Annotated in this window: 50 protein-coding genes (1 of these 50 running past the window's edge); 20 read left to right on the forward strand and 30 right to left on the reverse strand. The window is 71.4% G+C overall.

Features of this window, described 5'->3' with window-relative positions; translation table 11 throughout:
• The coding region (locus AB0B72_RS16870) for an alpha-L-fucosidase (RefSeq protein WP_367739867.1) at nt 1-794 on the reverse strand (794 nt) is incomplete at its 3' end.
• Between the two features lie 702 nt (nt 795-1,496).
• Between AB0B72_RS16870 and AB0B72_RS16875 the strand changes: the two genes are divergently transcribed.
• The 3 genes from AB0B72_RS16875 to AB0B72_RS16885 all read left to right on the forward strand — a co-directional run bounded on the left by AB0B72_RS16875 (nt 1,497) and on the right by AB0B72_RS16885 (nt 5,620).
• Nucleotides 1,497-3,950 carry a ricin-type beta-trefoil lectin domain protein gene (locus AB0B72_RS16875; protein ID WP_367739691.1) on the forward strand — a complete coding sequence of 818 codons (2,454 nt, stop codon included), beginning with the start codon at nt 1,497-1,499 and terminating at the stop codon, nt 3,948-3,950.
• Between the two features lie 175 nt (nt 3,951-4,125).
• Entirely contained in the window at nt 4,126-4,896 is a 771-nt protein-coding gene (locus AB0B72_RS16880) for a helix-turn-helix domain-containing protein (protein WP_367739692.1), read from the forward strand.
• Between the two features lie 64 nt (nt 4,897-4,960).
• Nucleotides 4,961-5,620 carry a dihydrofolate reductase family protein gene (locus tag AB0B72_RS16885; protein ID WP_367739693.1) on the forward strand — a complete coding sequence of 220 codons (660 nt, stop codon included), beginning with the start codon at nt 4,961-4,963 and terminating at the stop codon, nt 5,618-5,620.
• 159 nt (nt 5,621-5,779) lie between these two features.
• Here AB0B72_RS16885 and AB0B72_RS16890 read toward each other — a convergent pair whose 3' ends face one another.
• The 3 genes from AB0B72_RS16890 to AB0B72_RS16900 form a co-directional block, all read right to left on the reverse strand.
• Nucleotides 5,780-6,256: a lamin tail domain-containing protein gene (locus tag AB0B72_RS16890; protein ID WP_367739694.1), complete on the reverse strand. Its 477-nt coding sequence runs from the start codon at nt 6,254-6,256 to the stop codon at nt 5,780-5,782.
• A 177-nt stretch (nt 6,257-6,433) separates the two neighbouring features.
• Nucleotides 6,434-6,940: a hypothetical protein gene (locus AB0B72_RS16895; RefSeq protein ID WP_367739695.1), complete on the reverse strand. Its 507-nt coding sequence runs from the start codon at nt 6,938-6,940 to the stop codon at nt 6,434-6,436.
• Between the two features lie 117 nt (nt 6,941-7,057).
• Nucleotides 7,058-7,390 (reverse strand): cupin domain-containing protein, encoded by a 333-nt coding sequence (locus AB0B72_RS16900; RefSeq protein WP_367739696.1) that lies wholly within the window; start codon nt 7,388-7,390, stop codon nt 7,058-7,060.
• A 71-nt stretch (nt 7,391-7,461) separates the two neighbouring features.
• Between AB0B72_RS16900 and AB0B72_RS16905 the strand changes: the two genes are divergently transcribed.
• Nucleotides 7,462-8,409 (forward strand): helix-turn-helix domain-containing protein, encoded by a 948-nt coding sequence (locus AB0B72_RS16905; protein ID WP_367739698.1) that lies wholly within the window; start codon nt 7,462-7,464, stop codon nt 8,407-8,409.
• A gap of 26 nt (nt 8,410-8,435) precedes the next feature.
• Here the strand turns inward: AB0B72_RS16905 and AB0B72_RS16910 are convergent, their stop codons facing one another.
• The gene (locus tag AB0B72_RS16910; protein ID WP_367739699.1) at nt 8,436-10,154 is read right to left on the reverse strand and encodes a tetratricopeptide repeat protein; all 1,719 of its coding nucleotides are present in this window, start codon (nt 10,152-10,154) and stop codon (nt 8,436-8,438) included.
• Between the two features lie 410 nt (nt 10,155-10,564).
• Between AB0B72_RS16910 and AB0B72_RS16915 the strand changes: the two genes are divergently transcribed.
• A complete protein-coding gene (locus AB0B72_RS16915; RefSeq protein WP_367739701.1) occupies nt 10,565-11,908 on the forward strand; it encodes a molybdopterin-dependent oxidoreductase in 1,344 nt (447 codons plus the stop codon).
• 22 nt (nt 11,909-11,930) lie between these two features.
• Here AB0B72_RS16915 and AB0B72_RS16920 read toward each other — a convergent pair whose 3' ends face one another.
• The 6 genes from AB0B72_RS16920 to atpB all read right to left on the reverse strand — a co-directional run bounded on the left by AB0B72_RS16920 (nt 11,931) and on the right by atpB (nt 16,035).
• The gene (locus AB0B72_RS16920; protein WP_367739702.1) at nt 11,931-12,692 is read right to left on the reverse strand and encodes an alpha/beta fold hydrolase; all 762 of its coding nucleotides are present in this window, start codon (nt 12,690-12,692) and stop codon (nt 11,931-11,933) included.
• A 115-nt stretch (nt 12,693-12,807) separates the two neighbouring features.
• Nucleotides 12,808-13,392, reverse strand: a complete 585-nt coding sequence (locus AB0B72_RS16925; RefSeq protein ID WP_367739703.1) for a nucleosidase — start codon at nt 13,390-13,392, stop codon at nt 12,808-12,810.
• A gap of 58 nt (nt 13,393-13,450) precedes the next feature.
• Entirely contained in the window at nt 13,451-13,993 is a 543-nt protein-coding gene (locus AB0B72_RS16930) for a dihydrofolate reductase family protein (RefSeq protein WP_367739704.1), read from the reverse strand.
• 107 nt (nt 13,994-14,100) lie between these two features.
• Nucleotides 14,101-14,832, reverse strand: coding sequence for a hypothetical protein (locus tag AB0B72_RS16935; protein WP_367739705.1), 732 nt, complete (start codon nt 14,830-14,832; stop codon nt 14,101-14,103).
• Between the two features lie 27 nt (nt 14,833-14,859).
• Entirely contained in the window at nt 14,860-15,144 is a 285-nt protein-coding gene (locus AB0B72_RS16940; RefSeq protein WP_367739706.1) for a YiaA/YiaB family inner membrane protein, read from the reverse strand.
• 75 nt (nt 15,145-15,219) lie between these two features.
• A complete protein-coding gene (gene atpB, locus AB0B72_RS16945; protein WP_367739707.1) occupies nt 15,220-16,035 on the reverse strand; it encodes a F0F1 ATP synthase subunit A in 816 nt (271 codons plus the stop codon).
• 92 nt (nt 16,036-16,127) lie between these two features.
• Here atpB and AB0B72_RS16950 point away from each other — a divergent pair, with 92 nt between their 5' ends.
• The gene (locus AB0B72_RS16950) at nt 16,128-16,874 is read left to right on the forward strand and encodes a TetR/AcrR family transcriptional regulator (RefSeq protein WP_367739708.1); all 747 of its coding nucleotides are present in this window, start codon (nt 16,128-16,130) and stop codon (nt 16,872-16,874) included.
• A gap of 58 nt (nt 16,875-16,932) precedes the next feature.
• On the opposite strand, the gene AB0B72_RS16955 is transcribed toward AB0B72_RS16950, so the two are convergent.
• The 5 genes from AB0B72_RS16955 to AB0B72_RS16975 all read right to left on the reverse strand — a co-directional run bounded on the left by AB0B72_RS16955 (nt 16,933) and on the right by AB0B72_RS16975 (nt 23,875).
• Nucleotides 16,933-17,586, reverse strand: coding sequence for a type II toxin-antitoxin system PemK/MazF family toxin (locus tag AB0B72_RS16955; protein WP_367739709.1), 654 nt, complete (start codon nt 17,584-17,586; stop codon nt 16,933-16,935).
• A gap of 44 nt (nt 17,587-17,630) precedes the next feature.
• Entirely contained in the window at nt 17,631-18,641 is a 1,011-nt protein-coding gene (locus AB0B72_RS16960) for an NAD-dependent epimerase/dehydratase family protein (RefSeq protein ID WP_367739710.1), read from the reverse strand.
• Nucleotides 18,642-18,732: 91 nt separating this feature from the next.
• A complete protein-coding gene (locus AB0B72_RS16965) occupies nt 18,733-20,970 on the reverse strand; it encodes a SulP family inorganic anion transporter (RefSeq protein WP_367739711.1) in 2,238 nt (745 codons plus the stop codon).
• Nucleotides 20,971-21,022: 52 nt separating this feature from the next.
• Nucleotides 21,023-23,131, reverse strand: coding sequence for a hypothetical protein (locus AB0B72_RS16970; protein WP_367739712.1), 2,109 nt, complete (start codon nt 23,129-23,131; stop codon nt 21,023-21,025).
• A gap of 183 nt (nt 23,132-23,314) precedes the next feature.
• Nucleotides 23,315-23,875, reverse strand: a complete 561-nt coding sequence (locus AB0B72_RS16975) for a YbhB/YbcL family Raf kinase inhibitor-like protein (RefSeq protein WP_367739714.1) — start codon at nt 23,873-23,875, stop codon at nt 23,315-23,317.
• A 205-nt stretch (nt 23,876-24,080) separates the two neighbouring features.
• Between AB0B72_RS16975 and AB0B72_RS16980 the strand changes: the two genes are divergently transcribed.
• Nucleotides 24,081-27,530, forward strand: coding sequence for a BTAD domain-containing putative transcriptional regulator (locus AB0B72_RS16980; RefSeq protein WP_367739716.1), 3,450 nt, complete (start codon nt 24,081-24,083; stop codon nt 27,528-27,530).
• Between the two features lie 134 nt (nt 27,531-27,664).
• Here the strand turns inward: AB0B72_RS16980 and AB0B72_RS16985 are convergent, their stop codons facing one another.
• Both AB0B72_RS16985 and AB0B72_RS16990 read right to left on the reverse strand, forming a co-directional pair.
• A complete protein-coding gene (locus AB0B72_RS16985; protein WP_367739717.1) occupies nt 27,665-28,477 on the reverse strand; it encodes an ABC transporter permease in 813 nt (270 codons plus the stop codon).
• Between the two features lie 148 nt (nt 28,478-28,625).
• A complete protein-coding gene (locus tag AB0B72_RS16990) occupies nt 28,626-29,612 on the reverse strand; it encodes an ATP-binding cassette domain-containing protein (RefSeq protein ID WP_367739718.1) in 987 nt (328 codons plus the stop codon).
• A 165-nt stretch (nt 29,613-29,777) separates the two neighbouring features.
• Here AB0B72_RS16990 and AB0B72_RS16995 point away from each other — a divergent pair, with 165 nt between their 5' ends.
• Entirely contained in the window at nt 29,778-30,287 is a 510-nt protein-coding gene (locus tag AB0B72_RS16995; RefSeq protein ID WP_367739719.1) for a PH domain-containing protein, read from the forward strand.
• Nucleotides 30,284-31,897, forward strand: a complete 1,614-nt coding sequence (locus AB0B72_RS17000; RefSeq protein WP_367739720.1) for a PH domain-containing protein — start codon at nt 30,284-30,286, stop codon at nt 31,895-31,897. Before AB0B72_RS16995 ends, AB0B72_RS17000 begins: the two co-directional genes overlap by 4 nt.
• 203 nt (nt 31,898-32,100) lie before the next feature.
• Here the strand turns inward: AB0B72_RS17000 and AB0B72_RS17005 are convergent, their stop codons facing one another.
• A complete protein-coding gene (locus AB0B72_RS17005; protein WP_367739721.1) occupies nt 32,101-32,673 on the reverse strand; it encodes a CGNR zinc finger domain-containing protein in 573 nt (190 codons plus the stop codon).
• Between the two features lie 117 nt (nt 32,674-32,790).
• Here AB0B72_RS17005 and AB0B72_RS17010 point away from each other — a divergent pair, with 117 nt between their 5' ends.
• Nucleotides 32,791-33,792, forward strand: a complete 1,002-nt coding sequence (locus AB0B72_RS17010) for a zinc-dependent alcohol dehydrogenase family protein (RefSeq protein ID WP_367739722.1) — start codon at nt 32,791-32,793, stop codon at nt 33,790-33,792.
• Between the two features lie 49 nt (nt 33,793-33,841).
• Here the strand turns inward: AB0B72_RS17010 and AB0B72_RS17015 are convergent, their stop codons facing one another.
• The 8 genes from AB0B72_RS17015 to AB0B72_RS17050 form a co-directional block, all read right to left on the reverse strand.
• Nucleotides 33,842-34,258: an ester cyclase gene (locus AB0B72_RS17015; protein ID WP_367739723.1), complete on the reverse strand. Its 417-nt coding sequence runs from the start codon at nt 34,256-34,258 to the stop codon at nt 33,842-33,844.
• A gap of 19 nt (nt 34,259-34,277) precedes the next feature.
• The gene (locus tag AB0B72_RS17020; RefSeq protein WP_367739724.1) at nt 34,278-35,120 is read right to left on the reverse strand and encodes an SDR family NAD(P)-dependent oxidoreductase; all 843 of its coding nucleotides are present in this window, start codon (nt 35,118-35,120) and stop codon (nt 34,278-34,280) included.
• A gap of 169 nt (nt 35,121-35,289) precedes the next feature.
• Nucleotides 35,290-35,460, reverse strand: coding sequence for a hypothetical protein (locus AB0B72_RS17025; protein ID WP_367739726.1), 171 nt, complete (start codon nt 35,458-35,460; stop codon nt 35,290-35,292).
• A 34-nt stretch (nt 35,461-35,494) separates the two neighbouring features.
• A complete protein-coding gene (locus AB0B72_RS17030; protein ID WP_367739727.1) occupies nt 35,495-35,683 on the reverse strand; it encodes a hypothetical protein in 189 nt (62 codons plus the stop codon).
• 106 nt (nt 35,684-35,789) lie between these two features.
• Nucleotides 35,790-36,116 carry a DUF4342 domain-containing protein gene (locus tag AB0B72_RS17035; RefSeq protein ID WP_367739728.1) on the reverse strand — a complete coding sequence of 109 codons (327 nt, stop codon included), beginning with the start codon at nt 36,114-36,116 and terminating at the stop codon, nt 35,790-35,792.
• Nucleotides 36,117-36,289: 173 nt separating this feature from the next.
• Nucleotides 36,290-38,662 (reverse strand): septation protein SepH, encoded by a 2,373-nt coding sequence (sepH, locus tag AB0B72_RS17040; RefSeq protein ID WP_367739729.1) that lies wholly within the window; start codon nt 38,660-38,662, stop codon nt 36,290-36,292.
• A gap of 548 nt (nt 38,663-39,210) precedes the next feature.
• Nucleotides 39,211-40,503, reverse strand: coding sequence for a D-arabinono-1,4-lactone oxidase (locus AB0B72_RS17045; protein ID WP_367739730.1), 1,293 nt, complete (start codon nt 40,501-40,503; stop codon nt 39,211-39,213).
• A gap of 60 nt (nt 40,504-40,563) precedes the next feature.
• A complete protein-coding gene (locus tag AB0B72_RS17050; protein ID WP_367739731.1) occupies nt 40,564-41,760 on the reverse strand; it encodes an MFS transporter in 1,197 nt (398 codons plus the stop codon).
• Between the two features lie 180 nt (nt 41,761-41,940).
• Between AB0B72_RS17050 and AB0B72_RS17055 the strand changes: the two genes are divergently transcribed.
• Entirely contained in the window at nt 41,941-43,092 is a 1,152-nt protein-coding gene (locus AB0B72_RS17055) for a lytic transglycosylase domain-containing protein (RefSeq protein ID WP_367739732.1), read from the forward strand.
• 17 nt (nt 43,093-43,109) lie between these two features.
• Here the strand turns inward: AB0B72_RS17055 and AB0B72_RS17060 are convergent, their stop codons facing one another.
• Complete coding sequence (locus tag AB0B72_RS17060; RefSeq protein ID WP_367739733.1) at nt 43,110-44,087, reverse strand: ferrochelatase; 978 nt, start codon at nt 44,085-44,087, stop codon at nt 43,110-43,112.
• A gap of 102 nt (nt 44,088-44,189) precedes the next feature.
• On the opposite strand from AB0B72_RS17060, the gene AB0B72_RS17065 reads away from it, so the two are divergent.
• Both AB0B72_RS17065 and AB0B72_RS17070 read left to right on the forward strand, forming a co-directional pair.
• Nucleotides 44,190-46,169 carry a prolyl oligopeptidase family serine peptidase gene (locus AB0B72_RS17065; protein ID WP_367739734.1) on the forward strand — a complete coding sequence of 660 codons (1,980 nt, stop codon included), beginning with the start codon at nt 44,190-44,192 and terminating at the stop codon, nt 46,167-46,169.
• Between the two features lie 85 nt (nt 46,170-46,254).
• On the forward strand, nt 46,255-47,067 hold the full coding sequence (locus AB0B72_RS17070; protein WP_367739735.1) for an inositol monophosphatase family protein: 813 nt from the start codon (nt 46,255-46,257) through the stop codon (nt 47,065-47,067).
• Between the two features lie 77 nt (nt 47,068-47,144).
• On the opposite strand, the gene AB0B72_RS17075 is transcribed toward AB0B72_RS17070, so the two are convergent.
• Nucleotides 47,145-47,309, reverse strand: coding sequence for a hypothetical protein (locus AB0B72_RS17075; RefSeq protein WP_367739736.1), 165 nt, complete (start codon nt 47,307-47,309; stop codon nt 47,145-47,147).
• 238 nt (nt 47,310-47,547) lie between these two features.
• Here AB0B72_RS17075 and AB0B72_RS17080 point away from each other — a divergent pair, with 238 nt between their 5' ends.
• The 5 genes from AB0B72_RS17080 (at nt 47,548) to AB0B72_RS17100 (ending at nt 52,722) form a co-directional block, all read left to right on the forward strand.
• Entirely contained in the window at nt 47,548-48,201 is a 654-nt protein-coding gene (locus AB0B72_RS17080) for a response regulator transcription factor (protein ID WP_367739737.1), read from the forward strand.
• Between the two features lie 34 nt (nt 48,202-48,235).
• Nucleotides 48,236-49,669, forward strand: a complete 1,434-nt coding sequence (locus tag AB0B72_RS17085; RefSeq protein WP_367739738.1) for a sensor histidine kinase — start codon at nt 48,236-48,238, stop codon at nt 49,667-49,669.
• Between the two features lie 258 nt (nt 49,670-49,927).
• A complete protein-coding gene (locus AB0B72_RS17090; RefSeq protein WP_030454398.1) occupies nt 49,928-50,227 on the forward strand; it encodes a DUF4193 domain-containing protein in 300 nt (99 codons plus the stop codon).
• A gap of 20 nt (nt 50,228-50,247) precedes the next feature.
• Nucleotides 50,248-51,009: a hypothetical protein gene (locus tag AB0B72_RS17095; protein ID WP_367739739.1), complete on the forward strand. Its 762-nt coding sequence runs from the start codon at nt 50,248-50,250 to the stop codon at nt 51,007-51,009.
• A 318-nt stretch (nt 51,010-51,327) separates the two neighbouring features.
• Nucleotides 51,328-52,722: a trehalose-6-phosphate synthase gene (locus AB0B72_RS17100; RefSeq protein ID WP_367739741.1), complete on the forward strand. Its 1,395-nt coding sequence runs from the start codon at nt 51,328-51,330 to the stop codon at nt 52,720-52,722.
• Here AB0B72_RS17100 and AB0B72_RS17105 read toward each other — a convergent pair.
• A complete protein-coding gene (locus AB0B72_RS17105) occupies nt 52,712-53,026 on the reverse strand; it encodes a DUF4235 domain-containing protein (RefSeq protein WP_367739742.1) in 315 nt (104 codons plus the stop codon). The genes AB0B72_RS17100 and AB0B72_RS17105 overlap by 11 nt on opposite strands.
• A gap of 68 nt (nt 53,027-53,094) precedes the next feature.
• Between AB0B72_RS17105 and valS the strand changes: the two genes are divergently transcribed.
• Nucleotides 53,095-55,641: a valine--tRNA ligase gene (gene valS / locus AB0B72_RS17110; protein WP_367739743.1), complete on the forward strand. Its 2,547-nt coding sequence runs from the start codon at nt 53,095-53,097 to the stop codon at nt 55,639-55,641.
• Between the two features lie 133 nt (nt 55,642-55,774).
• Nucleotides 55,775-56,834, forward strand: the 5' portion of a protein-coding gene (locus tag AB0B72_RS17115) for an AI-2E family transporter (RefSeq protein ID WP_367739745.1). Its footprint extends 284 nt past the window's final position; 1,060 of the gene's 1,344 nt are visible here — the first part of the coding sequence; the start codon lies at nt 55,775-55,777; its stop codon lies off the right edge, out of view.

The raw sequence follows: 56,834 nt of genomic DNA on the forward strand, positions 1-56,834 counted from the left end.
TCGACGAGGTAGAGGCCGCCGTCCTGCCAGATCATGTCCGGCTGGTACTTGTCGACGACCTCTTTGAGCTTGTCGTACCACAGTTGCTGTTCGGCGGCGTTGCCGAGCTGGCCGTACAGCTTCTTCAGCGTGGTGGTCGGCTGGGTGGGCACGTGGTCGTAGTAGCCGGTGAAGTTGTACAGGTGGTGCAGGGTGACCAGGAACTTCAGGTTCTTGGACCGGATCGCGTCGGCGAACAGCTTGACCAGGTCGAGCTTGGGGCCGCGGTCGACGGAGTTCCATTCGTTGACCTGGCTGTCCCACATGGAGAAGCCGTCGTGGTGCTCGGCGACCGGCCCGGCGAACTTGGCCCCGGAGTCGGCCACCAGCTGCGCCCACTCGTTGGGGTCGAAGGCGCCGCCGGCGGACTTGAGTTTCGGCGCGAACTGGACGAAGTTGCCGGCCTTGTCCCGCGCGCCGTCGATGAAGTTGTTGTACGGCCACGTCGAGGGGTCGCCGTAGACGCTCTTGTGGTGGGTGTTCTCGGGTGAGCCGTTGATGTACATGGTCCGCGGGTACCACTCGGTGCCGTACTCAGGCGTGGCGAAGGCCCCCCAGTGCCAGTACACGCCGAACTTCGCGTCCTGGAACCATTCCGGCGCGGCCGGATGCTGATCCACCGACGCCCAGGTCGGCTGATACGTGGTCGGCGCGGCATCGGCCGGGGCGGTCAGGCCCGGAGCCGTCAGAAGGGCTCCAACGAGCAGGGCCGAACCGGTCAGAGCGGTCCGTCTACGTAACTGCGACGGCTTCATGGGGGGCACGCTGACTCCTGTCGATGGTCCGCTCGGATCGATTCGATCGCGTCACCACCACACGGTAGGAATCACGCCTGTCCTGTCAAGACGGCATGTTCTGCGCACCGGCTCTCGCCGTGGCGTCGACGCTCGGCATAGGCCTTGAGCGGGGTCGATGGCCTCGGGGACTGGGCTGGCAGGGGGCAAGGCTTTCCTCGCGCAGGCGTTCCAGGTGAGGCGACGCTCCGATGAAAGGTTCATACTTATTACGCGTAATCTTGTCGGCCTTATCCCGGCGAAATCCGTAAGAGACGGGTTGTCTTCGGCGCGACTTCGACCCCAGGAAGCGGCGGTTCCCTGGTGGACGACAGAAGCGCGTCCGGCGTCGGAAGCGGCCCCACTCATAGATGAGCAGGCTTATCGAGCCTGGTTAGGTGGGCTAATCGCGGCATACGAATCGATTCGACACCGATCGTGGATCTTGTCCTCTCCCTGGTGCTGCGCGGCATCCAGTGGCGACTCGTGCCGGGCGCCGGTGGGAAGGATGGCGCCCTCGGCTGGCGGCCCGGGACGCTCAAGCGAGCATCGAAGGCTTGACGAGACGTCATACGTCATATGTGCTGTCCGCACCATCGGGCCCTGCCGTGCCGCATATGTCGGGCGCATCCTGTCGAGAGGTCGGTCATGTTTCGGTTTTCACTCGGACTCGATCGTCGTCGTGTGCTGACGACGGTCGGGATCGCCCTCCCACCCGCCGTGCTCCGCAGGCGGGTGGGAGGAGCCGCCGCCGCCGTGGCGCTGGTCGGCGCTGCCGTGTTCGGCGTCGGCGCCACGTCCGCAGCCGCGGCCACCAGCGTGCTCTACGTCTCACCGTCGGGCACCGGCACCGCATGTTCCGCGGCTCAGCCGTGTTCGCCGTCGGCGGCGCAGACGGCGGTACGGTCGTTGAACAGCTCCATGTCCGGCGACATCGTGGTGCAGCTGGCCGATGGCGCGTACCGGCTGACCGCGCCGTTGCGGTTGACCGCCGCCGACTCAGGCGGCAACGGGTACCGGGTCGTATGGCAGGCCGCTCCGTCCGCTCACCCGGTGATCAGCGGCGCGAAGGTGATCACCGGCTGGTCGGTCGCCGACGCCGGGAAGAACATCTGGCGGGCCAACGTCGGCGCCGGCGTCGACACCCGGCAGTTGTACGTCAACGGGATCCCGGCCACGCGTGCCCGCACCACCGTGAACCGGAACGACTTCACCTTCACCAACAGCGGGCTGACGTTCAGCAACAGCGCGTTGAGCTACCTGAACAGTCTCGCGAACCAGAACCGCGTCGAGCTGAGGACGATCAATTCGTTCACCGACCGGTACTCGCCCGTGCAGAGCATCAGCGGCAACGTCATCACGATGCAGCAGCCGGGGTGGAACAACAACACCTGGGGGTACGACGCGATGGCCAGGCCCGGCCGCGCGGGCCCGATGTACCTGGAGAACGCCTACGAGTTCCTCGACTCCGCCGGTGAGTGGTACGTCAACACCACGACCGGCGTCCTCTACTACAAGCCCCTGTCCGGGCAGGATATGAACACCGCCACCGTGGAGTTCCCGGTGCTGCAGTCGCTGGTGGACATCGGCGGCACGTACGACGCTCCCGCCCACCACATCTCCTTCTCCGGCATCACGTTCAGCGGGACCAGCTGGCTGGGGCCCAGCAGCAACCAGGGCTACGCCGAGCAGCAGACCGGCACGTACGTCTCCGGCACCTGGAACTGGCCCGCCGACCGGCTGAACTCCTGCTGGGTCGGCTGCCAGCAGTTCGAGGCGACCCGGCCGAACTGGAAGCAGATGCCGGGAGCGGTTCAGGTTTCCGCGGCCAACAACATCACCTTCAGCGACGACCAGTTCGTCGACCTGGGGCAGACGGCGATGGGCATCGGCAACGACGCCAACGCGCATGCCAGCGGTGTCGGCCTGGGGGCGAGCTCCATCACGGTCACCAGGTCCGTCTTCGCCCGCATCGCGGCCAACGGCATCGTGGCCGGCGGTGTCCAGGCCGACGCGCACCACCCCAGCGATCCGCGGATGGTCAACAAGGACATCACGATCAGCAACAACCTGTTGCACGACGTCGGCGTGGACTACCGGGCGAGCACCTCGTTCATGCCCACCTACGTCACCAACGCCACCGTCAGCCACAACGAGATCTACAACATGCCGTACTCGGGCCTGAACGTGGGCTTCGGCTGGGGCGCCAACGACGCCGGCGGCGCCGACGAGTACGCCGACCGCGGCCTGTACAACTACCAGCCGCGCTACACCACGCCCACCACCGCGTCGAACAACAAGATCACCGATAACAACATCCACGACACCATGCAGCTCATGACCGACGGTGGATGCGTCTACACCCTGTCGTCGAACCCCGGCGCGGTCATCAGCGGCAACTACTGCCACAGCATCAACAACTGGTACGGCCTGTACTTCGACGAGGGGGCCCGCTACTGGACGGCCTCCGGCAACGTGCTCGCCGACATCGGCACCTGGGCCACCGCCAACACCAGAGACAAGAACAACACCGGCAACCTCACCGTCACCGGCAACTGGACGTCCAGCAGCACGACCTTCGGCCTCACCAACGGCCAGCGGGGCAACGTCATCGGCAACAACACGCTCGTCACCAACGGCAACTGGCCGGCCGCCGCGCAGGCCGTCATGGCGGCGGCGGGCATCGAGAAGACCGGCAGCCCGTCGCCGTCACCTTCCCCAACCCCGACACCAGGAGGTCAGCAGAACGTCCAGATCGTTGGGGCCCAGTCCGGCCGGTGCCTGGACATCAACGATTCCAGCACGACGAACGGCACGCAGGCGCAGCTGTGGGACTGCAACGGCGGGACGAACCAGAGGTGGACCTATGACAGCGCGACCAAGCGGCTGACCGTCTACGGCGGCACCAAGTGCCTGGACGCGTACGGACGGGGGACCGCCAACGGCACCGCGGTGGTGATCTGGGACTGCAACGGCCAGACCAACCAGCAGTGGACCCTCAACTCCAGCGGCACGATAGCGGGCGTGCAGTCCGGGTTGTGCCTGGACGCCAGCGGCGCCGGCACGGCGAACGGCACGAAGATCGTCCTCTGGTCGTGCAACGGCCAGGCCAACCAGCGCTGGAGCACGCGCAGCTGATCGATGACCGACCGGCACCGTCAGGAGCCACCTGTCCTCCTGACGGTGCCGGCCGGAATGTCCGAGGAGGGCATGGGTTCGCCGCCGGCGCCACCACGCCGGCGGCGGGCTATGTGCAGGTCAGCCGCCGCTGTTCCGCACCGGGCAGGCGAAGGCCCTCGTCGTCGCTGTCTCTATGCTCCAGGAGAACCTGAGCAAATTGGAGACTGAGCAGACCATGGCCTTGCGGTTCGAGCATCGCGACACCGAGATCGACGCGAGCGTCGTCGACCGCGTGTGGCGCACCCGCAGCGAAGCCGAGGAGACGATGACATCCGCGGCGCGTACCTGCTGCCATCTGATCATCTCGCGGACGCGGGGACGCCTGCTCGCCGGCCTGCGCGGGCCGGAGACGAGTGCGACCACCGCACCGGTCCCGCCGGACACCGAGTTCCTCGGGGTACGGTTCGCACTCGGCACGGTTGTTCGGCCGCATCCCGCAGCCTCGATCACTGACGCTTACGTGCCGTTCCCCGTGACGGACTCGGGCAGAATCGTCATCGGCGGCGAGGACTGGGAGGCGCCGACGTACGAGAACGTCGAGCGTTTCGTCCGGCGGCTGCACGACGCGGGTCTGCTGGTGCGATCGCGCTTAGGGGGCGACGAGCACGTCGCCGGGCTTCCCGAGGCCGGCCCGACCGTGCGTACCATTCAGCGTCGCTACCGCGCGATCACCGGACTGTCGCAAACCGCCGTGACGCAGATCGACCGTGCGAACGCCGCAGCCACGATGCTGCGCGACGGCCACGACTGGCGCACGGTCGTCGAGACGCTCGGGTACTTCGATCAAGCCCACCTCGCACATGCGCTACGTCGCTACGTCGGGCACACCGCGGGCGAGCTGCAGGCGGGCGGACGTGCCGCGATGTCGTTCCTGTACAAGACCCATCCTGAGCCCGGGAGCTAACGTCGGCCTGCCTGCCGCGCCAGCCCTGGCCGGCTATCGGCAACCCGAATCCCGGAGGAGAACCGTGCTGCTCAGTGTCAACACCTTCGTCAGTCTCGACGGTGTCATGCAAGGACCCGGAGCCCCCGACGAGGACCGCTCAGGCGGCTTCGACCGTGGTGGATGGCTCGTCCCGCACGCCTCGGCGCACACCGATGAGGTCGTCGAGAGCTGGTTTCGAGAGGCCGACGCGTTCCTGTTCGGCCGCACGAGCTTCGGTCTGCTCGGCGGGTACTGGCCGAAGGTCACCGACCCTGACGACCTGATCGCCACCAAGCTCAACACGCTGCCGAAGTATGTCGTCAGCTCGACACTGACCGACGAGGAAGCCGACTGGAGCCCGACGACGGTCCTGCGCGGCGACCTGGCCGGCGAGGTACGCCGCCTCAAGGAGCTTCCCGGCAAGGAACTCCAGGTTCACGGAAGCTGGAAGCTTGTGCAGACGCTGCACCAGGCAGGACTCGTCGACGTCTACCGGCTGCTCCAGTTCCCGGTCGTCGTCGGGACGGGGAAGCGCCTGATCCCGGACGGATCGACGCCCGCGACGTTCGCAGCCGTCGAAGAGAGCTCGCGTGTACTGCCCGGCGGCGTCGTCTCGCTGACCCTCATCCCCGAGAGCCTCGGCGCGATCTCCGCGGGTGCGTACACCGTAGACGAGGGGCGCTCGGCGACGGTCCTTGAATGACACCGGTGCCTGACGGCTTCGGATCACCGGCGTCGGGCACCGGTCTGGCGCACCGGGCGCGTACCGCGCTCTTGGCCAGAACTGATGGGCGGCTGTCTCCTCGTGCCGGAGGAGTTTCGCGGGAGCCATCCATCACGGCCGGGTAGCCGAGCGCGGGGCTTACAAGCAGTTCTTGAAGGCGACCTTGGAGCTGTTGTACGAGCAGGAGTCCACCAGCTTGCCGGACGGGTTCCTGACATATCCGGTGTCCGAGGTCTGGTTCCAGATGTACGCGAACGTCCCCCCGGACCGGCCCCAGTAGCGGGTCGTGGAGGTGTTCGTCCCCTTGCCGGTCCGCACGGTGACGGTCTTCCCGGCTCCGAGGGTGAACGCGCCGAAGGTGTAGACGTGATCCGCGGCGCTCGTCTTGTCGCGGAGGGTCCACCCCTTCAGGCTGATCGCCTTCCTGGTCGTGTTCCTGATCTGCGCCCACTCCCCGTTCAGGCTGGCGTTCGCACCGTTGTCCGGCGACCCCGGCGAGTTGTAGTAGATCTTCACGAGCTGGACCGCGGGGAGTGCGGCGGCCTGTGCCGGCACGACGGGGAGAAGCGTCGCAGCCGCGACGGCAGCGGACAGCACCAGGGGGAGAGCGCGCACCTTGGAGTCCTCTAACTGGAAGAGATGGGGCGGTAGTGAGACGGCCGACCTCGCCTGCCGGTTGGCCGCGGAGCGCCGTTCCGTTGACGCTCGCGGCGAACTCGTCTCCTCCGCCGCACGCAAATCCGGGCTTACGCGAAAATCCGGACATTGCCCACCGGCGTGCCGTACGTGAGGCTATTTGGTCTTCGCGGTGGTGATCGCGGCGCGCAGGCCTGTCAGGAAGGCCTTGCCGTCGGCGTCGCCGCCCAGCCCCAGATAGAACGAAGTCGCGGCGTCCCGCGTCTCCCCCGACCACAGGCCGGTGACGCTGACGCCGCTCTCCTCGCCGTCCACCTGCCCGAACTGCGCGACCAGCGCGGACGTACCGGCGCTGACACCGTCCAGCCGGGCGGACCGTACGTGCGTGCCGCGGTTGACCCCGGTGATCGCGATGATCAGGTAGCCCGGTGTGTAGAGCGCCACCGAGCGGTGCTCGGTGTCCGGGTCGCCAGACCCTGTCATCCGGGCCAGCAGCCCCGGCTTGGACAGGCGCACGCTGCGGGTCTCGCAGCAGGCGACCGCGTCTCCAAGGACGTCGCCGAGCTGGTTCGCCTCGGCATGCGCGGTGATGGCCGCCCGCAGCGGGGGATCGATCTGCCCGGAGTCGATCCGCCGGCTGGTGCGCTCGTACTGTCGTTTCATGGTCTTCGAAGACTAGTGCTTCGGCCGTGGATGTGATCTGCCCCCGTGGGCGGGGTGAAGCGCTCCCGGATCACGAGGCGAGCTTGAGCCGGGCCGTGGAGCGTCAAGCTGGGTGATCTACCCTTCCGGGTAGAACAGGAACAGCGTGCAGCCCGTCGTCGTCTGCGGGACGTGTGAGCTGCCGGCGGGGGCGTGGATGAAGGAGCCTGCCGGGTAGGCCCGCTCGCCGTCGTTGAAGACGCCGGAGACCACGAAGACCTCCTCGGGACCCGGCTCGTGGACGTCGACTCCCCGCCAGCGGGTGTTCGCGTCCATCTCCAGCACAGCCGCCTTCGCGCCGTTGTCCCCGTTCCACAGCGGCCGCGCCCGGATTCCCGGGAAGACTTCGTGGACCGGGGCGTCCTGGACGGTGGACCACACGCAGGCGGGCGTGTTCCGTTCTGTCGTCATGGGGACAGCCTGGCGGCTGATCCGCCGCCCCGCCGAGTGTCAGGAATGACATCATGCGGTACTTTCGCGCCATGCATCGCGTGGTGACGCTGGTCCGCCCGCCGCAATCGACCTTCGAACTCGCCTGCGCGGCCCAGGTGTTCGGGATCGAGCGGCCAGGGCTTCCGGCGCGGTACGCCTTCGGCGTGTGCACGGAGCGCCCAGGCCCGGTCGCGACGTACGCCGGGTACGACATGGTCGTGACCGACGGACTGGACGCACTCGACGGGGCGGACACCGTGGTCATCCCGGGCTGGCTGCCCGTCGAGGAGCCACCCTCACCCGCGGTCGTCCGGGCACTGCGCCGCGCGCACTCCCGCGGAGCGCGGGTGGTCAGCATCTGCTCCGGCGCCTTCGCGCTGGCGCACGCCGGTCTGCTGGACGGACGGCAGGCGACCACCCACTGGGCGCTGGCGGACGAGCTCGCCGCGCGCTTCCCCCAGGTCCGGGTCGACCCGGACGTGCTGTACATGGACCACGGTGACGTGGCCACCAGCGCCGGCGCCGGGGCCGGCATGGACCTGTGCATGCACCTGGTCCGCCGTGACCAGGGCGCCTGGTACGCCGCGCACATCGCACGCGCCATGGTCATGCCGCCCCACCGCGAGGGCGGGCAGTTGCAGTACTCGGCGCCGTCACACCCCGCACAGATCGACGGCACACTCGCGCCGTTGCTGGAGTGGATCAGCGGGAGACTCGGCGAACCGGTGACCATCGAGAGCATGGCCGCGCACGCGGGAGTCTCAGCGCGTACCCTCGCCCGGCGGTTCGCCGATCAGCTCGGCACCAGCCCGGGGCAGTGGCTGCTCGCCCAGCGGATCGCCGCCGCCCGGGACCTGCTGGAGTGCTCCGACCTTCCGTTGGACGCCGTCGCCCGCCGCGTCGGTCTCTCCTCGGCCACCAACCTCCGCAGGCGCTTCCTCAACATGCTGGGCACGACGCCGGGCGCCTACCGGCGGGCGTTCCAGGCCAAGCCATGATGACGACCCCCTGAACGGCTGGAGTGTCAACCGGCGCAGTGGTTGTCGGCGATGGACCTGCCCGCGTCGGGGCTGCCGAGGGACGCCGCCGTGCTCCAGTCGGCGCAGGCGCCGCCGGTGTCACCCAGCCGGGATCTGGCCACACCATGCCGGTAATAGGCGTCGGCGTAGCCGGGGAACAACCGGAGCGCCACGTCCAGGTCGGATAAGGCCCCCTGCGGGTTGCCCAGCTCGATCCCGGCGACTCCCCGGAGGTAGTAAGCCTCCGCCAGATTGGGGTCGTAGGTGATGGCCATGGACAGGTCCTGCTGCGCACCCGCGTAATCCTTGAGCGCGATTTTCGTTTTGCCTCTCTCGCTGTAGCCGGGTGCGAAGGTCGGCAGCCGTGACACCACATAGTCGAGCTCGGCGAGCGCTCCCGCGTAGTCGCCGTTGGTGTACTTGATCATGCCCAGATAGTGGTACGCCAGCATGAAGTCCGGGTCGAGCTCGGTGGTGCGCTGGAAATCGGCCGCGGCACCCGCGTAGTCGCCGTCGCGGAATCTGGCGATTCCCCGGCTGTTGTGCACGAACGCCACGCCGGGTTCCTTGGCGATGGCGTCGCTCATGATGGTTTCCGTGTTCTTCCAGGTCGTGTTCCGGATGATCGACAGCGTGGCGAAGAGCACGGCGAACAATGCGATCGCCCCGATCGTCCCGGCGCGCAGATTGCGATTACGGTGCTGGAGCGCCTTGTCCGCGAAGTGCCCCACGATGAGGAAGAGGCCGACATACGGCAGGTACGCGTATCTGTTCGCGTGGTAGTTGTCGATGAGCAGGACGGTCTGGGGCAGCGCGATGTTGATCGCGAAGAACCCGAGCCCGAACAGCACGACTTTGCGGGCCGGCCTGACCAGCGACAGAGCCACGGCCCCGGCCGCCAGCACGAGGGGGAACAGGTAGAGATACCAGGGCAGGTTCTCGCCGGGGTATTCGTAGGCGAGCGACAGGTGGAACGGGTAGACCAGCCGCACCAGGTAGTCGACCGGCGCCGAGCAGGCCAGGAAGATCCGGTCGAGGAGGGTGTAGTCGTGCGGCGGGACCACGTCCTGCCGCACGTCGAGCGTGACCAGGCCCATGACCACGGCGACGACGAAGAACGGGATCTTCTCCAGGACCAGGCGCCAGGCCGGCTTCCGGCCCCGGAAGTGGTCGATGAGGAACAACGCCAGGGGAAGCGCGACCGCGGTCGACTTCGACAGTGTGGCCAGCCCGAAGAGGACCACCGACCAGGCCAGCGGCTGCCAGTTCAGCGACTTCAGGTAACGCAGGTAGACCAGCAGTGCGGCCAGTGAGAACAGCGTGGCCAGCAGGTTGCTGCGGGTGGAGATCCACGCGACCGTGTCCACGTTCACGGGGTGGATCGCGAACGCCGCCGCCACGAAGCAGGCGACGAATGGCCGCTCGGTCAGCCTGCGGATGAGAAGGAACACCAACGTCACGTTGGTCAGGTGCAGCGACACGTTGGTGAAGTGATACATGCCCATCGCGCCCTGGCCGAACAGATAGTCGACCGCGTACGACAGGTACACCAGCGGCGTATACATGAACTGGAGCGGGGTGGTGAACCAATGGCCGATGTTGGCCCAGCTGATTTCCCGGATGAGCGCGTTGCTCACCACATTCTCGGGATCATCGAAATAGACGAACCCGTTGCCGATGCCGTTGGCGTGCACGGCGAAGGCGGCCAAGAGAATGCAGAACACGATCAGTCGTTGCCGGGAACGATCCTGTGGTGGCGCCGCAGGCCTGCGCGCGGCAGCGCCGCGAACGCTGCGGCGCGCGGCCGGGCGAGCGGGCGTCATCACATCTCCGGTGAACGTCGTCGCTGTAGGGCGTCACAGTACATCAGCGCTCTTTCACACATCGAGTTTCTCTCGTATCGCCTGCTCCTCAAGACCGTGCGTTGATCAAGACCGTGCGTTGATCGCAGGACAGGTCGCGACGGCGTCCGGGCCACCGGTGCGCGGCATCTCACCGGTCCGCTCCCGCCGGGACTGCGCCGCCCTTCCGGGCAAGCCCCACCTATGAGACGGCAAATGTCTCTATTGCGCCTTTTGTCGTGAAAGCCTGGCGGGAATCCTCCTAAGATCTGCTCGGCAGCGGGGTGAGGCTCATGGAATCGCACCGTCCGCAGGACCGGACCGACGCCGCCTCTGACGTCGCGGGAGAATCCGAGGGAGCATGCTCGCGCCGCCGGTTCCTCATGTACTCGGCGGCGGGCGCGGCGGGATCCGTCCTCATCGGCGAAGCGTCAACGGGCGCCGGGGCTTTCGCGCCGCCACCCCCCGGGCAGGCGAACTTCGTCGTCCAGCAGACGCCGTCCTGGTATTTCATCCACCGCGAGAACGGCTCGGAGGAGATGAAGTGGGGCCCGGCCGGCCGGGCGGTCTTCCACGGGGCGGAGCGCGAGGATGGGGACACGATCCCCAACGACCGGTTCTACATCCACAATCGAGCGCGCCCGCCCGACATCGACCTCCGGACGTGGCGGCTCACGCTCACCGGCGACGCGCTCACCCGCCCCCGATCGTTCTCGTACGAGGACCTGCTGGCGCTCCCTCGGGTGACCTTGCGCCGCACACTCGACTGCGGCGCCAACTGCGCTGCCTTCTTCCCCAAACTTCCGCCCTCCGGGGCCGGAGGGCGATGGCTGCCGGTCGGCTTCACCCAATGGCACTTCGGCGCGGTGGGCGCCGCCGAGTGGACGGGGGCACGGGCCAAGGACGTGCTGGCGGCGGCCGGCGTCGACCGCCCCGTGGATGTGAAGTTCACGGGCCTGGACGAGATCTCCACCGCCCAAGGGGTGGTCCACTATTCGGAGGTCGTCCCGGCTGAGAAGGCCCTCCAGGACGACAGCCTGCTCGTGTACCGCATGAACGGGCAGGACCTGCCGGTCGATCACGGTCATCCGCTGCGGCTCCTGCTGTCCGGGTGGGGCGGCAACACCCAGGTGAAGTGGCTGGGGACGATCGAAGCGTCCAGGCGCCGCATTCCGGTGACGGGTCCGCAGGCCAACCAGGTGCTCGCGGGGCCCGCCTATCCCACGCCGGTCCGTCCGACCGTCGGCCGCGTCCGCAGCGCCATCGAGCACAACCCGGAGATCACGCTCCTGCCCGGCGACATCACGCTCCGTGGGCGCGCCTGGTCCGGCGCCGGGGCGGTCGATCGGGTCCACGTCGCCGTGGAGAGGCTCGTCACGCCCGGCCGATGGGTTCCCGAGATGCCGTGGCGCGAGGCGAGGCTCCTCGGCACGCCGGAGCCCTTCATGTGGGTGCGCTTCGAGGTGCGGTGGCGGGGGGCGAAACCGGGACAGTACCGAGTGATGTCACGCGCCAGGGACAAGGCCGGGAACGTCCAGCCTCGCCCCGAGGACGTCGTGTGGAATCAACACGGATTGGGCTACAACGGGCACGCCCCCCTGGACGTCATCGTGCTGCCTGCCCGCGACATGCCGTAGCGGGGCGCCACCGGAGAACAGCTCAGCCGGTGACTGTCTCCCGCAGGAAGCCGATCAGCAGGGGGTTCACCATGTCGGGGCGCTCCAGGCTGGGCAGGTGACCGGCCCAGCTCAGTTCGAGGTGACGGGAGCCGGCGAGCCGGCGCGACAACCGGACGGCGATCTGCCGCAGGTCCGCGAGGTCATGGGCACCGGAGACGATCAGGGTGGGAGCCGTGATGGCGGACAGGTCGGCATCGGTCTCGATCTGCTCGAATTCCTCGACGGCGGCCAGCTGCACCTCGAAGGCGTGGCGTTGCATCCGGCGAACCTTCTCCCGGGTCGCCTCGTCGGCGTGGGGGCCCAGCCAGGTCTCCACGTTGAGCTCCGTCGCCCCGGCGATGTCACCGGCTTCGATCAGCGCGTTCTCGCGCTCGCCGAACGCCTTGAGCTCGGGACCGGGCTCGTGTCCCGCCATCGCGGTGCAGAGCAGCGCCAGCGAGGTCACCCGCCGCGGCCGGCGTGCCGCGATCTCCAGCGCGACCCGCCCGCCGCCCGAGCTCGCGATCAGTGCCGCGTGCTCGATGCCGAGGACATCCAGCAGGTCCACGACGTCCTGCGCGTTGTCGTACGGCCTGTCAGGCACGGGAGTCCGGCCGAATCCTCGCAGGTCGCAGCGCACCACGCGGTAGCCGGCGCCGGCCAGGGCCTCCATCTGCGGATCCCACATCCGGCGGTCGCACACCGTGGAGTGCAGCAGGACCACCGCCGGGCCGCTTCCGGCCACATCATGAGCGATTGTCATTGAGTCAACCTAGAGGTCCGATTCCCGGCGCACATCCGAATTTCACCCGGGGGCAAGCCTGTGCACCCGGGCCGGACGGGCTCGACGAACGGCGCCGTCCGGAGACACGGAGCGGTCAGAAATGGCCGGCCAGGTGCCGGGCCGTCCACCGCGCCAGAGCTTCGGCGCAGCCGGCCACCGACTCGCGCCAGCTCCTGACGGCGCCCTCGTCCGCCTCGTCGCTGACATGCTTGACGATGCGAAGCGGAACACCTGCCTGGGCCGCGGCCGTCGCCAGGGCGTAGCCCTCCATGTCGACCAGGTGGGCCCGGGCCGCGAGGCGATCGCGCGCGTCGGCGTCCGCGACGAAGGCGTCGCCGGTGGCCAGGACCGGGCCGCCGTCCCCGTCCAGCGTCAGCGCCGCTCCGTACGTCTCACCGGTGAGGCTGCGCAGCAGGCCGGTGTCGAGGTCGTGCTGAATCACGGTGCTGACGACGTGGGTGCCCGTCCATCCCGGACGAAGCGCTCCGGCGGTGCCCAGGTTGACGATAAGAGAGGGGCGGGGGCCACGGGCGAGGGCGGTGGCCAGCGCGACCGCGGCGTTGACCTTGCCCATGCCGGTGAGCAGCATCGGCAGGCCGGTGCCGAGGAACTGTGCCTCCTCCTTGACCGCGAGCACGAGCAGTGGCCGGTCAGCCGTGATTTCACCGACGAGTTCCATGGCCATACGGTAGGTGCTCCGGCTCGGTGACTCACTGCCGGGTGGCCCCCGCTCCGGCTCATCGGATGACGCGCAGCCAGATGTTCGTCGCTCCCGGCGCCTGGGTCAGGCCGAGGCGTTCGAGCCGCACTTCGCTCCCGCCCGGGTGGTCGAACAGGCGGACGCCGTCGCCGAGCAGGACGGGCGCGACGCACACGAAGATCTCGTCGAGCAGGCCGGCGTCGACGCACTGCCGGGCGATGTCGGCGCCGAGGACGTTGACGTACTTGTCTCCCGCGGCCGCCTTGGCCGCCGCCACACCGCTGCCGAGGTCGCCGACGAAGGTGACGCCCGGCACCGGTGTGTCCGGCGCGTGGTGGGTGAGCACGAACTGCGGCCCGCTCCAGCCTCCGCCGAACGGCTTGCCCTCCTTGGCCGTGCCCTTGTGAGGGTCGTCGCCCCGGAAGGTGCGGTTGCCGACGAGGAGGGCGCCGATGTCCCCGATGAGCTCGTCCACCGCCGGATTGGGCCCGAGGTGCGCGGTCAGCCAGCCCATGTCGCCGCCCGGCCCGGCGATGAAGCCGTCCAGCGACATGGTGCCCGAATACAGCAACTTCCCCATGATCGACCTCCGTTGAGTTCTCCTGTTCGTTGGGACGGCGGATCGCGTGGAAACTCATCGGTGCGGCAGGAAGGCGCGGCCGTCGTCTCCATGGGCGGCCACGGGCGTCAGGAGAAGCGCTCGATCGTCACGGGGATCAGGCCCTCGTGACGCATCACCGTGGTCAGCTCCCGCAGCAGCGGGCCGAGGGCGCCGCCGGACGGGCTGTTCAGGTACGCGGTCACGTCGAGGCACCAGGCGACGCCGGGCCCGATCCGGCGCAGATCCCAGGTGAACACGTCGGAGGCCAGGCGCAGGCGCGCGGTGCCGACCACGCGGGCACGCGGATCGGCGGAGTCGCCGGGGGCCGCCATCCGCCAGACGTCCCGCAGGCGAGCGAGGCGGTCCTCGCCCAGCTCGTTGGCGAACAGGACGCGGTAGAGCCGCCGTTCGCGGAACCCGTCGGGGGCCTGCGGAGCGCTGAGCAGGAGGGGAGCGGAGCCGGGCAGCACGTCGTGGTCGCGGAAGTAGGTGCGCAGCGCCGTCTCGTCCGGCAGCTCACCCCCGCCGAGCCTGCGATAGACGTCCTCGGCCTCGTGGCGGCGGACGGCGGCGATCCGGGCGCGCAGCCGGGGATCGGTGCGCATGCCACGGATGAAGGCCGCCGAGCTCCACCAGCCTCCCCCCGCGGTCCATCCGGCGCCGGCGAGGCCGACCGTCGTGTGATCGGCGGCGAACAGGAACTCCTCGACGACGAGGCCCTCGGCCTGCCCGGGCTCCGGCAGGAGCGAGTAGTAGTGCAGGGCCTCGGGGGAGGACGCGCCGGCGAGCTCCCCCGGCCCCTGCGTGGCGGAAGTCATCTGGTCATTCTGCACTTCCGGCGCGGGTCAGTCGGTGCGGAAGGGGTCGTGCTCGGCGAGCAGCTTGTCGAGCCGTGCCTGGTCGACCCGGCTGACGACGTTCGCCTCCTCCTGCCGGTCGCGTACGCACTTGGCCAGCGTGAAGGACGAGGTCACCACGTACAGCAACCCGATGGCGAGGAACGACCGCATCCAGGTGCTGACGGGCAGCAGCGTGATGCCCACGGCGAGGGCGCCGAAGGACACCGCGAACGAGATGACGGCCTGCGCGTGAAACGCCGTCGTCGTGGTGGGCTTCACCGTTTGTGTCATGCGCCCATCCTGCGAGGACGGCCGGCTCCGATCCTGAGCACCGATACTTAAGTTACCGATGAGTACGGCCCACGCTCAGTGTCCGGGGTTGATCGAGCCGCCGATGAACATGGCGGCGAGCATGGTGAACAGGAACGCCTGCAGGAACTGGATGAAGATCTCAAAACCCGTCAGGACGGTCGCCGCGGCCACGCTGAGGACGCCCACGGGGAGGCCTGCCACGGTCGGCTGCTCGAACAGGAACCAGAACCCGGCGGCGCTGAAGAACGCCAGCAGCAGGTGGCCCGCGAACATGTTGGCGAACAGCCGCACGGCATGGGTGAACGGCGCGGTCACGAAGGTGTAGAGCAGCTCCATCGGCGCGAAGAAGACGATGGCCAGCGGCTTCGGCAGCCCGGGCGGGAACATCAGTCCTGTCAGGTAGCCGCGCAGCCCGTGGTGCCGTACGCCCAGATAAATCTTGATCACGTAGACGACAAGGGCGAAGACCGCGGGAAAGGCGATGTGCGAGTTCACCGGGAACTGGACGCCGGGGACGACCCCGAAGAGGTTCCACAGCAGGATCAGGAAGAACAGGCTGAGCAGCAGCGGCATCCAGCGGTCGGCGTCCTTGCCGAGGAACGGCCGGGCTATCTGGTCGCGCACGAACAGGTAGCCGTACTCGCCCGCGTTCTGCAGCCCCCGGGGGACGAGCTGCGGCCGCGCGAACGCCCTCCACACGAGGGCGCAGACGACGAGCACTCCGGTGGCGGCCAGCACCGCGGGCTTGTTCAGCCAGCTCGGCGCGCCCTCCCAGAGAGGGGGGAAGTCCAGCAGTTCGACGCCGGGAGCGCGGAAGTCGTCTCCGATGAGGGTGGCGGGCACGGCGATTCCCTTCGTCCGTCGTGACACCTGAACTGGGTACGGCGTACTCAGTTTGCCGGTTCGACGATATCCACCGGGTACGGTGTACGCAATACGTCGTCGAAGCAGGCAACCGGGAAATGACCGCTCGCGAGAACCTCTGGATGCGCCCCGAGCACCCGGCACGGGGACCCCGGCCGGGTTTCAGCCGCGCCCGCCTCGCGGAGACCGCCGTGCGGGTGGCCGACGCCGAGGGGCTCGACGCCATCTCCATGCGGCGGCTCGCGGCCGAGCTTGGGGCCGGCACGATGTCCCTCTACCGGTACGTGTCGGGCAAGGACGACGTCATCGACCTGATGATCAACGCCGTGCTGGCGGAGTACCTCCCGGACGGCACGGTGCTCACCGGCGAATGGACGGCCGACCTCCGCACGCTCGCCTGGGACGTACGGCGCTCGATCACCCGCCACCCCTGGATCGCGCCGCTGGTGGCCAGCCGGCAGCAGCCCAGCCCCCACGGGCTGCGGGTGATGGAGAGCGCGCTCCACATGCTCGACGGCCTCGGCCTCGGCGTCAACGAGATGCTCACGATGATCGGCAGCGTGTTCGCCTACGTGCACGGCTTCGTGCAGAGCGAGCTGGCCGACCGCGAGGCGATGCGGCGGACGGGGCTGGACCTCGTCCAGTGGATGGCCCTGCAGTTGCCGTACATCCAGTCGGTCATCGCGAGCGGGGAACACCCGATGCTGGAGCGGATGACCACCGAGGGCGGCCGGGACTACATCGACGCCGACGAGCGGTTCGCCTACGGGCTCGACGGGCTCCTGGCGGGGCTCGCCGCCCGTCTCGACGCGCGCCGGCAGGGCCCGGCCCCGGATCGGGCCTGACGCGGCCGGCGGGCTCCCCCTCGCCGTGGCCGGGTGCCGCCGATGTGGACGACGCCGGTCAGACCCCGTGGATCCGGCGGACCTGCGTCCAGGCGCGGGAGTCGAGCACGCCGGCCCGGTTGTCGAACGAGGCGGACGCCACGTGGACCGGCCCGCTGAGGTCCAGGAAGCTGTTGTGGTCGGCGTCGGGATCCCACGTGCGGGTGGGGATCTCGATGTGGTCGGAGCGGTCGCGGCGGTCCTGGCTGGTGATCTTCAGTACCTCCGCGCCGCCCCGGTAGGCCCGGAGCACCACACAGGGGCGCACCTTCGATCCCGGCGCGTCCTCGTACGGCACGTCCGCCCACCAGATCTCGCCCGGCGCCGGGCCGGCCTGCGCCGGAGCGTCCGGGCCGGAGCCGCCCGCGCTCTTCCCGCGCCGCGAGGGCCCGGGGATTCGCGTCCCCCGACGGCCGTCGCCGTGTCCCGCGCCGGCCCGGTCACCGCGCGCGGTTCCCGCCCGGCCTCCCCGCGTGGAGCGGGTCCCCGCCTGCCCGCCACGGCCGGGACCGGTCGCGGCCCGGCCGCCCCGTGAGCCCGCGCCGCGCCGAGTCCCCCCGCGCCCGGCCGGCGGGGCGCCCCTCCGTCCGCGTACGGCCGGGCCGCGCCGCCACACCGCCGCCAGGCCACCGAGCAGGACGAGCGCAGCCACGACCAAGACCACCCAGAGCATGCCCGCCAGCCTACGTCGGGCCCGCCCCCGGCGGGGACGCGGGATCAGGGACGGGCGTCCCACTCGGCCAGGATGCGGGCCTCCTTGTCCGGGTCGATGCCGTGGCTCAGGCGCGCCGAGCCGAAGCTGCGCTCGTCCACGGGGATGTCCTTCAGCCATTCCCAGGTGTCGCGTACGGTCTCGGCGAGCGGCCGGCAGGTGAGCCCGGCGGCCTCGGCCTTGGCCGAGGAGAAGTCCCAGGCGCCCGGATACACGGGAGGCAGCCACAGGGGAAGCTCGGTCCACTCCTCCACGCCCTGGTCGACGAGGAACCGGTCGTCCACCCAGACCAGCTCGGCGCCGGACCCGGTCACCGCCACGCACTCCTCCAGCCAGCTCCCGAACGTCACCCTGCCCCGCACCCCTCCGTTCAGGAAACGCCCGGTCGTGCCCTTCTCCGCGTGGTCGAGGGTGAACTCCGCGATGTCCCGGGCGTCGATGAGCTGGATCGGCCGGGACGGATCGCCGGGGGCGAGCACGCGCCCTCCGGCCGCGATGCGGGTGAGCCACCACGGCAGCCGCCCGACGTTCTCGTGCGGCCCGATGATCAGTCCGGGCTGGACGACCAGCGCGCCGCCGTCGAAGTACTGCTCCACCGCCCGCTCACACCCGGCCTTGAGCTCGCCGTAGTCGCCGTCGTCGGCCCCGGCGTCAGGCGGGCACTCGAAGGTCGGGGAGTTCTCGTCGATGCCCGGCGTCTCCAGCCTGTCCGCGTACGCCGAGATGCTGGAGATGAACGTGTAGTGCGAGGCGTGCCCGGACAGCGTGCGCGCCGAGTCGAGCACGACGCGGGGAGTGAACCCGCACACGTCGACGACGGCGTCCCACCGCCTGCCCTCGACGAGCCGCTCCAGGTCGGCGTGGACCTCCCGGTCGCCGTGCACGGCCTCCACGCCCGGCAGGTCCGCCCCGCTCCTGCCCCGGTTGAACGTCGTGACCTCGTGCCCCCGGGCGAGCGCCTCCTCCACGATCGCCCGCCCGAGGAACACCGAACCACCTATCACCAGTAATCTCATGCGGCCATCCTTCGCCCGTCCCGCCGCGGTGTCGCCGGGGTTTCACCGCGGGCGGACGGACTCCGCTGACAGCGGAAGGCTCCGCCCCCGCTCAGCCGGTGCGCAGCTCCGCCACCGGAGTGAAGCGCTCCCGGTCCAGCAGATGGACGCGCGCCGACGCGATGTCGAAGTACAGGCCGGTGAGCTCCAGCTTCCCCGCCCGCACCAGCGCGTCCACGTACGAGTACGTCCGGAGGTTGTCGAGCTGCTGGATCACGTTGACGCGGCAGAGCCGGTCGAGCGGGCCGGCGTCGTCGCCGGCGGGGGAGTCCACGAAACGGGCAAGGCTCGGACGGCCGTGGCGCATCCAGCTCCGCAGCCCGGGCAGCTCCGGCACCTCGTCCAGCAGCGCGGCCATCGCCCCGCACCCCGAGTGGCCGCACACGGTGATCGTCCGTACCTTGAGGACCTTCACGGCGTACTCGACGGCCGCCGCCACCGAGTCGTCCGGCGGCGAGCACGACGCGCGCGGCACCAGGTTGCCGATGTTGCGCAGGGTGAACAGGTCGCCCGGCCCGCTGGCCGTGATGATGTTGGGCACGACCCGCGAGTCGGCGCAGGTGATGAACAGATGCGAGGGCGTCTGCCGGCGGGCCATCCGGTTGAACAGCGGCCGCGCCAGGGGCGCCGTCCGCCGCTGGAACTCCCGCGTCCCGCGCAGGAGGTCCGCCGCCGTCTCACCCGGGGCCGCCTCGGCTCCGTGGATCACCGGGCCGCCGTTCAGGGCGGGCGAGGTGTGGGAGCGGCGCCGGTCCGCCCACGGCAGCCACCAGCGGTCGTGACGGGGCGGGATCCTCGCGGGGAAGACGCGGGCGCCGCTGACGCCGGCCGCGTACCACTCGCCGTGGACCTCGTCGATGTCGACGGCGCCGCCGCTCCGCTCGTGCTCCAGCCGCCAGGCGTGCAGCGCCTCGAACGCGGCGTTGTCCATGAAGTCCAGGCTGAGGTCGAGCTCCACGGCCGATCCCGGCGGGACGGCCGCCAGCGCCTCGGTGAGGCGCGGCACGCCGATGAAGGTCAGCGACCCGGTGACGACGATCCGCCAGCGGCGCTCGGCGGCCTGCCGTACGTCGACGGACACCCAGGCGAGGCGGCGCAGGGCGAGCAGCGCGGCCAGCCCGAGCCCTATCACGACGCCCTCGGCCAGCCCGATCACCACGACCCCGGCCATCGTCACGAGGTAGACCGGCACCTCGCGGTGGCCGCGCAGGTTGCGCGCGTGGGCGAGGTTCACCATCTGCACGCCGATGAACAGCAGCAGCGCGGCGAGGGCCTCCAGCGGGATGAGCCCGATCATCCAGGCGAACGCCACGGTGAACAGCAGCACCCACACGCCGTGGAGCACCGTCGACCAGCGGCTGCGCGCACCCGCCCGCACGTTGGTGGTGGTCCGGACGACGACGCCCGAGACCGGCAGCCCGCCGAGCGCGCCGGACACCAGGTTGGCGAAGCCCTGCGCGGTGAGCTCCTTGTCGAGGTCCGCGCGCGGGCCGTCGTGGAGACGGTTCGACGCGACGCACGTGAGCAGGGATTCCACCGCGGCCAGCAGGGCGACGAGCAGGACGGCCCCGGCGATGGCGTGCCAGTCGCCCTGCGGCAGCAGGGGGCCCTCGACGGACGAGAACCCGCCGCCCAGGTCGACCTTGGTGAGATCCCAGCCGGTGAGCGTCGCGGTCAGCGTGGCCGCCATCAGGGCCGCCAGCGGCGCGGGCACGGCCCGCAGCCGGGGCAGCCGCGACCACACGACGAGGATCGCGATCGTGAGCACACCGATCATGACGGCGTGGTTGTGGTTGTGCACCACCTGGGCGGGCAGCTCCACGATGTTCTCCAGCGCCGAACGCTGGGGCTTGCCCCCGAGCACGATGTGCAGCTGCGACAGCGCGATCACGACGCCGACGCCGGCGAGCATGCCGTGGACGACGGCGGGGGAGACGGCGAGCGCCGCCTTGGCCACCTTCAGGGTCCCCAGGGCGAGCTGCACCAGCCCGGCCAGCAACGTGATCATGCAGGTGGCCCGCCAGCCGTACGTGTGGACGAGCTCGGCGACGACCAGCGACAGACCGGCGGCCGGGCCGCTGACCTGTACGACCGAGCCGCCGAGGGCTCCCGCCACCACGCCGCCCACGACGGCGGCGACCAGTCCCGCCGCGACCGGCGCGCCGGAGGCCACCGCGATGCCCAGCGACAGCGGCACGGCCACCAGGAAGACCACCAGCGAGGCCGGCACATCGTGCTTGAGCACCGATGCCCGGTTACCGCCTGAGATGGAACGACTACAGCGCGTCATGGGGCGACCCTACGGCAGGGATCGCCCCATGGTCAGGCGGGGAAAGGGAAAATCAGCGGTAGTAGTCGGGATAGTCGGTCTCGGGGTTGCGGTGGCTGCCCCGGCGGGCCGCCGCGGCCTGGGAGGCCTCGTCGCCGTACAGCTCGTCGTAGGAGGGCCAGCTCCCGCTCGTGTTCTGCTCCGGAAGGGACGGGTGCCCGCCCGTGCCGGCGCCGTACCCCGGCTGCTGGTCGTACCCGTAGGTGCTCTGTCCCGAGGGGACGTCGTACCCGGCGGACTCGTACGGCGACACCGCCGGCGGGGGGCCCGCCGGGGTTCCGGGGCCCGAGCCGCGGCCCGTGACCGTGTCGGACTCGTCGATCGTCGCCCAGCCGGCGCTCACCTCGTACGACGAGGAAGGAGACGGCGGGGGTGCCGGGGACGCCGGAGCGGAGCCGTAGGTGTGTCCGCCGGCGGAGTAACCGGCCGAGTAGTCCTCGTACGCCGGGGTCTGATAAGTCTCGGCGTTGGGCCAGGAGGACGCGCCGCGCGGCGGCTCCGGGTCGTCCAGAACGTCGTGGGAAGGCCACGAGGGCGAAGAGGAAGACGCGGCGGGATAGCTTCCACTGGCCGCCGGCCACTCCGGCTCGCCGACGGGAGCCGGAGAGGCCGGGAGGTCGGCCGGGGGCGTCACGGCGTACGACGAGCCGGTGTCCGCCGCCCGGAACGGGCCGGTGGTGCCGCGGGGCGCCTCGTACGCCGACCAGGGGTCGAAGGAGTCGGTGCGGGGAGCAAGCGGGTCGCCCGCGGGAGAGACCGAGCCGAGGGCGTCGACCGGCGGGGTGGAGGGGAGGTCGAAGGGGCCGGCCCCGGTGACGGCCGGGAACGAGCCGCTGGTGCGGCCGGCGTCGTAGGAGCCCGAGGCGTAGGACCCCGTCGACGTGCGGGTGGCCTCGAACGGCCCTGTGCCGGTTGAGGCCTGGAACGGCCCTGCGCCGGTTGAGGCCTGGAACGGCCCTGTGCCGGTTGAGGCCTGGAACGGCCCTGTGCCGCCCGGAGCCTCGTACGCGCCGGTGCCGCCGGGAATCTCGTACGAACCCGTGCCGGCCGGGGAGTCGAACGGACCGGTGGCGGCAGAGGCCTGGAACGGCCCGGTGCTGGGCGAGGCCTGGAAGGGCCCGGTGCTCGCGGAAGCCGGGAACGATCCGCTCGTACGGCCCTGCGCCTCCGCGGACGCGGCGGCGGCGCGGCGGCTGGCGGACCTGGAGGAGCGGCCAGGCCTGGAGGACCGGCCCGACGGGGCGGCGGCAGGGCCCGGGGACGTCGCGAACAGGTCGCCGGCGGGGGCGGCGTCGAACGGGCCCGTCCCGCCGGAAGCGGCGGAACCGCTGGAACCGGCGGACCGGCCGCCGGGCAGGCCGGCGTCGAACGGGCCGGTGGACGCGGAGCCGATCGGCCCCGTGGAGGGGGCGCCGGCCGGTGTCCCGAGCACTCCGAGCACGTCGGGCGTGGGCGCGGAGAACGTCACGGTCTTCTGCTCGGCCATGGCGGAGGCGGGCCGGACCGGCTCGACCAGATCGGCGAGGCCGGCCGCGGCGGGCCGCGGGGGCAGATGGCCCTGGACGGTCGCGGCGTCGGGGTCGCCGGCCTCGGCGAACGCGTCGGCCGGGGAAGTGCGGGGCGGCTTGGCGCTGTCGCCCCGGGGCATCCCGGTGGGGTCCGTCGTCAGCGGGCGGGGGGTGGCCATGCGGGCGGCGATGCTGCCGCCGAAGCCCCCGTCGTCGGCCCGGACGCGGGACCAGTAGTCGTCGTCGTAGTCGTCGGGCTCGCCCCACTCGTCGACGCCGCGCTTCCCGCGCGGGGCGGCGGGCTGTTTGCCCCCGCGCTGCGCGGGGCGGGCCTGCCGGCCTCCGGGGCGGGGGGCGGGACGGGAGGAGCCGGCGCGCTGTTTCGGCGCGTCCCGTTCCTGCGGCTCCTCGAACGCGTCGAATCCGGCGGGGAAGCTCTCGAAGAAGGTCTCCTCGGCGGGGCGGCGGGGCTTTGGACCCTTGTTCTCGGCCATCGCCTTCAGCCGGTCGGCCGAGAGAGCACTCTCCCTGCGGTTCATCGACCGCATGCCCAGTGCCACGACCAGCAGCACAAGGAGCACGACGGCGACAAGACCCGAAATGACCGCAGTCATAGCACCACCCTCAAGGCCATGGCCTTTCTGCGGCGCCGGTGAGATCGCGCGGCCATCGACGCGACCTGCCCCTCATGACCACCTGCGCTCAGCAATTGGATCCGATTCTGCTCGACCACAATGACCGTTGTCACACCCTAGGCGAAGATTGGTGTAGCACGACTACCTCCGGTGCTCAGCATGTCACCCGATGGTGGCCGCCGTGAGGCGTCCGCGGGCGATGGTGTGGGCGGCGATCCCGTCCAGGGTTTCCGCGAGGGAGGCGCCCTGCTTGAGATCGAGTTTCGCGTTGAGGGCGTAGACAGTGAAACGGTAGCTTCCCTCGGCCTGGCAGGGGGCCGTATAGCCCACCTTCCCGGCCGTCGTCCTGCCCTGCCTGGCGAAGCCGCCCCCCACGCCTCGGGGGACGTCGCTCTCACCGAGCTCGGTTGTGTTGGGATCGATGTCGAACACCACCCAGTGCACCTCCGAACCCGTACGCGGATTGCTGTCGTCGACCACCAGGGCCACCGACTTGGCGCCCGACGTTCCCGACCAGCGGAGAGGCGGGTTGCCCAGCTTCCCCTCGCAGGAGTAGTCGTGCGGCAGGGGGGCGCCGTCCCTGAACCGCGGGCTCGACACGCTGATGACGTCGAGGTTCCTGGACGAACCGTCGCCCAGGATTCCGCAGCCCGACGCGGCCAGCGTGACCGCCGTGACGGTGACGGCGGCCCGCGTGACCGCGGCTTTACTCAGCGACCCCATGCCCGTTGATGCTACGCGGAATGCGATGGTGCCCCGACCGGATCGCGGTGATCCGTGCCGTTCCCTACCCCTGGCGCCTCTCCGACCTGGGCACATGCCGCTCGATCCCGCAGCCGGACCGTTCCTGCGGGCAGGGTCGCGGACGTTGTCCACAGGTAGGCCGCACGCGCCGACGCCGCCGGGCGCTTTCCGCCACAATCGATGCATGGACGGGATGGGCGGGAGCGTGAGCTTCGCCGTCCTCGGCCCACTTGAGGTGCGCCGGGACGGCCGGCTCGTCGACGTCGGTGGGCGGCGGCTGCGCGCCCTGCTGACACTGCTGCTGCTCGACGCGGGCCGCACGGTCGGGACGGAGGCCCTGGTCGCCGGCGTGTGGGACGGCCGGTCCCCGAACGGCGTCGGCAACGCCCTCCAGGCGCTTGTCTCCCGGCTCCGCGCGGCCGTCGGCCGGGAGCTGGTGGTCGGGGGGCCGTCCGGCTACCGGCTCGCGGTCCCCCCGGGCCAGGTGGACCTGCACGTCTTCACCCGTATGGCGCGGGAGGGCCGGGTGGCCCTGTCCGAGGGCGACGCGGCCCGCGCCGCCGCCATCCTCGCCCAGGCCCTCGGCCTGTGGCGCGGTGCCCCGCTGACCGACCTGCCGGGAGGCGGGACGGAGGTGGCCCGCCTGGAGGAGCTGCGGATCGCCGCCGTCGAGGACCGGATCGAGGCCGAGCTGGCCCTCGGCCGCGACGCGGGCCTCGCCGCCGAGCTCAGCCTCCTCGTCGCCGCGCATCCGCTGCGCGAGCGGCTGCGCGGACAGCTCATGCGGGCGCTCTACGCCTCCGGCCGGCAGGTGGAGGCGCTCGCGGCCTACGAGGACGCCCGCGCCGCGTTCGCCGACCAGCTCGGCGCCGACCCTTCTCCCGCACTGGCCCGCCTGCACCTCGCCATACTCCGCCGCGACCCCGCGCTGCCGGTCCGCGATGGCGTCGTCCCCCCTTCCGATCCCGTACGGCTCTCGCACCCCGGCGGCGTACGCGAGGGGACGGCCCCCCACGAGCGGCGCCCGCCACACAGGACGCCGGAGGGGCCAGCGGAGGGGCTGGCGGAGCCGGCACCGGAGCCGTCTCGGCCGGCCAAGGGAAACCTGCGGGCGCGCCTGACCAGCTTCGTCGGGCGGGAGGAGGACGTGGCCACGGCCGCCGAGCTGCTCGCCGCCAACCGCCTGGTCACCCTGCTCGGGCCGGGCGGGGCGGGGAAGACCAGGCTCGCGGTCGAGTCGGCCGACGCCGTCTCGGCGCGGATGCCGGACGGGGTGTGGCTGATCGAGCTGGCGTCGCTGCGCGATCCCGCTGAGGTCGCCCAGACGGCTCTGTCCGCGCTCGGCCTGCGTGATCCCGGCCTGATGCCCGCCCGCCCCGGAGCCCTTCACGCGTATCCCGCGCCGGATCCCGCGGCGGCTCTCCCGGCGCGTCATGCGGCAGGGCACGGGCCGGACCCCGGAGCGGGTCCGCCACCCGGTCACGCACCCGGCGCCGCGGCGGGCCGAGCGCCCGATCCTCGGCCGGTGGGGGAGCCCGCAGGTGAGCATATGGGTGAGCAGGCGGGAGAGCTCGACGCCACCGGACGCCTCGTGACGGCGCTGGCGGCCCGCGGCATGCTGCTCGTGCTGGACAACTGCGAGCACGTCGTCGAGGCGGCGGCGGTGCTCGCCGATCGGGTGCTCGCGGAATGTCCCGGTGTGCGGATCCTGGCGACCAGCCGCGAGCCCCTTGGCATCACGGGCGAGACGCTGTGGCCGGTCCGGCCGCTCGGCCTGGAGCACGCCGTCCGGCTGTTCGCCGACCGGGCGGCGGCCGCCCGCCCCGGCTACCGGGCGGAGGAGGAGCGGGCCGCCGTCGAGCGCGTCTGCCGTGAGCTCGACGGCATGCCGCTCGCCATCGAGCTCGCCGCCGCCCGCCTGCGCAGCCTGTCGGCCGCCCAGATCGCCGACCGGCTCGGCGACCGGTTCCGCCTGCTCACCGGCGGGAGCCGTACGGCGATGCCGCGCCACCGCACTCTGCGGGCGGTCGTCGAGTGGAGCTGGGACCTGCTCGGCCAGGAGGAGCGCGATCTCGCCGCGCGGCTGGCCGTCTTCGCCGGCGGCGCCACGCTGGAGGCGGCGGAGGCGGTGGGCGGCGAGCTGGACGTGCTCGGCAGGCTCGTCGACAAGTGCCTCGTGGTGTTCGAGGGTGGCCGCTACCGCATGCTGGAGACCATCCGCGCCTACGCCGCCGAGCGGCTCGCCGAGTCGGGGGAGGAGCGGGCCGTCCGGCTCGCGTACGCCCGCTTCTTCGTCGATCTCGCGGAGACGGCCGAGCCGTACCTGCGCCGCGCCGAGCAGGTCGAATGGCTGGCGCGGCTGTCCGCCGAGCACGACAACTTGTCGTCGGCACTGGCCTGGGCGATCGAGGCGAAGGAGACCGATCTCGCGGTGCGGCTGGTCGGCGGGCTCGGCTGGTACTGGTGGCTGGTGGGGCATCGGGCCGAGGCCGCCCAGCGGGCGGCGCAGGTGATCAAGATGGCGGAGGGGGCCGATCCGGCCAGGCTCGCCCTGGCGCACGCGATGTACGGCATCACCTGGATCGGGGGAGGGGCGGGGAACTGGGACCGGGGCAGGGAGAGCCTGGAGGCGGCGGCCGAGGCGGCGCGGCGCGTCGGACGGGAGGCGCCGCATCCGCTGGTGGCGATGGCCCCGCCCGTCATCGCCCGGTTCCTCGGCCACGACTCCGATGCCGAGCCCTACCTGGAGGAGCTGCTCGACCAGCCCGACCCGTGGCTCAAGGCCGTCGCTCACATGTTCCGTGGCCACCTCCACCTCAACGCCGGACGAGCGGCGGAGGGCGAAGCCGACATCCGGATCGCCCTTGAGCTGTTCCGGACGGTCGGGGATCGGTGGGGGGTGGGCAACTCCCTGGCGGCCCTCGCGGAGGTCGGCGGCATGCGGGGGGACGTCGCGGCCTCCATCCCTCTCATGCAGGAGGCCATCGAGCTGGTGAACGAGGTCGGCGCGGTCGAGGACACTCCGTACATGCGCACCCGGATGGCGATGGCGCTCAGCGCGACCGGCCGGCGAGAGGCCGCGGTGGCCGCGCTGGACGAGACGCAGGAGCTGTGCGACTCCACGGGTGACGTGGTGGGGATGGCCGGTGTCCGGCACGTCCGCGGTGATTTCGCCCGAGCGGAGGGCGACTTCGACGCCGCCCGCCGGCACTATCTCGACGCTTTACGGCTGCTCGGCGACTGGGGTGGGGTGCCCCGCCAGTTCGAGGCGTCGATCCGGTCGTCGCTCGGCATGCTGACCGAGCAGGAGGGCGACCTGGGAAGCGCCCGGCGGCTGCACGACGAGGCGCTGAGCCTCGCGGCCGAGACGCGGGACGGGCCTGTCCTCGGACAGGTGGTCCTGGGGTACGCCGCGCTCGCCGTCCAGGCAGGCGACCATGCCATGGCCGCCGTGCTGCTGGGAGGAGCGGCTGCCATCAGCGGGTTCTTCGACGTCGTGGGCTTCGACCAGGTCCGCATCACCGAGGCCGCGAAGACCGCGCTCGGGGCCGGGGAGTTCTCCCGGTGCCACGAGCGCGGTCGCGCCATGCCTCGCGAGGAGGTCGTCGCCCTGGCGGCCCAGACACCAATGTGACCCGGCCCCTGCCCGGGCTCCCCTTGCCCGCGCTTCCTTTGCCTGGGCTTCCCTTGCCCGCCCTCCTCCTGTCCGCCCTCCTCCTGTCCGCCCTCCTCCTGTCCGCTCCCTCCCGTGCGCGGGAGGCGGGCCGGTCAGACGCGCGTGCGCAGCGCGCGGACCGCGAGCGGGGCGAAGACCAGCGCGATCCCGGCCGCCCACAGCAGCGACGTGATCGCGTCGGACGCCACCGGGCCGCCGCTGAGCAGCCCCCGGACGGCATCGGCGAGGTGGCTCACCGGGTTGATCTCGACCCACCTCCGCAGCCATGAGGGCAGCGTGTCGGTGGGGACGAAGGCGTTGCTGGTGAAGGTGATCGGCATCATCAGCGAGAACATGAGGATCTGCACCTTCTCCGGCTCGGAGACCTTGAGGCCGAGCAGCACCGCCGGCCACGACATCGCGAGCGCGAAGGCCAGCAGAAGGGCAAGTGCCCCGAAGACGCCGGTGACGCCGGTGTGCACCCGGAAGCCCAGGATCAGGCCGAGGACGATGAACAGCGCGAACGCCCAGGCCTGCTTCAGCGTGTCGGCGACCACCCGGCCGGCCAGCGGCGCCACCCGGCTGATCGGCAGGCTGCGCAGCCGGTCGAAGACCCCTTTGGTGATGTCGGTGTTCAGCCCCACCGCCGTGGTCAGGCTGGCGAACAGCATGTTCTGGGCCACGATCCCGGGCAGCGCGAACTGCAGGTAGTCGCCGGTCGACCCCGCGATCGCCCCGCCGAACACGTACGTGAAAAGGAGGAGGAACATGACCGGCTGGACGCTGAGGTCGAGCAGCTCCATCGGGTTGTGCTTGATCTGCACCAGGCTCCGCCAGGCCAGCGTCGCGATGTGGCGGATCGCCGCCACCGGCGTGACCCTCGGGGACAGGCCGGCTCCCGGCGCGGCCTCGGTGATCGTGGTCATCGTCTCTCCTCGCCATCGGTGCGTCTCATGTCTGCGCCCGCCCCGGCCGTACGCCGCGACCAGGGCCGCGCAAGCACGCCCGCAGCCGATCGCGGCCCGGCCCGGCCGGAGCGAGCGGGCGGTTCGCCGCGTCCCCGGCTCCGGGGGCTCACGCGGGAACCTCCGGCCGCGCGCCCGCGCCGGCGTCCCGCTCCGGTGCCACGTCCTCCGCGCGGTGCCCGGTCAGCGCCAGGAACACCTCGTCGAGGCTGGCCTTGCGAAGGGACAGCTCCGACGCCACCACCCCAAGGTCGTCGAGCCGCCGGACGATCACGGGCACCATCGAGGGGTCGTGGACGGCCGCCGTCACCTGCCCGCCGACGGTGTCCGGCGCCACGCCCAGCACCTCGCCCACCACCCGCTCGACGCGGCCGAGATGGGCGGCCTCGACGGGCCGCACGTCGAGCACCTGACCCCCGGCCGCCGCCTTCAGCTCGCCGGAGGTGCCGCGCGCGATGACCTTTCCCTGGTCGAACACCACGATCTCGTCGGCGAGCTGGTCGGCCTCCTCCAGGTACTGCGTGGTGAGCAGCACGGTCGTCCCGTCGCTCTGGAGCCCGCGCACGACACCCCACAGCTCGGTGCGGCTGCGCGGGTCGAGGCCGGTCGTCGGCTCGTCGAGGAAGAGCACACGCGGGCGGCCCACGATGCTCGCCGCGAGGTCGAGCCTGCGGCGCATGCCGCCCGAGTACGTCTTGGCGGCCCGGCCGCCCGCGTCGGTCAGGTCGAAGCGGTCGAGCAGCTCGGCCGCCCGGCGCCTCGCGCCGGCCCTCGGCATGTCGAGCAGGCGGCCGATCATCATCAGGTTCTCCACGCCGGTCAGCGCCTCGTCGACCGCCGCGTACTGCCCGGTCAGCGCGATCAGCGACCGCACCTGGTGCGCCTGCCGTACGACGTCGAACCCGTGCACCCGCGCCCTGCCCCCGTCAGGTCGCAGAAGCGTCGCGAGGATCCGGACCGCCGTGGTCTTCCCGGCGCCGTTGGGCCCCAGCACTCCCACCAGGCTGCCCGGGGACACCTCGAGGTCCACCCCGTCGAGCGCCTTCGTCTGCCCGTAATGTTTGACCAGGCCGTCGGCCTGGATCGCATATGTCATCGGCTCTCCCCTGTCACGTCACCGAAAGTGTCACCGGCGCCACTGACAGAGCACTGAGCCCCCGGCCCGGCCGCTGACAGATCGCTGACGGCCTTCCCCGATCTTCAGGGGGCCGGATCTCAGGGGGCCGGATCTCAGGGGGCTCGATCTCTTAGGGTGGACGGTGTGACAGGTCCGCTCCGCGATCCGGCCCACCCTGTGTCGCGGCGTGCCATCGCGCTGTGGCTGATCGAGGCCCTGATCGGGTTCGTCCTGCTGGTCGGTGGCGCGACGGTGGCCGCCTGGGCGCTCGGCGGCTGGGACGTGCTGCCCGGCGGGTTGACCGAGCACGCGTGGCTGCTGCCCGTCGTCGTCGGCGTCGTGATGGCGCCGCTGGTGGTCGTCGAGCCCCTGTGGCGGTACGCCGTACACCGCTGGGAGCTGTCCGGCGACGTGGTGTACGCGCGGTCGGGCTGGCTGAGCAGGGAATGGGTGTTCGTGCCGGTGAGCCGCATCCAGACGGTGGACACGGCGCAGGGATGGTTCGAGCGGGCCCTCCGGCTGGCCACCGTGGAGATCAGGACCGCCTCGCACGCCGGGTCGTCCACCATCAAGGGGCTCGACGGCGCGGTCGCCGCCCACCTCGCGGAGGAGCTGGCGCGGCGGGCCGAGGAGCTCAGGGACGACGCGACGTGACCGCGCCCCCCTCACATCCCTTCCCGCCCGCTCCGGCCGGGCCGGGGCGGGAGCCGTACGGGCGGGGAGGCGCGCGGTTGAGCCCGCGCGTCCTGCTGATCGACCCGATCCGCCTGCTGCCCTCGCTCATGCTGCCGCTGGCGGGGGTGCTGGTCGCCGGGGGCTTCTCACCCGCGTCGTTCGGGTGGGCCGCGTTCGGTGTGGCCGGCTCCGTGATCTACGCGACCGTCCGGTGGGCGACGTTCACGTACCGGATCGTCGGCGACCGCCTGGAGCTGACCCGCGCGTTCGTGAGCCGCTCGGTGCGCACGATCCCGCTGGAGCGGATCCGCGGCGTCGACGTGACCGCGCCGCCCCTCCACCGGCTGCTGCGACTGGCCGTCCTCAAGATCGACACCGGTGCCGGGGGCGGCGAGCAGGAAGGCGTCCTCGACGCGGTGACGATGGAGCAGGCGGAGGCGCTGCGCGCCGTCCTGCTCGCCCGCCGTCACCCGCACCCCGCCGGTACGACGGAGGGGGCGGGGGTGACCACCGGCGGCACGGGCGGAGCGGCCACCACAGGCGGCGCCGTCTCGCCCGCCGTTCCCACGCCCGGACCTTCCGGTGCGTCCGGTGCGTCCGGGCGGATCCTCGCGCGGGTGCCCCGGACATGGCTCAGGTACGGCCCGCTCTCCGGGGCCTACTTGCTCACGCCGTTCGCGCTGGCCGCCGGCGCGGTCGGCCTGATCTTCCAGTGGGGAGAGGAGTTCGGCCTGACCGAGCGCACGGCCAAGCAGGCGCTCGCCTGGGCGTGGAACCATCCCTACCTGCTGGCCGCCGCCGCCGCGCTGCTCGTGCTCGCCATGCCGTTCGTGGGCGGCGTGATGTACGCCGTCCTCCACTGGGACTTCACCCTGCGCTCCCGCGACGGCTACCTCGTGGCGGAGAGGGGCCTGCTCACCCGTAGGGCGGTCTCCCTGGAGAGCCGCAGGGTGCGGGGGTACGAGCTGGTCGACGGCCTGATCGAGCGCTGGGCGGGGGTCGTCAGGCTGTGGGCTCTGGTGACCGGACTCGGTGACTCGGAGACGCGCGGCCAGCTGCTCCCGGTGACGCCCAGGGCCTTCGCCGCGCGGGTCGCCGCCGACGCCGTCGGGCCGTTCACCGTGCCGCTGCGGCCCCACCCGCGGCAGGCGCGCCGCCGCCGGCTGTTCAGGGCCGTCGCGCCGTGGCTCGCCCTGGCCGTCGTCGCCCTCCTGCTCGGCTGGGCCGTGGTCGCGCTCGCCGCCCTGCTGGTCGCCGGAGTCGGAGTGCCGCTCGGGCTCGACCGCTACCGCAGTCTCGGGCACGCCTTCGACGGGGCGCGGCTGTCGGTCCGCTCGGGATCGGTCCGCCGGGCCCAGACGGTGCTGGAGGGCCGCGCCGTCGTCGGCTGGACGCTTCGCCAGACGGTGTTCCAGCGGCAGGCGGGGCTGCTCACCGTGGTCGCGGGAGTCGGCGCGGGCGGGGGCGGCTACGCCGCGATCGACACGGGAGAGGCGCAGGGCGTCGGCTTCGCCGCCGAGGTCACCCCCGACTGGCTCGGTCCCTTCCTCGCCGACCCTTCACCGGGAGGCCGCTCCTCCCATGGCTGAGAACCCTTCTCCACGCTGCGGAGCCACGCGGGGAAAAGACGCCTGACGCCTCAACCCCGCCGCACCGGCTGCCGGATGCCTCCGGCCCGTGTCAGGTCGGAAGAGGGAGGCGAGGCGAGGCCCACCGAGACCTTCCTGTCGCAACTCACCCGTCCACCGGCGCTGGGGTTCGCCGCCGGTCGAAAGGCCGGGTAGGCGCCGCGTCAGGCGTGCGACCGGCTGCTCCGCGCCCGGTGCGCGGCCACGTTCACCCGGTTGCCGCAGGTCTCGTACGAATCCCACCGTTGCGTACGGCTTCGGGTCGTGTCGTAGAAAACGTGCCGGCACTGTTCATTGGCGCAGGCGCGGATGCGCGACCACGTGTTGTCGCGGACCAGTTCCGCCACGTCCAGCGCGATCCGGCCGACGATGTGGTCGCCGGAGACCTGTTCCAGCCGGGCCTCGCCGCGCGCCGAGAAGACCTGACGGAAGGTGGCGTCGGAGACATCGGCGCTGAGGTTCGTCCAACCCCGTTCCGTGTGCTCCGGGTCGGCCGCGCCGACGACCGCCATGAGATCGGTGCGTACGGCGCGGATTCGGTCGAGTTGATGGGGTGTCAACGTCACGCCGGCCGGCTGCCCGAACGCGGCCAGCACCTCGGCGGCTGTCGCCGGGTCGTCGAGGGTGTCCGGCAGCGTCGGGGTGGCGTGGGGGCGCGTGTTGAGCAGCGCCACGATGCCCGCGGCGCGGGCCGGCACCTTTGGCTCCGTTGCTGCTGGCGACTCGTGCGTACCCATGCGTGAAGCGTACGCGGAAATGGTCTAAACGGCAAAGGCCTTTACAGGCCCTGGTGTGCGTGCTACAAAGTAAGCGTCAACAGCATATAGTCGCTTACATCGCACCAAGGAGCCTCCATGAGTCACCTGTTCCTCACCGCCGTCGGCGGCGACCCCAACGAGACCGTGCAGCTCAGCCAGGACACGGACCTGACCGTCGGCGACGAGGACGTCCTCGTCGCGGTCGACGCCGCCCCGATCAACCCCGCCGACCTGCTCTTCCAGCTCGGCTGGTTTGGTGTCTACCCGCAGGTTCCGAACGCGCTCGGCGCCGAGGGAACCGGCCGAGTGCTCCAGGCGGGCTCGGCCGCCGACGCGAATCTGGTCGGGCGTCGCGTGATCATCCTGCCGACCTTCGTTCAGGGCACCTGGGCGGACAAGGTGGTCGTGCCGGCCCGCAACGTCATCGCGGTGACCGAAAACGCGGACCCGCTGCAGCTCGCCATGCTTCCGGTCAACCCGGCCACGGCGTACGCCCTGCTGACCGACTATGCCGACCTGAAGCCGGGCGACTGGATCGGGCTGAACCTGGCCAACTCCGGTGTCGGCCAGTACGTCATCGCCCTCGCGAAGCGGCGCGGCATCAAGACCCTCGCCGTCGTCCGTCGCGAGGAGGCCGCCAAGCGGGTACGTGAGCTCGGCGCCGACGTCGTACTCGTCGAAGGAGCGGACCTCGGTGACCGGGTCGCCGCCGCGCTGGGTGGCAGCCAGCTCCGCCTGCTGTTCGAGGGTGCTGGCGGCTCGGAGCAGGTCGGTGAGCTGATCCGTTCGGTGGAGGCCGGCGGCAGCGTGGTGACCTTCTCCGCGGCGACCGGGCAGTCGCCGGTCCTGCCGCTCGGCGACCTGATCTATCGGGGCATCTCGCTGCGCGCCTTCTTCATCCTCAACTGGATCCGCGACACCCCGCGGGCCGAGCTGGAGCGGATCTACACCGAGCTCGCCGAGCTCGTCGCCGAGGGTGCGATCAGCGCGACAGTGGAGGCGACCTACCCGCTGAGCCGGTACCGGGAGGCGCTCGCCCACGCCGGCCAGCAGGAGCGTTCCGGCAAGGTCCTGTTCGCCCCGCAGCAGACCGCCTGATTCCGCGACCCGGCTGGCCGGTCGGCTGACCGGCCAGCCGGCGTGGTGATCAGACCGCCGGTACAGGGCTGAGCTGCCGCAGCAGCTCGGCGCTGTCGAAGGCCTCCCAGCGCTCGACGATCCGTCCGTCGGCGAACCGATCGAACGTCATGATTGGGACGGAGAACCGTCGTCCGGAGGCGGCAATCCCGGCGAACTCGCCGATCTGCGTGCCGGCGAACGTCCACCGGCAGGCGATCACGTCTCCGGACGCGACCAGCTCGTCGACGGTGATGCCAGCGTCGAACGTCGTCCAGAGCCCGGACACGAACGTGGTGATCCCGTCCCGCCCGGCCGGCATGCCAGGCGGGAGGTGGTGGTCGACGACGTCCGCGGCGAGCAGCGCGTCGTACGCGCCGGCATCCCGGTTGTTGAACGCGTCGACGAATCGACGCAGAACCTCGGTGTTGGTGGACTCTTCGCTCATCGTTCTCGCTCCTGCCTGCTCAGGACGCCGGGACGTCGTCGTGATCGGTGTTCTCGGCCACCTCGCGCCAGTCGCCGAGCTCCTGCTGGAGGTTGGCGATCTTGGCCTCGATGTTCTGGATCGTGTCCCGCCCCAGGGGCAGCCGTATCGGCGCGCGACCCGACTCGACCACGTCGATGAGCGCGCTCGCGGCCTTGGCCGGGTCGCCGGGCTGCACGAACGTCGCAGTGCTCCGCCGGATCTCGGCGACCGGCCCACTGGCGTACGCATCGAGGGACGCAGCAGTACGACGGAGGCTGTTGTCTTTGACGAAGTCCGTACGGAAGTAACCGAGTTCCACGGCCGTGACCCCGACCCCGAACGGCGTCAGCTCGGTGTGCAGCGCGTCGGTGAGACCCTCCACCGCGAACTTCGTCGAGCTGTACACGCCGTACCCCGGCAGCCCGATGATGCCGAGGAGGGAACTGATGTTGAGGATGTGACCGGCACGCTGGCGGCGCATCTGCGGCGCGACCGCCCGGACGACGGCCAGCAGGCCGAACACGTTGACGGCGTACTGATCGCGGACCTCGTCGTCGGCCGACTCCTCCACCGCACCGAGCAGCCCCGATCCGGCGTTGTTGACCAGCACGTCGATGCGGCCGAACCGCTCGATCGCCGCCTGGGCCGCGTCGGCGGCCTGCCCTTCGCGGGTGACGTCCAGCGCCACCGTGAGCAGGTCGTCGCCGGCGTGCGAGAAGGACTCGCGCACCGCCTCCGGACGGCGAGCGGCGGCGACCACCTGGTGACCTCGGCGTAGTGCTTCACCGGTGAGGTGCGCACCGAGTCCGCGGGAAGCGCCGGTGATGAACCAGACACTCATTGATCCTCCTTTCCCCGCGCCGGGGTCGGCCGGCGCGCGTGATTCACCCACTAAGTAAGTGTCTGGATATATTTGACGCTTACCGTTCTGGCACGCGTCATCCACGGCCGTAAAGATGGTTGTTGTCTAGACCATTACGCGAGAGCGGTCTCCGATAACCCGCGGATCATCACGCGGCGCGGCGGCGCGGGTCGGCGTTGAAGGCTGCCCGGAACCGCTCCGGATCGTCCGGGATCATGAGGACGATCGTCCGGTTCGGCGCGCCGGCCACGGTGAGGAACTCGTTCCTGAAGCGCATCGGGCCGGCCGGCTCCGGAACGTACAGCGTCTTGTGGTGCATGATCGCGGTGTTGCCGCACGGGAGAGAAGCACGGTCAGCGCGCGGCGAGGCGGGCGCGGGCGGCGGCCAGTGCCTGCCGTGTGGCCTGGCGGCTGGCGGCCGACTGGTCGCGCAGGGCGGCGGCCTGCGCTCCCCGGGCCCGGAGCATCGTGGCGTAGCCCCGGCCGTCCTCGTCGACGTGCCGCGGCGAGCTGCCGCCCGATCCGGAACCGCACCAAGGCAAGATCGTTCCAGCGGGCCGGTTCCGGTTCACACGAGGGCGGCGAGCGCCGGCCCGTGGGGCCGGGTGCGGCGATGCGGTCTTCCGCATCGCCGCACGGAGTGGGCCGTCACCGGGCGGTGGTGACCACTTCGTCGCCACCTTCGGCCTCGGCCTCGACGGCCGCTGTGAGGGGAGGCGCGGGCGGCTCCTCCGGCGTCAGGCGCTGGATCTCGATGGGCCATTCCGCCGCGAGAGCGGCGATGGCGGCGACGGCGGTGACGACTGGAGCGGCGATGAACGCCACCACGCCCACCGCCACGGGGACCTCCAGCACGGTGTGGCCCTGGGGGTTCCGCACGATGACCCGGCGGACGTTGCCCTCGTGAATGAGCTGCTTGATCTTGTCGGCGAGTTCGGTTCCGCGGACCCGGACTTCTTCCTTGGTGACCGTCATGTAGGGCCTCCCTTACGATCGCTCGTGATCTCAGCATCCCTCACGAGCGCTGTCGAAGAGTGGGGCCGAAGGTCCCCCGGATGATGGCGGACGGCCTCGTTCTCCGCCGCGCGAGAACTCGACGGCCGGCGCGGATGTCCGCGCCGGCCGCTGCCGATGTCTAGACGCGCAGGTCAGTCCGGCTTGCGGGCGCCGAACATGATCTCGTCCCACGTGGGCACCGACGCCCGGCGGCCACGCCCCTTGCGGGGCCTCGGAGGAGCCGGCTTCGGCACCGGGGGAGCGGCCGGCTCAGGCTTGGCGTCCGTGGAGCCGTCCTTGGCCGCCTCGCGAGCCGCTTCCTTCAGGTCGTCCGCGGCGCGGGCGGAAGCGGTGGCGGCGGCGGGCCGGGGAGCGGGCCTCGGCACGGGCCGTGGAGCGGGCGGGACGGGAGCAGGGGCGGCCGCGGGCGCGGGCGCAGCGGTGACCGGGGCCCCGGCCGGAGACTCACCGGCGTCGCCGGCGGAGGAGCCCTCCGTGGCGGTCTTGCCGCCTTCACCGGCGTCGTCCGTGTCCCGCTCGGCAGGGCGGTCGCTCTTCGAGCCCGCGGACGCAGCCGCCGTCTCCTTCGTGGCGCTCCTGTCGTCCCGTACGGCCTCGGACTTGCCCTCGGTCTTCACCGCCGAAGCCTGAGGTGCGGCGGCGGGCTCGGGGCTCGCCCCGGCTTCAGAGGGCTCGGCAGTGGCGGCCGAGGACTGGCTCACCTGGGCCGGGACGGCGACCTGCGCCGAGTCCGAGGGCCCCGCCGGAGCAGAGGCCTCGGACCCACCGGGGGACGCGGTGCCAGTGGAGGGGGTGACGGCCGTCGCGGCATCCTCCTCCTGCGGGGCCGGGGCGGCGTCCTTGCTCACCGTGCCGGTAGCGGTGGCCGCCGGTCGGGAGTCCTCAGCGGGCTCGACATCCGCGATCGTGGCGCCTTCGTTCTCCGCCCGCTGCTTCGCTGCGCCGTCGGTGGCGGCAGTCGTGGCGCGCTCCCGGTGGGCTGTGCTCGCCTCGGCGGCCGCCGCGCGGACGTCCTGCACGTTGCCGGCGACATCGCCGCCCGGACGGACCTCGTCCGAGGCCTTGTCAGCGGCACGGCTCGGCTCACGCGGAGGATCGTCGGCGCGCGGCGCGGCGGAGACGGCCGGCGGCACATCGGGTGACACGGCGGCGGAGGGCCGCGCGGGCTCGGAGGCCGGCTCTGGCGCTGAGGTGGAAGGCGCTGAGGTGGAAGGCGTTGGGGTGGAAACCGGCTCCGGCGCCGATGCGGACGGAGCGCGGGTGTCCTCGATGCGAGACGCGCCGGCGTGCTCAGGCGTGTCCTCAACGCGCGAAACGCCCGCGCCGACGGGCTCGACGCGGGTCGCCTCAGTGGGCGCGGTGGGCTCGGTGGGCTCGGCACGAGTCCCGTCGGCGGACCGCACGCGGTGATCGCCCGTGTCGGCGGGCTGGATCAGAGACTCCGGGAGGCGGAACGGCACAGGGGTGAGCGGGGGCCGATGCGCGGCCGGCTCCTCCCGCGGAAGCTCGGAACGGCTCTCCTGCCGCTCCCGCCGAGGCTCGGAACGGCCTTCCGGCTCCTGCCACGCGGTGGGGCCGGGACGGTACGACGGGTTCGGCCATGCGGGCGGCTCGGCGTTGGGGGCAGGCTCACCCCTCACCGACTGGCCCCTGACCGCCTCGTTCCTGCCCCCTTCGCCCCGGGCGGGCTCGTTCCGGGCCTGCTCATGCCGTACGGCGGGCTCGGCGTAGGCCGCGGGCTCGGCGCGCATCGGCTCCTGCCGCGCGGAGGGCAGGTCGAAGGCGGTCTCGTCCCGGCTCGCGGGCTGCCGTACGGTGGGCTCCGCCCAGGCGGACGGCGCGTCGGGCAGCGGAGGCACGGGGACGAGCTTGGAGGCGAGCCGGGGCATGAAGGGGCGCACGGTCGTGTCGTCCCTGTCGGGCTCCACGTACTCGCCGGCCGACAGGCGCAGCGACTCGTCGTCGTTGGGCGTGATGTGGCGGCGGCGGGGGTCGAACAGCCACTCCGCGTGGCGGGTGTGACCGTTCCAGACGAAGCCGAGCCGGACCCGCCACAGGTTGTCGTCGCGCTTGCAGGAGTCCCAGTCGATCTCGTCGGCGGGCACCCCGCGCCGGGTCAGCCGCTCGGCGACCAGCTCGCCCAGCGTGGGGCCGGGGGTGTTCTCCCCCGGCATCCGGATGGAGGCGCGCTGCGCCTGCTGGGCCATGTACTCACGCTCCTGGAGAACCGGCCCCTCGAACCAGCGGACCCTCTCCACCGGGATGCCGGCGGTGGCCGCGATCTCCTCCGCGGTCTCGCCGGCACGGATGCGCGCCTGGATCTCCTTGGGTCGCAACGGACTCTCCACTTCGATCTCGTACTGGCCGAGACGGGAGAAGTTGCCGCGGACCGCAGCACGGAGCCGGTCGTCGACGGGCAGGGTGAAGCGCGTGCCCCGCCCGGCCGTCGCCAGGACGAGATACGAGCCGTCCTCACTCACCGCGACGAGACGGAGCTCCTGCATGCGAGTCCCTTCGTCGTCGTGCTCTGTCTTCCCCCGGACCCTTGAGTCTCTCGCGTGAACCGGTTGCCTTCCAGCACCGTACCCGGCATGTCCGAACATCGCCTCGCCAGGGGGCGAGGCAGACGTTGTGACCCCGGTCACATTCCTGACGTTCACCATGCCGCAACCTCCCGGTCGCGTGGGAACGGCCACAGGGCCGGGACAGCCGGGACGGCCGGGCGCGGCGGCATGCCGTCCCCGGTCCGGTCCAGGAGGCGAGAGCGAGGGTCGTGTCTCCTCATGTGGTGCGCGCCCGTCGCCCGTCCGTCCGTGGCCCCGGCCGCGCGGTCGCCGCCGCGATCACCGGGGTCGCCGCCACGGCCGTCTGACGGGCCGTGCGGGCGGACCTGCGGGAGGGTCTCATGCGTGCTTGCTCCCTCGGGGTCGAGTGGCGCGCCGGGCTCATGCGTGGCCCGTGCACCGCAATGTGCCCGCCCGGGACCGGACGGGGGCAACGCGACACGCGGGGGAAGCCGGACCGTGGAGAGGGACTTTACGCGGCCATGGGGCTACGCCTCCCGCGACGCGCCGAGCACCCGGTCGAGGTAATCGTTGGCGAAAAGGCGCTCCGGGTCGAGCTTGTCGCGCAGCGCCACGAACTCGGCGAACCTCGGGTAGACGGTGCGGAGGTAGGCCGCGTCGCGGGTGTGCAGCTTCCCCCAGTGGGGACGGCCGCCGAGCCGGGTCATGATCTCCTCGACGCCCGCGAAGTACTCCGGGTTGGGCGTCCGCCGGTAGACGTGGCAGGCGATGTACGCGGAGGGCCTGCCGTACGCGGTGGACAGCCAGGCGTCCGACGGCGGCGTCACCCGCACCTCCACCGGGAAGGTGATCGCCCATCCGGACCGCTCGACGAGGTCCCTGGTCTCGCGCAGGGCCTGGGCCAGGTGCTGGCGCGGCACGGCGTACTCCATCTCCAGGAACCGCACCTCGCGCACCGACGTGAAGATCTTGTACGACGCGTCCACGCACTCCGACGCGGTCAGAGCGCTCGCGGAGACGGCGTTGATCCGGGGGACGGCCCCGGGGAAGCGGGCGCCGGCCCGGCAGGCGGCGCCGAAGAGCGTGTTCTCCAGGAAGACGTTGTCGAGCCAGCGCTTGAACGCCGCCGGGGGCCGCGCCGGGCCGGGGGAGCGGTTGTTCCGCTTGACCAGGCAGGTGTCGGTGTGCGGCAGCCAGAAGAAGTCGAGATGGTCGTTGCCCCCGGTCAGCTCGTCGAGCGACTCCAGGATCGCGCTGAACGGCATCGGGTCGCGCCGGTTGCGCAGGAGGAACGACGGCTCCACCCGGAGCGTCACCGCGGTGAGGACGCCGAGCGCGCCGAGGCCGACGCGGGCGGCGCCGAACAGGTCGCCGTCGCGCACGGTCGCCGCCGAGCCGTCGGCGAGGACCATCTCCAGCTCGGTGACCTGGTCGGCGAGGCCGCCGACGTGCCTCCCGGTGCCGTGGGTGCCGGTCTGGATCGCGCCCGCGACCGTCTGGGCGGTGATGTCGCCCATGTTCGCCAGGGCGAGCCCGCGCCGGTCGAGCTCCTCGTTGAGCGCGCCGAGCGGCGTGCCCGCGGCCACCTTCACCCATCCGTCACCCGCGCCGAGGATCCCGGTCAGCCCGCCGGGCCGCAGCAGGATGCCGTCGGTCAGGGCGACACCGGTGAAGGAGTGCCCGGTGCCGACCATGCGGACGCGTCGTCCCGTCTTGGCCGCGGTGCGCACGGCGTCCGCGACCTCGGCCGCCGAGGCCGGCGTGCGGATCTCCGACGGCGTCACGGACTGGTTGCGCGCCCAGTTGACGAAGGTGTCCATGCTCCTCCCGGCGGTTGTCCCGCCCGAACATGAACACTACTCATAGGCGGGGCCGGTTGCCTACGGCCTGTGGGGGCGCCGCTCGGCCCGGACCAGGGCGGAGCCGCCGACGCCCACCGCCACGGCGAGCAGCGCGCAGACGTAGGAGAAGCCGTAGGCGTTGGACGCGCCGTGGAGATCGGTCAGCCGGCCCCCCGCCCAGGCCCCGACGGCCACGCCGAACCCGATGGACGTCGAGATCCACGCCATGCCCTCGGTGAGCTGCGCGGCCGGGACCAGCCGCTCGACCATGGAGAAGCCCGTGATGAGGGTGGGGGAGATGGACAGGCCGGCGAAGAACAGCGCCACCGCCATCGCCCGCAGGTCGTCCATGAGCAGCACCGGCGTCAGCCCGGCGGCGAACAGGGCCAGCCCCCGGACGAACCGCCCGCGCAGGCTGATCTTCCAGTCGCGGGAGCCGTACCAGAGGCCGGAGACCATGCTGCCGGCGGCGATCGAGGCGAGCAGGAGCCCGGCGGACGCCTTGCTGCCGTGCTCGTCGGCGAACGCCACCGTGATGATGTCGATCGAGCCGAACACCGCGCCCATGGCGAGGAAGACGGCGGACAGCAGCGCCACGCCGGGGATGGCGATGGGCGAGCCCGCGTCGCCGCGGTGCCGTACGGCGGGGGGCTCGGTGCCGCGGAGGGCGGCGAACGCCAGCGTGCCCGCCACGGTGAGCACGATCGTGGCGATGATCCCGGCGTACGGGTTGATCCAGGTGGTGAGCGCGGTGACGAAGGCGGGCCCGCCGACGAAGATCACCTCGTCGGCCACGGACTCGAACGAGAAGGCGATGTGCAGCTTGGAAGGGTCGTCCAGCACGTACGACCAGCGGGCCCGGACCATCGACCCGAGCGAGGTGGCGGTCGCCCCGGCGGCCACGCCGGTGGCGTACAGGGTCCACTGGGCGGCGTGGGCGTGCGCGCACAGCATCAGCCCGGTGAGCGAGGCGCCGTGCAGGAACACGAACGGGACGAGCACCCTCGCCTGGCCGAACCGGTCGACCAGACGGCCCGACAGCGGGGCGGCCGCGGCGTAGGCGAGCGAGACGATCGCGGCGACGGCGCCCGCCGTGGCGTACGACCCGGTCAGCGCGGACACCAGGAGCACGATCCCGATGCCGAGCATCGACATCGGCGCCCGCCCCACGAAGCCGGCGATGACGAAGCCTTTGACTCCAGGCGCGCCGAAGAGCCCTCGATACGGCCCGACCATGTACGTTCCCTTCGGCACCTAGTGCGTCCGGGCCGGCCGGTCGAAGCGGCGGCGGCCCCGGGGGCGTTCTTCCCCGTGGCGCGCGGACGGCGAATTTCTCCTCGTCGACCCTCGCGCACAGCCCTATGGTGTGGCAAGTGATTTTTCCGTCTTTGGGGTGAAGGGTTTAACGTGAGCCGCGTGCGCCCTCTTCCCGCGTTCACGTCGCTTCGTACGATCGTGACCGGGCTGGCCGTTTTGATCACGGCTGTCATCGCGCTGGGAAGCACCGTCCTGATCTCCCAGGCCGAGGGCGGCACCGGCGTGGAGGCCGCCCGGCCGACCCCCGCGGCCACGCTGGTGCCCGACTCCACGTTGCCCTCCAGCTCGCCGGTGGCCGGCGGCCCGGGCGTCCAGGTGACCCCGCCCCACCTCCTGGCGATCTCCTCGGCGAAGGTGCCGGCCAGGACGCTGCGGAAGATCGCCCGCCTCAAGCACGTGCAGAAGGTCGCCGCGACCGACGGCGGCACGGTCCGCGTGTCCGGCACGGCCCTGCAGCTGCTCGCCGTCGACCCGGCCCAGTTCCGCTCGTGGACGCCGAAGACGGTCGCCGAGCATCCGGAGGTCTGGAGCGCACTGGCCCGGGGCGAGTTCGTGGCCGACGGTGGGACGATCAAGCGCCTCGGCATGGTCCTCGGCGCGGTGTACCAGCTCGACGGCGGCCCCCGGCTCAGGGTCGCGGCCTCGGCCTCCCTGGGTCTCCCCGGCGTCGACGGCCTGATCAGCAAGGACCTCGGGAGGCGGCTCGGCTTCGCGACCGGCGTCGTCGTCCTGATCCACGGAGACTCGGACACCCTCGACAAGCGCGGTGTGGAGCACCTGCTCGGCCCCAAGGCCCAGGTGGTCACGGTGGGCAGGCCCGCGGCGCCACGGGCGCCTTCACCGCCCCCGGGGCCGGCGCTGGTCGGGCGGCCGGAGAGCTATCTGGAGCTCTACCATCGCGCCGCGGCGGTCTGCCCGGGGCTGTCGTGGACCGTGCTCGCCGCCATCGGCCAGGTGGAGAGCGGCCACGGCCGCAACAACGGCCCCTCGTCCGCGGGCGCGCTCGGGCCGATGCAGTTCATGCCGAGCACCTGGAAGGCGTACGGCGTGGACGGCGACGGCGACGGGATCGCCGACATCTGGAGCGCCTACGACGCCGTGCCGTCCGCGGCCAAGTACCTGTGCGCGAACGGCGGCGGGCTCGGCGGCGAGAAGCTCAGGAAGTCGGTGTGGTTCTACAACCACTCCTGGGACTACGTGAACAAGGTCCTGTCGCTCGCCGACGCCTACGCCCGCACGTACGACCAGTAGGGCCGGGCCGGCGGGGCTCAGGGGCGGGCGGGCCGTACGGGGGCGGGGCAGCAGCCCGCCGGGCACGGCGCGGGCTCCGGCTCGGCCAGCAGCTCGCTCACCATGGAGACGAACCTGGGGTGGGTTCCCGCGGTGGCCGCCCTGGTGAGGGCCATGCCGAGCTTGTCAGCCGTGGCCGCGGCCTCCACGTCGAGGTCGTAGACGACCTCCATGTGGTCGGACACGAAGCCGATGGGCACCAGGACGGCCGCCGGCACGCCGCCTGCGTGGAGCGCCTCCAGGTGGTCGCAGACGTCGGGCTCCAGCCACGGGACGTGCGGCGGGCCGCTGCGGCTCTGCCAGACCAGGTCCCAGGGGCGCCCGTGGTCCACCTGCGCGGTGACCAGCTCGGCCGCGCGCCTGAGCTGCGCCTCGTACGCCCCGCCCCGGGGGCCGGCCGTGCGGGCCATGGAGACGGGGATGCTGTGCGCGGTGAAGACGAGCCTGGCGTCCTCCCGCACGGATGCGGGGAGCCTGCCGAGGGCCTCCCGCGTGTGGTCCGCCATCGCCGCGACGAAGCCGGGATGGTCGTAGTAGTGCCGCAACTTGACGATCTCGGGCGCGCCGGGGACGGCGGCCCGGGCGCGGGCGATGTCGTCGAGGTACTGCCTGCAACTCGAGTAGGAGCTGTAGGCCGCCGTGACGAACGCGGCCGCCTTGACGACCCCGTCGTCCTTCATCCGCCGGACGGTGTCCTCCAGGAAGGGGTGCCAGTTCCGGTTGCCCCAGTAGACGGGCAGGCCGACGTCGAGCGCGGCGATCAGGTCGCGGCACTGCTGGTTGATCGGGCTGACCCCGCCGAACCCCTGGTAGTGCCCCTCGACCTCCAGCAGCCGGTCACGCGGCACTCCACGCCCCCGGACCACGTTCTCCAGGAAGGGCATGACGTCCTCGGGCTTCTCCGGCCCGCCGAACGAGACGACGAGCAGAGCGTCGTACCCCGTGGTGATCCCCATGACCCACCACCCTACGCGGGCGGTGGCCCGGCCCCTCCTCCGGTTCGCGACACGCGGGCCGGCCGTTGGGTCCGGCGTGTCGATGCAGGTAGGTTCGACCAGGTGAGCCAATTTCCGGATATCAATGGATACGTCGCCCTGCCGCGCCTGGTGTCGCTGCGGCTCTCGCCCGACGGTGCTCAGCTCGTCTCGGTGGTCCAATCCCTCACCCCGGACGGCACGGCGTACGGCACGGCGCTCTGGGACATCCCCCTCGACCCCGGCGGGGAGCCGCGCAGGCTGACCCGGTCGGCGAAGGGCGAGGGGGGCGCCGAGTTCGCCCCGGACGGAAGCGTGCTGTTCGTCTCCCGGCGGCCGGACGAGACGGTGAAGGACTCCGGCGAGGAGGTGCCGGCTCTGTGGCTGCTCCCCGGGCGCGGCGAGCCGCTGCGCGTGGCGACACGGCCCGGCGGCATCGGCGGCGTGGCCGCCGCCGGCGGCACGGTCGTGTACGCGGCCCAGGTGCTGCCCGGTGACGCCGACACCGAGGAGGAGCGCCGCAAGGCCCGCAAGGACGCCGGGATCTCGGCGATCCTCCATGAGGGCTATCCGGTCCGCTACTGGGACCACGACCTCGGCCCGGCCGGGACCCGGCTGTTCGCGGCGAAGGGGCCCACAGGTGACGGGCTCGACGGCGTACGCGACCTGACGCCCGACGCGGACGGCGCCCTCGACGAGCACATGGCGTTCGACCTGACGCCGGACGGCTCCACGCTGATCACGACCTGGCGCGTCAGCCTCCCGAAGGGCGAGTCGCGGTGGGAACTGGTCGCCGTCGACGTGGCGGACGGCTCCCGCCGCACGCTGGCGTCCTCGGAAGGGCACGATTTCGGCGGCCCGGTGAAGGTGTCGCCCGACGGGCGCCACGTCGCCTGCACCCGGGAGCGGCACGCCACGGGCGAGGTGGCGATCAGCCTTGAACTGTGGGTGGTCGAGCTGGCCACCGGCGAGGGCAGGGCCCTCGGCGGCGAGCTGTTCCCCATGGACGTGGCCTGGACGCCCTCCTCGGAGGAGCTGCTGGTCGCCGCCGACCACGAGGGACGGCGTCCGGTCTTCCGCGTCTCCCTCGACGGCGCCGTCACCCGTGTCACCCCGGACGACGGGGCGTACCAGCAGCTCTGCCCGGCGCCCGACGGCTCGCTCTACGCGCTGCGGAGCGCCGTCGACTCGCCGCCGCTGCCGGTGCGGATCTCCGCCGACGGCACGGTGACCACGCTGCCCTCGCCCACCCCGCGGCTCGACCTGCCCGGCACGCTGACCGAGGTGAGCGCGGTCGCCGAGGACGGCACGCGGATCCGGGCCTGGCTGGTCCTCCCCGAGGGGGCCACGGCGGAGAGCCCGGCGCCGTTCCTGCTGTGGATCCACGGCGGGCCGGTGGGGAGCTGGAACGACTGGAGCTGGCGCTGGAACCCCTGGATCATGGCGAGCCGGGGCTACGCCGTCCTCCTGCCCGATCCCTGCATGTCCACCGGGTACGGCCAGTCCATGATCGACAGGGGCTGGGGCAAGTGGGGGCCCGTCACCCACGCCGACCTGATGGCCGTCACCGACGAGTGCCTGAAGCTGCCGGAGATCGACGACCAGCGGATCGCCGCGATGGGCGGGTCGTTCGGCGGTTACATGGCCAACTGGATCGCCGGGCACACCGACCGGTTCCAGGCCATCGTGACCCACGCCTCCCTGTGGAACCTCGACCAGTTCGCCGGGACGACCGACGCCTCGATGTACTGGCAGCGGGAGTTCGGCGCCCCCGGCTCGGAGCGCTACGAGCAGCTGTCGCCGCACCGCTCGCTCGACCGGATCACGACGCCGATGCTGGTGATCCACGGGGACAAGGACTACCGGGTGCCGATCGGCGAGGGCCTGCGGCTGTGGTGGGATCTGCAGCGCTCCGGGGTCGAGTCGAAGTTCCTCTACTTCCCGGACGAGAACCACTGGGTGCTCAAGCCCGGCAACGCGGTCGCCTGGTACGAGACGGTGCTGGCCTTCCTCGCGCACCACGTCCTGGGCGAGGAGTGGGCGCGGCCGTCGTCCCTTGGATGAGCACCGGCTACCGCTCACCCGGGTGAGCGTTGGATGACCACGGCACGCGTCCGCGTGATCGTCGACGATGAGGGGGCAGGTCACGATGGCTGAACGGGGCGGGGAGCCCGGCGCTTCCGCGCTGCTGGAGCTCGCCGTGGAGATCGCGGAGGAGGCCGGTGCGATGCTCCTGGCCAAGCGCCCGGCGCGGCCGGAGGTGCTGGCGACCAAGTCGAGCCCGACCGACGTCGTGACCGCGCTCGACCGCGCCGCCGAGGAGCTGATCCGCGCCCGCGTCGGGCAGGCCAGGCCGTACGACGCGATCCTGGGCGAGGAGGGCGGCGACACCCCCGGGGAGGGCTCGGTGCGCTGGATCGTCGACCCGATCGACGGCACCGTCAACTTCCTGTACGGCCTGCCCGACTGGGCGGTGAGCATCGGCGTCGAGGTGGACGGCGAGATCGTCGCGGGGGTGGTCAACAACGTGCCCCGGGGTGAGCTGTTCACCGCCCACCGCGGCGGGGGAGCGTGGCTGGCCGGTGAGCGGCTGCGGTGCAACACCGGCGTGCCGCTGGACAGGGCCCTGGTGTCCACCGGCTTCGGCTACGGGGCCGATCGGCGGCGCGTCCAGGCGGAGGTGCTGGCCCAGGTGCTGCCGCGGGTGCGGGACATCAGGCGGGGCGGATCGGCCGCGATCGACATGTGCGCGGTGGCCGCCGGGCGGGTGGACGCCTACTACGAGCGCGGCCCGAACTACTGGGACTTCGCCGCGGCGGGCCTGATCGCCGTCGAGGCGGGCGCCCGGTTCGGCGGCCTGCACGGCAAGCCGGCCAGTCCCGGCCTCACGATGTGCGCCGCGCCGGGGCTCTTCGAGGACCTGCACGACCTGCTCGCGACCCTCGACCCCGAACGCGGCTGATCCCCAAAGCGACCGACTCGCGTGAAACGCGACGCGGGGTCCGCCCGTAGGCAGGACCCCGCGTTCAGAGATCTTCGTTACCGCTGGATCGGGACGCCGTGATCCTCAGCGAGGCGCCGCAGGTCTTCGATCTCGGCGGTGAGGGTGTCGGCGAGGAAATCGTCCCCGCTCGACGTGGCCTCCTCAAGACCTTTGTAGGCCTGGTCGAGCCTGGTTTCGATCGTGGTCGTGAACTCGCCCATCTCACCTTCTTTCTGAGTGGCGGTTGCGCCGTGCCTGGTCCCGGCGCGGATCGAACCGAGCGCGCCCTCTCCCCGGCACACGACAATGGGGTGTAGCCGGGGCCTACCCACACACCGGCTTGTCTCAAACCAACCAATTCTTGTGCTCTACATCACGTAGAGCACGGGAACCGCTTACCGGCGGCTTACGTCGAATATGGCCACAATGAAGTCGTTGTGCCAGTTGAGGAGGAGCTTCATGCGCGTGCTTGTGGTCGAGGACGAGCGGGTGCTCGCGGACGCGATCGCCACAGGGCTCCGCCGGGAGGCGATGGCGGTGGACGTCGCCTACGACGGGGCCACCGCGCTGGAGAAGACCGGGTACATCGACTACGACGTGATCGTGCTCGACCGCGACCTGCCCAAGGTCCACGGGGACGAGGTGGCCCGGCGGCTGGTCGCCGACCGGTCGGCCTCCCGGATCATCATGCTGACCGCGGCCGGCGACGTGGACGACAAGGTCGAGGGGCTTGAGCTGGGCGCCGACGACTACCTCGCCAAGCCGTTCGTGTTCATGGAGCTGGTCGCGCGCGTCCGCGCGCTCGGCCGCCGCTCCGCGCCGCCGCTGCCGCCCGTCCTTGAGCGCGGCGGCGTGCGGCTCGACCCCGGTAAGCGCATGGTCAGCAGGGACGGCAAGGAGATCGCGCTCACGAAGAAGGAGTTCGCGGTGCTGGAGGAGCTCCTGCGCGCCGAGGGCGCCGTCGTGAGCCAGGAGGACCTGCTCGACAAGGCGTGGGACGAGAACATCGACCCGTTCACGAACGTCGTGCGGGTCACCATGATGACCCTGCGCAAGAAGCTGGGCGAGCCGTCGATCATCGAGACCGTCCCCGGGGTGGGGTACCGGCTGTGACGGCCGATCGCGTCCTTGAGGAGGAGGTGGCGTCGTGACCGAGCAGGACCGGCACGCCGGAGGGGCGGAGAGCGGGACGAGCCCGCAGATCCTCCCTCCGCCCGGCGGGGCGACCATCCCGTGGAGCGGGGCGGAGGAGTCCGGCACGCCGGTCCGGGGCAGGATGGCGTCGCAGATGGGCACCGGCCCATACCGGAGCCAGGTCGCGCCGCCGCCAAGCGGCCCTCCCGCCTGGGACGGCCCCCCGCCCCTGGCCGCCCACCCGATTCAGCGCAACCTGATCGAGGAGATCCGCGCCCTGCCCGGCCGGATCAGCGTGCGCTGGCGCCTCACCCTCACCTACGCGGCCCTGGTGTTCCTGGCGGGCGCCCTGCTGCTCATGGTCATGTACGTCCTGGTCGGCCAGGCGATCGACGCCGGCTGGGGGAGCAACATCTACATACCGGGCAACCCACCCCAGGACATCGTCGACCAGATCAGGGAGTGGTACACCCAGCAGCAGGCGGAGGTCGTCGTGGCCGCCAAGTCGGAGCTGCTGAAGAGATCGCTGCTGGCGCTTTTCGGGGTCGGCATCCTCGCGCTCATGCTCGGATACGTCGTCGCCGACCGGGCGCTGCGGCCGATCAAGAAGATGACGGCCACGGCGAGGAAGCTGTCCGAGACGTCCCTCGCACACGAGCGGATCGACCTCCAGGGGCCCGACGACGAGCTGAAGGAGCTGGCCGACACCTTCGACGCGATGCTCACCCGGCTCAACACGGCCTTCGACGCGCAGCGGCGGTTCGTCGACAACGCCTCCCACGAACTGCGGACCCCTCTTGCCATCAACCGGACCGTCCTGGAGGTCGCGCTCTCCGACCCGGAGGCGTCCGACGACCTCAAGGTGCTCGGCCGTACGCTCCTCGGCACCACCGCGCGCAACGAGCGGCTGATCGAGGGGCTGCTGCTGCTCGCTCGCAGCGAGCGCGAGCTGTCGGTGCGGAAACCGGTGGACGTGCAGGAGGTGGCGAAGACCGCCGTCGAGCAGCTCGCGCCGTTCGCCGACGAGGAGGGCGTGACGGTCGAGTACGACCTGCGCCCGGCCGCCACTACAGGCGATCCGGTCCTGATCGAACGCTGCGTGTCGAATCTCGTGGAGAACGGGATCAAGCACAATATCGGCAGCTCAGGAAAAGTCTGGATCCGTACGGGAATTGTGGACGGGGGTGCCGTTGTTCAGGTCGCGAACACGGGACCACACGTTCCCGCGTACGAGGTGGAGAGCCTGTTCGAGCCGTTCCGGAGACTGAACGCCGACCGGGTGGAGTCCGCCAAGGGCGCGGGTCTCGGGCTGTCGATCGTGCGGGCGATCGTGCGCGCACACGGCGGCAGGGTGATCGCCGTCCCCCGTGACGGCGGTGGTCTCGTGGTGACGGTACGGCTTGTCGCGAGCGGGGTTGCGCAGGGGATTTCACAGTCGGCGCGCTGATGGAGCGTGCGCGCCGCACATGTGGTTGGATGTGCCGTCGAACGCGGTGGGGTCATACCGTCGATACTGTGGTTTTGGCCATATTTGGCTAACCGGAGCCTTGTGCGGCATACCCCTCTCGCGTCGGGTGGTTCATCGTTCGTCCATGCGGGTACCGATTGCACAATTTCCGGCCTCCGCGGGCACAACGACGGGCTTCCGAGCGTTAAGACGCGCGACACAGCGCACGCAGATAGATGAGGGGGATGGAGTACGCAGATGGCTACCGATTACGACAGCCCGCGTAAGACCGACGACGACCTGAGTGAGGACAGCCTCCAGGAACTCCAGGCGCGCCGGAGCGACAAGTCGTCGGGCAGCATAGACATCGACGAGACCGACCTCGCCGAGTCGCTTGAGCTGCCGGGGGCGGACCTGTCGAACGAGGAGCTCTCGCTGCGGGTGATTCCTCGGCAGGCCGATGAGTTCACCTGTTCGCGGTGCTTCCTGGTGCACCACCGCAGCCAGCTGGCGTCCGAGAAGAACGGACAGCAGGTCTGCCGCGAGTGCGCCGCCTAGGAGACTCTTGGGAGGGTCCGTTGACGTCAGAAGCGGATCGGACGAACGACGAGGTCGCCGACCTGGTCGGCAGACTCGTGACCCCTGAGGAGACGGACGGGGCCGAGCGGCGGCGGCTGCTCGGCCGCCTCAGCAAGGCGCTCGCCGACTCGGCGCGCAAGGCGCGCCGGGCGGGGACCGGCCGGGGACGTTGGCTCGCCGACGTCTTCATGAACATCGCACCACGGTTACCGGTCAGGGACTACGCCACCCTGCAGGAGCATCACTACGGGCTGACCGGCGAGCAGCTCGCCGACGACCTCGTCCGTACCGCCGTCAAGGCGACGACGGCGGTGGGGGCGATCGGAGGAGCGCTCGCGGCGGCCGAGTTCGCCGCACCGCCCCTCCTTCTGTCCGCCCCCGCCCAGATCGTCGCGGAGACCCTGGTCGTGGCGGCCATCGAGGTGAAGCTGCTGGCCGAGCTGCACGAGGTCTACGGGGTCAAGGTCACCGGCAACGGCAGCCAGCGGGCCACCGAGTTCGCCCTCGCGTGGTCCAAGCAGCGGGGCGTGAACCCCCTCGCCCCCGGATCGGCCACCGTCGCGCTCGGCGCGGCGGCCAAGACCGCGCTGCGCAAGCGGCTGATGCGCACGATGGGCAGGCACCTCACCACCCTCGGCCCCTTCCTCACCGGCGCCGTCGCCGGCGGAGCGCTGAACCGTACGGCGACCCGCAAGCTCGCCGAGGCCGTCCGCGCCGACCTGCGCCGCCAGCGGGCCCTGCCGCCCGGTTCGCCGGACTGACCTCCCGGCCGCCACTTCCACCCAGCGGCCGATGCCTCGCCCGGCCTTGTCGGACCGGCCCTTCGAAGTGGCCCGTCGAACCGGCCTCCTACCCGGGCGGACGACCGAATCGCCCGCCTCCGGACGGCCTGATCGCCGTCTTCACGGCCTCCCCGTGACGGGGTAGTGAATTGTCACCGCTGGTCGCGCCATTGGCCACCTCGTGCGATTCCGATGAGATCGTTATCACAACCCGCTGCGTGAATTGTGCACGTCATTACGGGTATGGGGGTTCATGGTGTTTTCCGTGTGGGGGGCACAGGCGACCCTGGAGGGTACATGCATGGCACCAGCTCATTTCTGATCGTCGCGAACCGGCTGCCGGTGGACCGGGTGGGCGAGAAGGAGTGGCGGGCGAGCCCGGGTGGTCTGGTGACCGCCATCGCGCCGGTGATGCGGCGGCGGGACGGCGCATGGCTGGGATGGGCCGGCAACGCGGGAGAGGAGCTGAAGCCGTTCGACGACGACGGCATGCACCTGATCCCCATCCCGTTGTCCGCGCACGAGGTCGAGCTGTACTACGAGGGATTCTCCAACGCGACCCTGTGGCCGCTCTATCACGACGCGGTCGCCAAGCCGGTCTACTCGCGTGTGCTGTGGGACGCCTACCGGGCGGTCAACGACCGGTTCGCCAGGGCGGCCGCCGACGCCGCCGCGCCCGGCGCCGTGGTGTGGGTGCAGGACTACCAGCTCCAGCTCGTGCCCTCCATGCTGCGCAGGCTACGCCCCGATCTGAAGATCGGCTTCTTCCTGCACATCCCGTTCCCGCCGGCCGAGCTGTTCAACCAGCTTCCGTGGCGCAACGAGATCCTGGAGGGCCTGCTCGGCGCCGACCTGGTCGGCTTCCAGCGTCCCGGCGGCGCGTCGAACTTCATCCGGCTGTCCCGGCGCCTGCTCGGCCTGCCGAACGTGCGCAACGAGATACAGATCGGCGACCGGACCGTCCGGGCCGAGGCGTTCCCGATCTCGGTGGACTTCGGGGAGCTGGACCAGCTCGTCCGCGAGCCGCGCGTGCTCGCCCGGGCCAAGGAGATCCGCGCCGAGCTGGGAGACCCCGAGCACGTGCTGCTCGGCGTGGACCGGCTCGACTACACCAAGGGGATCGGGCAGCGCCTCAAGGCGTTCGGCGAGCTCCTCGGGGACGGCACGATCAAGCCGGGAGAGGCGGCCTTCGTCCAGGTCGCCACCCCCACCCGGGAGCGGGTCGCCGAGTACATCCGGCTCCGCAACGACATCGAGCTGAGGGTCGGCCGGATCAACGGCGAGCACGGCATGCTCGGCCGCCAGCCCATCTCCTACATGCACCAGTCGTACTCCAAGGAGGAGCTCGCCGCGCTCTACTGCGCCGCCGACGTCATGGTCGTCACGCCGCTGCGCGACGGGATGAACCTGGTGGCGAAGGAGTACGTCGCCTGCCGGCACGACATGCGCGGAGCGCTCGTGCTCAGCGAGTTCGCCGGGGCCGCCGACGAGCTGCGGCAGGCGTTCCTGGTCAATCCGTACGACATCGAGGGGATGAAGCGGACCATGCTGTCCGCGATGCGGGCGACCCCGCACGAGCTCGCCCGCCGCATGCGGTCGCTCAGGCGCAGGGTCGCCACCCACGACGTGGACAAGTGGGCCAGCGACTTCCTCACCGCCCTGGAGTCCGGGGGGCCGCCGCCTACGTCGTGACGTCCTTGGCGGCGTCCTTCCAGGTGCGCCACTTCCTGGCGGCGGCGCGGGTCGTCACGATCCGCGTCACCTCCATGCCCAGGCCGATCACCACGGCGTACGCGATGGCCTCGCCGAGACCGATGTCCGGCGAGTCGGGGCTGGCCGGCGGCTTCTTGCCGGTGGCCTTCTCCCAGGCGTACGAAAGCACCTTGCGGGAGGCGAAGCCCACCGCCAGGCCGAGAAGACCGCCCACGAGCCGCCACTGCATGTCCGGCTTCTCAGATGCGCCCAGCTCTCGCTTGGCCGCGCGAGCAATGTCCATGATTCCTCCTCGACAACGACCTTAGTGTCTTTCCGCCGGGTGGGCGCGACGCCATACCATGTGGTGGCATGACCGAACGGCGACCCATCGCAGCCATGCCCGAGAAACCCGCTCTCGACGGCCTGGAAGCGGTATGGGTAGCGCGCTGGGAGACCGAGGGCACATACCGGTTCGACCGGTCCCGCGGCCGGGACGAGGTCTACTCCATCGACACGCCGCCGCCCACCGTGTCCGGATCCCTTCATGTGGGGCACGTCTTCTCCTACACGCACACGGACACGATCGCCCGCTTCCAGCGGATGCGCGGGCGCGAGGTCTTCTACCCCATGGGGTGGGACGATAACGGCCTGCCCACCGAGCGCCGCGTGCAGATCCACTTCGGTGTGCGGTGCGACCCGTCCATGCCGTACGACCCCGCCTTCCGGCCGCCGGACCGGCCGGACCCCAAGCGGCAGGTGCCGATCTCCCGGAAGAACTTCATCGAGCTGTGCGAGCGGCTGACCGCCGAGGACGAGAAGGCCTTCGAAGAGCTGTGGCGCCGCCTCGGCCTGTCCGTCGACTGGTCGATGACGTACGCCACGATCGGCCGCGACGCCCGGACCGCGTCCCAGCGCGCGTTCCTGCGCAATCTCGCGCGCGGCGAGGCGTACGTGTCCGAGGCGCCGACGCTGTGGGACGTGACGTTCCGTACGGCGGTGGCCCAGGCCGAGCTGGAGGACCGGGAGTGGCCCGGCGCCTTCCACCGGATCGGCTTCGACCTGTCGCCCGCCCAGCGCGACCGGGGCTTCGGCGACCGCGTGCACATCGAGACGACCCGGCCGGAGCTGATCCCCGCCTGTGTGGCGCTGGTCGCCCACCCGGACGACGAGCGCTACCGGCCCCTGTTCGGCACGACCGTCCGCACGCCGCTGTTCGGGGTGGAGGTGCCGGTCGTCGCGCACCACCTCGCCGAGCCCGACAAGGGCTCCGGGATCGCGATGATCTGCACCTTCGGCGACATCACCGACGTCACCTGGTGGCGGGAGCTCGACCTGCCGACCCGCCCGGTCATCGGCTGGGACGGCCGCCTGCTGCCCGAAGCGCCGGACGGCGTGCCGGCCGGGCCGTACGCGGAGGTGGCGGGCAGGACCGTGCACGGCGCGCGGGAGCGGATCGTCGAGATGCTGCGCGAGTCCGGCCACCTGGAGGGCGAGCCCCGCCCCGTTCAGCGGCCGGTGAAGTTCTACGAGAAGGGCGACCGGCCCCTCGAGATCGTGACCACCCGGCAGTGGTACATCCGCAACGGCGGCAGGGACGTGGCGCTGCGCCAGGACCTCCTGGAGCGCGGCAGGCGGCTGGAGTGGCATCCGCCGCACATGCGGGTCCGCTACGAGAACTGGGTGGAGGGCCTGGCCGGCGACTGGCTCATCTCGCGTCAGCGGTTCTTCGGCGTGCCCATCCCGGTGTGGTATCCGCTCGATTCGGGGGGCGAGCCGGTCTACGACGCGCCGATCACGCCGCCGGAGTCCGCCCTGCCGGTGGATCCCTCCACCGACGTGCCGCCGGGGTTCACCGAGGAGATGCGGGGCAAGCCATTCGGTTTCGCGGCCGACCCGGACGTCATGGACACGTGGGCGACCTCCTCGCTGACCCCGCAGATCGCGGCGGGCTGGGAGCGCGACGACGACCTGTTCCGCCGGGTCTTCCCGATGGACCTGCGCCCGCAGGCCCACGAGATCATCCGGACCTGGCTGTTCTCGACGGTCGTCCGGTCGCACCTGGAGCACGGCGTGCCGCCGTGGCGGCACGCCGCGATCTCCGGCTGGATCCTCGACCCGGACCGCAAGAAGATGTCGAAGACCAAGGGCAACGTGGTCACCCCTCTGGGCCTGCTGGAACAGCACGGCTCCGACGCCGTCCGCTACTGGGCCGCGAGCGGACGGCCGGGCACCGACACCACCTTCGACACCGGCCAGATCAAGGTCGGCCGCAGGCTGGCGATCAAGATCTTGAACGCGTCGCGGTTCGTGCTGGGCTTCGAGTCGGCCGGCGGGGCCGAGGTCACCGAGCCGGTCGACCTGTCCATGCTGGCGGCCCTGCGTACCGTCGTGGCCGAGGCCACCGAGGCGTTCGAGGGCTACGACTACGCCCGGGCGCTGGAGCGGACCGAGCGGTTCTTCTGGGCGTTCTGCGACGACTACCTGGAACTGGTCAAGGCACGGGCCTACGACGGCGACGCCTCGGCCGTGGCCGCCCTGCGGACGGCGCTCGACGTGCTGCTGCGGCTGTTCGCGCCGTTCCTGCCGTTCGTCACCGAGGAGGTCTGGTCGTGGTGGCGGGAGGGCTCGGTGCACCGGTCCGCCTGGCCGGAGCCCGGCGAGCCGGGGACCGGGGCCGCCGGCGACCCGGCCGTGCTCGACGCCGTGGCCGAGGTGCTCCGCCAGATACGCAAGGCCAAGTCGGAGGCGAAGGTCTCGATGCGCGCCGAGGTCAGCCGGCTGGTCGTGTCGGGCGCCCAGGCCGGTCTCGTACAGCTGGCCCAGGACGACCTGTGCGCGGCGGGCAACGTGGAGGAGTTCGTCCTGGAGACCGCCGACGGAGCGCCGCTGACGGCCACCGCCACAGTCGCCCCCTGATTCGGACACGGCGCCCCCTTCGGTAAAGGCCTGGTCAAACCATCACCGGACGGGGGCGTCTCGTGCCCGCCCAATCCCGCAGGGTCGGCAAAACGCCTGCGCGTTCGGCTTCCCGACGTGCCAGGCTGGACACGTGATCTCGTCGAACAGGCGCGAGTCGGAGGGCGTGTCCCCCGTACTCGTAACACTTGCCGCGTGGAGCTGGCGGCTGCTCATGGTCGGCGCGGGGATCTACGTCTTCGCTCTGATCATCGGCAGGATCAGCTTCGTCGTCCTGCCGGTGGCCGTGGCGTTCCTCCTGACGGCTCTTCTCTATCCGCTCACGAAGAGGCTGCGCGGCGCCGGGCTGCGCGCCATGTCCTCCACCTGGATCACCCTGCTCCTCGGCCTGGCGCTCATCGCCGGCATCGGATTCATGATCGGCACACGGGCCAACGAGGAGTTCCCCCGGCTGGTGGAGCAGATCCAGGTCACCACGCGCAACGCGCAGGACTGGCTGCTGCACGGGCCGCTCCACCTCAAGGAGGCCCAGCTCGCCGACATCGTCGCCCAGCTCAGCCAGCAGCTCGACCAGCAGCGCAGCCAGCTCACGAGCACGGTGCTCACCGGGGCCACCGCCGTCGTCGAGGTGCTCGCCTCGATCGTGCTGCTGCTGTTCGTGACGTTCTTCCTGCTCAAGGACGGCGACCGGATCTGGTCGTGGTTCCTGCGCGGGTTCGGCGGCGCGGCGCCCCGCGTCGACCGGGCGGGCCGGGCGGCCTGGGTGACGATCTCCCACTACGTCCAGGGCACGGTGGCGGTCGCGGCGATCCACGGCATCATCATCGGCGTGGTCCTCGCCGGGATGCGGGTGCCCCTGTGGGCCCCCCTGGCGGTGCTGATCTTCGTCGCGAGCTTCATCCCCATCGTCGGGATCTTCTTCGCCGGCGCCGTCGCGACGCTCGTCACCTTCGGCGCCCAGGGCTGGGTGTACGCCCTGATCTTCGTCGGCATCCTCGTCCTCGAACAGCAGCTGGAAAACCACGTCCTGCAGCCGCTCATCGTCGGCCGGGCCCTCGCCTTCCATCCGCTGGCGATCATCCTCGTCCTCGCCGTCGGCGGCGTGCTCGGCGGGATCGCGGGGGCGGCGGTGGCGGTCCCGCTGACCGCGGTGATCTACCGGGCCCTGCCCGAGCTCCGCCGGGACCCACCCG

The organism is Microbispora sp. NPDC049125 (assembly GCF_040802045.1).
In the GTDB taxonomy this organism is placed as follows: Bacteria; Actinomycetota; Actinomycetes; order Streptosporangiales; family Streptosporangiaceae; genus Microbispora.

What these genes read in the sequence shown, in the direction of transcription:
- AB0B72_RS16990 (WP_367739718.1), bottom strand. Translation starts at nt 29,612, where the DNA reads ATGACATATGCGATCCAGGCCGACGGCCTGGTCAAACATTACGGGCAG.
- AB0B72_RS16980 (WP_367739716.1), top strand. Translation starts at nt 24,081, where the DNA reads ATGGACGGGATGGGCGGGAGCGTGAGCTTCGCCGTCCTCGGCCCACTT.
- AB0B72_RS16925 (WP_367739703.1), bottom strand. Translation starts at nt 13,392, where the DNA reads ATGGAACTCGTCGGTGAAATCACGGCTGACCGGCCACTGCTCGTGCTC.
- sepH (WP_367739729.1), bottom strand. Translation starts at nt 38,662, where the DNA reads ATGCAGGAGCTCCGTCTCGTCGCGGTGAGTGAGGACGGCTCGTATCTC.
- AB0B72_RS17060 (WP_367739733.1), bottom strand. Translation starts at nt 44,087, where the DNA reads ATGGGGATCACCACGGGGTACGACGCTCTGCTCGTCGTCTCGTTCGGC.
- AB0B72_RS16950 (WP_367739708.1), top strand. Translation starts at nt 16,128, where the DNA reads ATGACCGCTCGCGAGAACCTCTGGATGCGCCCCGAGCACCCGGCACGG.
- AB0B72_RS16935 (WP_367739705.1), bottom strand. Translation starts at nt 14,832, where the DNA reads ATGACTTCCGCCACGCAGGGGCCGGGGGAGCTCGCCGGCGCGTCCTCC.
- AB0B72_RS16960 (WP_367739710.1), bottom strand. Translation starts at nt 18,641, where the DNA reads ATGAGATTACTGGTGATAGGTGGTTCGGTGTTCCTCGGGCGGGCGATC.
- AB0B72_RS16965 (WP_367739711.1), bottom strand. Translation starts at nt 20,970, where the DNA reads ATGACGCGCTGTAGTCGTTCCATCTCAGGCGGTAACCGGGCATCGGTG.
- AB0B72_RS17070 (WP_367739735.1), top strand. Translation starts at nt 46,255, where the DNA reads ATGGCTGAACGGGGCGGGGAGCCCGGCGCTTCCGCGCTGCTGGAGCTC.
- AB0B72_RS16915 (WP_367739701.1), top strand. Translation starts at nt 10,565, where the DNA reads ATGGAATCGCACCGTCCGCAGGACCGGACCGACGCCGCCTCTGACGTC.
- AB0B72_RS16895 (WP_367739695.1), bottom strand. Translation starts at nt 6,940, where the DNA reads ATGAAACGACAGTACGAGCGCACCAGCCGGCGGATCGACTCCGGGCAG.
- AB0B72_RS16900 (WP_367739696.1), bottom strand. Translation starts at nt 7,390, where the DNA reads ATGACGACAGAACGGAACACGCCCGCCTGCGTGTGGTCCACCGTCCAG.
- AB0B72_RS17080 (WP_367739737.1), top strand. Translation starts at nt 47,548, where the DNA reads ATGCGCGTGCTTGTGGTCGAGGACGAGCGGGTGCTCGCGGACGCGATC.
- AB0B72_RS17105 (WP_367739742.1), bottom strand. Translation starts at nt 53,026, where the DNA reads ATGGACATTGCTCGCGCGGCCAAGCGAGAGCTGGGCGCATCTGAGAAG.
- AB0B72_RS17005 (WP_367739721.1), bottom strand. Translation starts at nt 32,673, where the DNA reads ATGGGTACGCACGAGTCGCCAGCAGCAACGGAGCCAAAGGTGCCGGCC.
- AB0B72_RS17035 (WP_367739728.1), bottom strand. Translation starts at nt 36,116, where the DNA reads ATGACGGTCACCAAGGAAGAAGTCCGGGTCCGCGGAACCGAACTCGCC.
- AB0B72_RS16985 (WP_367739717.1), bottom strand. Translation starts at nt 28,477, where the DNA reads ATGACCACGATCACCGAGGCCGCGCCGGGAGCCGGCCTGTCCCCGAGG.
- AB0B72_RS17100 (WP_367739741.1), top strand. Translation starts at nt 51,328, where the DNA reads ATGCATGGCACCAGCTCATTTCTGATCGTCGCGAACCGGCTGCCGGTG.
- AB0B72_RS16970 (WP_367739712.1), bottom strand. Translation starts at nt 23,131, where the DNA reads ATGACTGCGGTCATTTCGGGTCTTGTCGCCGTCGTGCTCCTTGTGCTG.
- AB0B72_RS16955 (WP_367739709.1), bottom strand. Translation starts at nt 17,586, where the DNA reads ATGCTCTGGGTGGTCTTGGTCGTGGCTGCGCTCGTCCTGCTCGGTGGC.
- AB0B72_RS16905 (WP_367739698.1), top strand. Translation starts at nt 7,462, where the DNA reads ATGCATCGCGTGGTGACGCTGGTCCGCCCGCCGCAATCGACCTTCGAA.
- AB0B72_RS17010 (WP_367739722.1), top strand. Translation starts at nt 32,791, where the DNA reads ATGAGTCACCTGTTCCTCACCGCCGTCGGCGGCGACCCCAACGAGACC.
- AB0B72_RS16880 (WP_367739692.1), top strand. Translation starts at nt 4,126, where the DNA reads ATGCTCCAGGAGAACCTGAGCAAATTGGAGACTGAGCAGACCATGGCC.
- AB0B72_RS16940 (WP_367739706.1), bottom strand. Translation starts at nt 15,144, where the DNA reads ATGACACAAACGGTGAAGCCCACCACGACGACGGCGTTTCACGCGCAG.
- AB0B72_RS17075 (WP_367739736.1), bottom strand. Translation starts at nt 47,309, where the DNA reads ATGGGCGAGTTCACGACCACGATCGAAACCAGGCTCGACCAGGCCTAC.
- AB0B72_RS16930 (WP_367739704.1), bottom strand. Translation starts at nt 13,993, where the DNA reads ATGGGGAAGTTGCTGTATTCGGGCACCATGTCGCTGGACGGCTTCATC.
- AB0B72_RS16920 (WP_367739702.1), bottom strand. Translation starts at nt 12,692, where the DNA reads ATGACAATCGCTCATGATGTGGCCGGAAGCGGCCCGGCGGTGGTCCTG.
- AB0B72_RS17020 (WP_367739724.1), bottom strand. Translation starts at nt 35,120, where the DNA reads ATGAGTGTCTGGTTCATCACCGGCGCTTCCCGCGGACTCGGTGCGCAC.
- AB0B72_RS17045 (WP_367739730.1), bottom strand. Translation starts at nt 40,503, where the DNA reads ATGGACACCTTCGTCAACTGGGCGCGCAACCAGTCCGTGACGCCGTCG.
- AB0B72_RS17090 (WP_030454398.1), top strand. Translation starts at nt 49,928, where the DNA reads ATGGCTACCGATTACGACAGCCCGCGTAAGACCGACGACGACCTGAGT.
- AB0B72_RS16975 (WP_367739714.1), bottom strand. Translation starts at nt 23,875, where the DNA reads ATGGGGTCGCTGAGTAAAGCCGCGGTCACGCGGGCCGCCGTCACCGTC.
- AB0B72_RS17025 (WP_367739726.1), bottom strand. Translation starts at nt 35,460, where the DNA reads ATGCACCACAAGACGCTGTACGTTCCGGAGCCGGCCGGCCCGATGCGC.
- AB0B72_RS17050 (WP_367739731.1), bottom strand. Translation starts at nt 41,760, where the DNA reads ATGGTCGGGCCGTATCGAGGGCTCTTCGGCGCGCCTGGAGTCAAAGGC.
- AB0B72_RS17015 (WP_367739723.1), bottom strand. Translation starts at nt 34,258, where the DNA reads ATGAGCGAAGAGTCCACCAACACCGAGGTTCTGCGTCGATTCGTCGAC.
- valS (WP_367739743.1), top strand. Translation starts at nt 53,095, where the DNA reads ATGACCGAACGGCGACCCATCGCAGCCATGCCCGAGAAACCCGCTCTC.